The sequence below is a fragment of the Bradyrhizobium sp. Kon56 genome (assembly GCF_055807635.1).
This window is the reverse complement of the sequence record NZ_JBVVOU010000021.1, coordinates 54610-112084: the sequence shown is the minus strand read 5'-3', so window position 1 is coordinate 112084 and position 57475 is coordinate 54610. Positions and strand designations below refer to the sequence as shown.

The 57475-nt window shown below is 61.0% G+C and carries 53 protein-coding genes (2 of these 53 running past the window's edge); 23 read left to right on the top strand and 30 right to left on the bottom strand.

Annotated elements, in window-relative coordinates:
• Both AC0L3B_RS27825 and AC0L3B_RS27820 read right to left on the bottom strand, forming a co-directional pair.
• Window positions 1-319, bottom strand: the 5' portion of a protein-coding gene (locus AC0L3B_RS27825; protein ID WP_317246318.1) for an MFS transporter. 1070 nt of this gene lie to the left of the window's left edge; only the first 319 of its 1389 coding nucleotides appear in the window; its start codon is at window positions 317-319; its stop codon lies off the left edge, out of view.
• 50 nt (window positions 320-369) lie between these two features.
• Window positions 370-618, bottom strand: coding sequence for a hypothetical protein (locus AC0L3B_RS27820; protein ID WP_473381429.1), 249 nt, complete (start codon window positions 616-618; stop codon window positions 370-372).
• Window positions 619-666: 48 nt separating this feature from the next.
• Between AC0L3B_RS27820 and AC0L3B_RS27815 the strand changes: the two genes are divergently transcribed.
• Window positions 667-924: a type II toxin-antitoxin system Phd/YefM family antitoxin gene (locus tag AC0L3B_RS27815; protein ID WP_317246317.1), complete on the top strand. Its 258-nt coding sequence runs from the start codon at window positions 667-669 to the stop codon at window positions 922-924.
• Window positions 921-1304, top strand: coding sequence for a type II toxin-antitoxin system VapC family toxin (locus AC0L3B_RS27810; RefSeq protein ID WP_085351261.1), 384 nt, complete (start codon window positions 921-923; stop codon window positions 1302-1304). The genes AC0L3B_RS27815 and AC0L3B_RS27810 overlap by 4 nt, the downstream gene beginning before the upstream one ends.
• 54 nt (window positions 1305-1358) lie before the next feature.
• Here the strand turns inward: AC0L3B_RS27810 and AC0L3B_RS27805 are convergent, their stop codons facing one another.
• Genes AC0L3B_RS27805 through AC0L3B_RS27790 form a run of 4 tightly spaced genes read right to left on the bottom strand, consistent with a single transcriptional unit; the run spans window position 1359 to window position 3575 of the window.
• Entirely contained in the window at window positions 1359-1529 is a 171-nt protein-coding gene (locus AC0L3B_RS27805) for a hypothetical protein (RefSeq protein WP_166520788.1), read from the bottom strand.
• Window positions 1530-1565: 36 nt separating this feature from the next.
• Window positions 1566-1769 (bottom strand): hypothetical protein, encoded by a 204-nt coding sequence (locus AC0L3B_RS27800; protein WP_007611681.1) that lies wholly within the window; start codon window positions 1767-1769, stop codon window positions 1566-1568.
• A 22-nt stretch (window positions 1770-1791) separates the two neighbouring features.
• Complete coding sequence (locus AC0L3B_RS27795; RefSeq protein ID WP_247362342.1) at window positions 1792-3126, bottom strand: PQQ-dependent sugar dehydrogenase; 1335 nt, start codon at window positions 3124-3126, stop codon at window positions 1792-1794.
• A complete protein-coding gene (locus AC0L3B_RS27790) occupies window positions 3123-3575 on the bottom strand; it encodes a DUF2231 domain-containing protein (RefSeq protein ID WP_085357988.1) in 453 nt (150 codons plus the stop codon). Before AC0L3B_RS27790 ends, AC0L3B_RS27795 begins: the two co-directional genes overlap by 4 nt.
• A 192-nt stretch (window positions 3576-3767) precedes the next feature.
• Here AC0L3B_RS27790 and AC0L3B_RS27785 point away from each other — a divergent pair, with 192 nt between their 5' ends.
• Complete coding sequence (locus AC0L3B_RS27785) at window positions 3768-4631, top strand: formate/nitrite transporter family protein (RefSeq protein ID WP_473381428.1); 864 nt, start codon at window positions 3768-3770, stop codon at window positions 4629-4631.
• Window positions 4632-4726: 95 nt separating this feature from the next.
• On the top strand, window positions 4727-4933 hold the full coding sequence (locus tag AC0L3B_RS27780; protein WP_018457613.1) for a hypothetical protein: 207 nt from the start codon (window positions 4727-4729) through the stop codon (window positions 4931-4933).
• A 301-nt stretch (window positions 4934-5234) separates the two neighbouring features.
• Here AC0L3B_RS27780 and AC0L3B_RS27775 read toward each other — a convergent pair whose 3' ends face one another.
• Complete coding sequence (locus AC0L3B_RS27775; RefSeq protein ID WP_018457614.1) at window positions 5235-6194, bottom strand: OmpA family protein; 960 nt, start codon at window positions 6192-6194, stop codon at window positions 5235-5237.
• A 644-nt stretch (window positions 6195-6838) separates the two neighbouring features.
• Window positions 6839-7411 carry a hypothetical protein gene (locus AC0L3B_RS27770; protein ID WP_245329571.1) on the bottom strand — a complete coding sequence of 191 codons (573 nt, stop codon included), beginning with the start codon at window positions 7409-7411 and terminating at the stop codon, window positions 6839-6841.
• Between the two features lie 693 nt (window positions 7412-8104).
• On the opposite strand from AC0L3B_RS27770, the gene AC0L3B_RS27765 reads away from it, so the two are divergent.
• A complete protein-coding gene (locus AC0L3B_RS27765; protein ID WP_026233407.1) occupies window positions 8105-9949 on the top strand; it encodes a caspase family protein in 1845 nt (614 codons plus the stop codon).
• A gap of 158 nt (window positions 9950-10107) precedes the next feature.
• Window positions 10108-11094 (top strand): hypothetical protein, encoded by a 987-nt coding sequence (locus AC0L3B_RS27760; protein ID WP_026233408.1) that lies wholly within the window; start codon window positions 10108-10110, stop codon window positions 11092-11094.
• Window positions 11095-11112: 18 nt separating this feature from the next.
• Here the strand turns inward: AC0L3B_RS27760 and AC0L3B_RS27755 are convergent, their stop codons facing one another.
• From AC0L3B_RS27755 to AC0L3B_RS27745, 3 genes are all read right to left on the bottom strand, one after another.
• Window positions 11113-11655, bottom strand: a complete 543-nt coding sequence (locus AC0L3B_RS27755; protein ID WP_240543158.1) for a DUF4384 domain-containing protein — start codon at window positions 11653-11655, stop codon at window positions 11113-11115.
• A 123-nt stretch (window positions 11656-11778) separates the two neighbouring features.
• Window positions 11779-13557, bottom strand: coding sequence for a caspase family protein (locus tag AC0L3B_RS27750; RefSeq protein WP_247385935.1), 1779 nt, complete (start codon window positions 13555-13557; stop codon window positions 11779-11781).
• A 57-nt stretch (window positions 13558-13614) separates the two neighbouring features.
• The gene (locus AC0L3B_RS27745) at window positions 13615-15342 is read right to left on the bottom strand and encodes a hypothetical protein (RefSeq protein ID WP_018457620.1); all 1728 of its coding nucleotides are present in this window, start codon (window positions 15340-15342) and stop codon (window positions 13615-13617) included.
• On the opposite strand from AC0L3B_RS27745, the gene AC0L3B_RS27740 reads away from it, so the two are divergent.
• Both AC0L3B_RS27740 and AC0L3B_RS27735 read left to right on the top strand, forming a co-directional pair.
• Complete coding sequence (locus AC0L3B_RS27740) at window positions 15224-15784, top strand: hypothetical protein (protein WP_231191009.1); 561 nt, start codon at window positions 15224-15226, stop codon at window positions 15782-15784. The two genes, AC0L3B_RS27745 and AC0L3B_RS27740, sit on opposite strands and share 119 nt — an antisense overlap.
• Before the next feature lie 98 nt (window positions 15785-15882).
• Window positions 15883-16866 carry a DUF4424 domain-containing protein gene (locus AC0L3B_RS27735; protein ID WP_018457622.1) on the top strand — a complete coding sequence of 328 codons (984 nt, stop codon included), beginning with the start codon at window positions 15883-15885 and terminating at the stop codon, window positions 16864-16866.
• 9 nt (window positions 16867-16875) lie between these two features.
• On the opposite strand, the gene AC0L3B_RS27730 is transcribed toward AC0L3B_RS27735, so the two are convergent.
• The 9 genes from AC0L3B_RS27730 to AC0L3B_RS27690 are packed head-to-tail and all read right to left on the bottom strand — an operon-like array spanning window position 16876 to window position 30472.
• Entirely contained in the window at window positions 16876-18684 is a 1809-nt protein-coding gene (locus tag AC0L3B_RS27730; RefSeq protein WP_473381427.1) for a serine/threonine-protein kinase, read from the bottom strand.
• A complete protein-coding gene (locus AC0L3B_RS27725; RefSeq protein ID WP_085348552.1) occupies window positions 18681-19457 on the bottom strand; it encodes a PP2C family protein-serine/threonine phosphatase in 777 nt (258 codons plus the stop codon). The genes AC0L3B_RS27730 and AC0L3B_RS27725 overlap by 4 nt, the downstream gene beginning before the upstream one ends.
• Window positions 19458-19463: 6 nt before the next feature.
• The gene (tagF, locus tag AC0L3B_RS27720) at window positions 19464-20165 is read right to left on the bottom strand and encodes a type VI secretion system-associated protein TagF (protein ID WP_018457625.1); all 702 of its coding nucleotides are present in this window, start codon (window positions 20163-20165) and stop codon (window positions 19464-19466) included.
• Entirely contained in the window at window positions 20162-23698 is a 3537-nt protein-coding gene (tssM, locus tag AC0L3B_RS27715; protein ID WP_473381426.1) for a type VI secretion system membrane subunit TssM, read from the bottom strand. The genes tagF and tssM overlap by 4 nt, the downstream gene beginning before the upstream one ends.
• 44 nt (window positions 23699-23742) lie before the next feature.
• Window positions 23743-25269 carry a type VI secretion system protein TssL, long form gene (gene tssL / locus AC0L3B_RS27710; protein ID WP_026233411.1) on the bottom strand — a complete coding sequence of 509 codons (1527 nt, stop codon included), beginning with the start codon at window positions 25267-25269 and terminating at the stop codon, window positions 23743-23745.
• Window positions 25266-26603 carry a type VI secretion system baseplate subunit TssK gene (tssK, locus tag AC0L3B_RS27705; RefSeq protein ID WP_018457628.1) on the bottom strand — a complete coding sequence of 446 codons (1338 nt, stop codon included), beginning with the start codon at window positions 26601-26603 and terminating at the stop codon, window positions 25266-25268. The genes tssL and tssK overlap by 4 nt, the downstream gene beginning before the upstream one ends.
• Before the next feature lie 48 nt (window positions 26604-26651).
• Entirely contained in the window at window positions 26652-28022 is a 1371-nt protein-coding gene (gene tagH, locus AC0L3B_RS27700; RefSeq protein WP_473381425.1) for a type VI secretion system-associated FHA domain protein TagH, read from the bottom strand.
• A gap of 12 nt (window positions 28023-28034) precedes the next feature.
• Window positions 28035-28598, bottom strand: coding sequence for a DUF6931 family protein (locus tag AC0L3B_RS27695; protein ID WP_026233412.1), 564 nt, complete (start codon window positions 28596-28598; stop codon window positions 28035-28037).
• 5 nt (window positions 28599-28603) lie between these two features.
• Window positions 28604-30472 carry a type VI secretion system Vgr family protein gene (locus tag AC0L3B_RS27690; RefSeq protein WP_473381424.1) on the bottom strand — a complete coding sequence of 623 codons (1869 nt, stop codon included), beginning with the start codon at window positions 30470-30472 and terminating at the stop codon, window positions 28604-28606.
• A gap of 348 nt (window positions 30473-30820) precedes the next feature.
• Between AC0L3B_RS27690 and AC0L3B_RS27685 the strand changes: the two genes are divergently transcribed.
• From AC0L3B_RS27685 to AC0L3B_RS27645, 9 genes are all read left to right on the top strand, one after another.
• Complete coding sequence (locus AC0L3B_RS27685; RefSeq protein ID WP_162496526.1) at window positions 30821-32134, top strand: type VI secretion system protein TssA; 1314 nt, start codon at window positions 30821-30823, stop codon at window positions 32132-32134.
• Between the two features lie 124 nt (window positions 32135-32258).
• A complete protein-coding gene (gene tssB / locus AC0L3B_RS27680) occupies window positions 32259-32786 on the top strand; it encodes a type VI secretion system contractile sheath small subunit (RefSeq protein WP_085357997.1) in 528 nt (175 codons plus the stop codon).
• A 16-nt stretch (window positions 32787-32802) separates the two neighbouring features.
• Window positions 32803-34305, top strand: a complete 1503-nt coding sequence (gene tssC, locus AC0L3B_RS27675; RefSeq protein WP_018457634.1) for a type VI secretion system contractile sheath large subunit — start codon at window positions 32803-32805, stop codon at window positions 34303-34305.
• Window positions 34306-34354: 49 nt separating this feature from the next.
• The gene (locus tag AC0L3B_RS27670; RefSeq protein WP_018457635.1) at window positions 34355-34840 is read left to right on the top strand and encodes an Hcp family type VI secretion system effector; all 486 of its coding nucleotides are present in this window, start codon (window positions 34355-34357) and stop codon (window positions 34838-34840) included.
• Window positions 34841-35021: 181 nt separating this feature from the next.
• The gene (tssE, locus tag AC0L3B_RS27665; protein WP_026233415.1) at window positions 35022-35570 is read left to right on the top strand and encodes a type VI secretion system baseplate subunit TssE; all 549 of its coding nucleotides are present in this window, start codon (window positions 35022-35024) and stop codon (window positions 35568-35570) included.
• A gap of 1 nt (window position 35571) precedes the next feature.
• Window positions 35572-37539: a type VI secretion system baseplate subunit TssF gene (tssF, locus tag AC0L3B_RS27660; protein WP_247362314.1), complete on the top strand. Its 1968-nt coding sequence runs from the start codon at window positions 35572-35574 to the stop codon at window positions 37537-37539.
• Window positions 37503-38567, top strand: a complete 1065-nt coding sequence (tssG, locus tag AC0L3B_RS27655) for a type VI secretion system baseplate subunit TssG (protein WP_368507860.1) — start codon at window positions 37503-37505, stop codon at window positions 38565-38567. Before tssF ends, tssG begins: the two co-directional genes overlap by 37 nt.
• A 97-nt stretch (window positions 38568-38664) precedes the next feature.
• Window positions 38665-41304: a type VI secretion system ATPase TssH gene (gene tssH / locus AC0L3B_RS27650; RefSeq protein WP_247362313.1), complete on the top strand. Its 2640-nt coding sequence runs from the start codon at window positions 38665-38667 to the stop codon at window positions 41302-41304.
• A 5-nt stretch (window positions 41305-41309) separates the two neighbouring features.
• Window positions 41310-42896 carry a methyltransferase regulatory domain-containing protein gene (locus AC0L3B_RS27645; RefSeq protein WP_473381423.1) on the top strand — a complete coding sequence of 529 codons (1587 nt, stop codon included), beginning with the start codon at window positions 41310-41312 and terminating at the stop codon, window positions 42894-42896.
• Window positions 42897-42985: 89 nt separating this feature from the next.
• On the opposite strand, the gene AC0L3B_RS27640 is transcribed toward AC0L3B_RS27645, so the two are convergent.
• A complete protein-coding gene (locus AC0L3B_RS27640) occupies window positions 42986-43594 on the bottom strand; it encodes a hypothetical protein (protein ID WP_231190730.1) in 609 nt (202 codons plus the stop codon).
• Between the two features lie 233 nt (window positions 43595-43827).
• Between AC0L3B_RS27640 and AC0L3B_RS27635 the strand changes: the two genes are divergently transcribed.
• The 4 genes from AC0L3B_RS27635 (at window position 43828) to AC0L3B_RS27620 (ending at window position 48237) form a co-directional block, all read left to right on the top strand.
• On the top strand, window positions 43828-44706 hold the full coding sequence (locus AC0L3B_RS27635; protein WP_473381422.1) for a hypothetical protein: 879 nt from the start codon (window positions 43828-43830) through the stop codon (window positions 44704-44706).
• A gap of 197 nt (window positions 44707-44903) precedes the next feature.
• Window positions 44904-45902, top strand: coding sequence for a hypothetical protein (locus tag AC0L3B_RS27630; RefSeq protein ID WP_317246301.1), 999 nt, complete (start codon window positions 44904-44906; stop codon window positions 45900-45902).
• Between the two features lie 641 nt (window positions 45903-46543).
• Window positions 46544-47806, top strand: coding sequence for an MASE4 domain-containing protein (locus AC0L3B_RS27625; RefSeq protein WP_231190729.1), 1263 nt, complete (start codon window positions 46544-46546; stop codon window positions 47804-47806).
• Window positions 47807-47943: 137 nt separating this feature from the next.
• Window positions 47944-48237: an ATP-binding protein gene (locus AC0L3B_RS27620; RefSeq protein WP_231190887.1), complete on the top strand. Its 294-nt coding sequence runs from the start codon at window positions 47944-47946 to the stop codon at window positions 48235-48237.
• 41 nt (window positions 48238-48278) lie between these two features.
• On the opposite strand, the gene AC0L3B_RS27615 is transcribed toward AC0L3B_RS27620, so the two are convergent.
• The 6 genes from AC0L3B_RS27615 to AC0L3B_RS27590 form a co-directional block, all read right to left on the bottom strand.
• Window positions 48279-48746, bottom strand: a complete 468-nt coding sequence (locus AC0L3B_RS27615) for a hypothetical protein (protein WP_377830043.1) — start codon at window positions 48744-48746, stop codon at window positions 48279-48281.
• Window positions 48730-49647 (bottom strand): DUF2950 domain-containing protein, encoded by a 918-nt coding sequence (locus tag AC0L3B_RS27610; protein ID WP_204511556.1) that lies wholly within the window; start codon window positions 49645-49647, stop codon window positions 48730-48732. The genes AC0L3B_RS27615 and AC0L3B_RS27610 overlap by 17 nt, the downstream gene beginning before the upstream one ends.
• Window positions 49644-51287 (bottom strand): DUF3300 domain-containing protein, encoded by a 1644-nt coding sequence (locus tag AC0L3B_RS27605; RefSeq protein WP_377787512.1) that lies wholly within the window; start codon window positions 51285-51287, stop codon window positions 49644-49646. The genes AC0L3B_RS27610 and AC0L3B_RS27605 overlap by 4 nt, the downstream gene beginning before the upstream one ends.
• Window positions 51288-51391: 104 nt before the next feature.
• Window positions 51392-52759 carry a TAXI family TRAP transporter solute-binding subunit gene (locus tag AC0L3B_RS27600; protein WP_377787598.1) on the bottom strand — a complete coding sequence of 456 codons (1368 nt, stop codon included), beginning with the start codon at window positions 52757-52759 and terminating at the stop codon, window positions 51392-51394.
• 113 nt (window positions 52760-52872) lie between these two features.
• The gene (locus AC0L3B_RS27595; protein WP_018458148.1) at window positions 52873-54105 is read right to left on the bottom strand and encodes an HlyD family secretion protein; all 1233 of its coding nucleotides are present in this window, start codon (window positions 54103-54105) and stop codon (window positions 52873-52875) included.
• Window positions 54098-54508, bottom strand: a complete 411-nt coding sequence (locus AC0L3B_RS27590; RefSeq protein ID WP_018458147.1) for a hypothetical protein — start codon at window positions 54506-54508, stop codon at window positions 54098-54100. Before AC0L3B_RS27590 ends, AC0L3B_RS27595 begins: the two co-directional genes overlap by 8 nt.
• 181 nt (window positions 54509-54689) lie before the next feature.
• Between AC0L3B_RS27590 and AC0L3B_RS27585 the strand changes: the two genes are divergently transcribed.
• Together AC0L3B_RS27585 and ppk2 are read left to right on the top strand one after the other, a co-directional pair.
• Window positions 54690-55142: a hypothetical protein gene (locus tag AC0L3B_RS27585; protein ID WP_204511558.1), complete on the top strand. Its 453-nt coding sequence runs from the start codon at window positions 54690-54692 to the stop codon at window positions 55140-55142.
• Between the two features lie 36 nt (window positions 55143-55178).
• Complete coding sequence (gene ppk2 / locus AC0L3B_RS27580; protein WP_018458145.1) at window positions 55179-55979, top strand: polyphosphate kinase 2; 801 nt, start codon at window positions 55179-55181, stop codon at window positions 55977-55979.
• Window positions 55980-56079: 100 nt separating this feature from the next.
• Here ppk2 and AC0L3B_RS27575 read toward each other — a convergent pair whose 3' ends face one another.
• From AC0L3B_RS27575 to AC0L3B_RS27565, 3 genes are all read right to left on the bottom strand, one after another.
• Complete coding sequence (locus tag AC0L3B_RS27575) at window positions 56080-56538, bottom strand: hypothetical protein (protein WP_083926504.1); 459 nt, start codon at window positions 56536-56538, stop codon at window positions 56080-56082.
• A gap of 173 nt (window positions 56539-56711) precedes the next feature.
• Window positions 56712-57149 (bottom strand): hypothetical protein, encoded by a 438-nt coding sequence (locus tag AC0L3B_RS27570; protein WP_018458143.1) that lies wholly within the window; start codon window positions 57147-57149, stop codon window positions 56712-56714.
• A gap of 31 nt (window positions 57150-57180) precedes the next feature.
• Window positions 57181-57475, bottom strand: partial view of an aspartate:alanine exchanger family transporter gene (locus tag AC0L3B_RS27565; RefSeq protein ID WP_204511559.1) — the 3' portion only. 1406 nt of this gene lie beyond the right edge of the window; the window shows 295 of its 1701 coding nt (coding positions 1407-1701); the start codon falls outside the window, past its right edge; its stop codon occupies window positions 57181-57183.

The window sequence follows — 57475 nt, the reverse complement described above, 5'->3', positions numbered from 1 at the left end:
AGGTCGGCAGGATACCCACGGCCATCGTCGAGATGCCCATCAAGAACATGCAGACGATGAGAACCGTCTTGCGGCCATGGGTGTCGCCCCAGTGCCCGAGGACAAACGCGCCAATCGGCCGGGCCACATACCCGACGCCATAGGTCGCCAACGAGGCGACGATCGCGACGGTGGGATTCTCCGACGGGAAGAAGATTTGCGGGAAGATCAGTGACGCGGCGGTCGCGTAGATGAAGAAGTCATAATATTCGAGAGCCGACCCGATCCAGCCGCTGGCAGCGGCTTTCCTGGACTGACTCATCTGATGGATCGCGGTCATCTCAAGATTCCTCCCTTGGGTTTTGCTGACGTCCCGTTGACGGGCTTCGCTCAAAATTGGGCAGCACTCTCCGGCCGCTCTGCGGAGTTTCGCGAGCGCTTGTCATTGCCGATGGGTGTCTGCTTGGTGGCGACGATAAGCTTTCGCCGGGCTAACACAATTACCCAGTTATTCGACAAACCTAACATGATGTTATTGCGCGCGAGAGCCCACGTCCCGGCGAACACCGCCGGCAGGCTCATGCCGAGATCAACCGCGAGATCGCGTCCGGCGATGGCGGGGTGGGAGGTGGTTGACATTGGACCATTGCATGGTCCATTTTATGAAAATTGAGGAAGGACAATGAGATGCGGGTCTCCGTTACCGACGCAAAAGGACAATTGACCGATCTTGTCCGCCGCGCAGAGGCCGGCGACGAGGTGATCCTGACGCGACATGGGCATCCCGCGGTGCGGCTCGTCCCGGTCAAGCTTCCGCCGGACCGCGCCACCCGCCGGACCGCGCTTGATGCGGCGCGAAGGACCGGCGGGGCCAAAGCTATTCCCGGACCGAGCGCCGCGCGCAGTCAGGACTTTCTTTTCGGCGATGACGGACTGCCGGAATGATCGCAGTCGATACCTCCGCACTGATGGCGATCGTGCTCGACGAACCACAAGCCGATGCTTGCATCACCGCACTGGACACCGCCGACGAAATCCTGATCTCGGCGGCCTCCGTTGCAGAAAGCCTGATCGTCGCGGCACGGCGGGGCGTCGACGAAGAGATGAACAAGCTGATTAACGATCTCGGTTTGAACGTGATCTCGGTGACCCAAGCTTCGGCCGAACGCGTGGCGCAAATCTACTCGCGTTGGGGCAAAGGCATTCGTCCTGCCGGTCTCAACTTTGGTGACTGCTTCGCCTACGATGTCGCCAAGGAGCATGGCTGCGCACTTCTTTATGTCGGCGACGACTTTGCCAAGACGGATATCGTTGCGGCGGCGTAAGTCGACGGCCGGGCGGCGACTTACCGGCCGAACAGAAAAGCCGCGGGGCAGCCGTCAGGCTGTATGGCCGGGATCGACGTGCTTCGGCGTTTTCTTGTCGCGTTGGGGTGTCATCTTGGCCGGATCCGGCGCACCCGGCACGCCGCGCGGCCCGAGCTGGTCTCGCTGAATGTCGTCTTCAGAGCGGGAGGGTTCAATGCCGTTCGGCTCCCGGGGCTTGGTCATCGCAGCCTCCTGAAGTGTTCTGCTCGGAGTGTCCCATCAAATTCCCAGCGCGTTCTCGCCGGCTTCCCGGCCGGGCACGCTGACATGGACTTCGTGTCCCTCGCGAAGCGCCAGCGAGGCGGCAGCCACCGCCGATTCGAAGGCCGCTTCCTTGGTGGAGTATCTGTTCTTGACGTCGCCGTCATGCAGCACGCCCCATTCGTCCTGCACCGGCACGATCGTGTATTGAGCAAGGCCCATGGTGTAACTCCTCGAGATCTATCTATCGCTGCGTGAGCTGCGGGTGCGCCGCCGTCACGCGCCACACCGTGTTGCCGCTGTCATCGGCGACCAGCAGCGCGCCGGTCTTGTCGATGGCGACGCCGACGGGCCGCCCGCGCGCCTGGTTGTCGCTGTTGAGGAAGCCGGTGACGACGTCCTGCGGCGGACCGCTCGGCCTGCCATCCGTGAATGGCACGAACACCACCTTGTAGCCGTTCAAGACCTGCCTGTTCCAACTGCCGTGCTCGCCGACGAAGGCGCCGCCGCGATAGGCCGCCGGCAAACTCGCGCTTGTGTTGAAGGCCATGCCGAGCGGCGCGACATGCGAGCTCAGCGCATAGTCCGGCACGATCGCCTTGGCGACGAGATCAGGACGCTCCGGCTTGACGCGAGGATCGACGTGCTGGCCGTAATAGCTGTAGGGCCAGCCATAGAAGCCGCCGTCCCTCACCGACGTCATGTAGTCCGGCACGAGATCGGGACCGAGTTCGTCGCGCTCGTTCACCACCGTCCACAGCGTCCCGGTCTGCGGCTCGAAGCTGAGGCCGTTGGGATTGCGCAAGCCGCTCGCGAAGATGCGCCAGCGGCCGCTGGCACGGTCGATCTCGAGGATCGCGGCGCGATTGTGCTCGGCCTCCATGCCGTTCTCGGTGATGTTGCTGTTGGAGCCGACGCCGGCATAGAGCTTTGAACCGTCGGGGCTCGCGACCAGGCTCTTGGTCCAGTGATGATCGATCGGTCCGCCCGGCAGCGGCGTCAGCACCGTGCCCGGCGCGGTGATCTTCGTATCACCCTCCGTGTAGGGATATCTGACGATCGCATCGGTGTTGGCGACATAGAGATCGTTGCCGACCAGCGCGACGCCGAACGGCGAGTTGAGATGGTCGAGGAAGACGCTCTGCACGTCCGGCACGCCGTCGCCGTTGCTGTCGCGCAGCAGCGTGATGCGGTTGCTCGCGCCGGTGTCGCCGCCTGATGTCGCCCAGGACTCGATGTATCCCATCACGATTTCCTTGGGCCGCTTGATCGGAGCGCCCTTCGGCGCCTTGGATTCCACCACCAGCACGTCGCCGTTGGGCAGCACGTAGAGGAATCGGGGGTGCTGCAAGCCGGTCGCGAAGGCCTTGGCCTGCAAGCCCTGCGCGACGGCCGGGGTCTCGTCCTTTTTCCAGCCGACGATACGGGCGATGTGCATCGGCGGCAGCAGGTATTGCTGGATGTCGGGCAGCGTCGGGTTGGCGCCGGTTTGCGCCTTCGGATCGCCACTGCCGTCATTGCAGCCGGCGAGACACAGCAGCGAGGCACACAACAGCACCCGAACGATTGCGGAGTTCATCGCGCAACTCCTACACCGTGGCGATACACCATGGCCCAGCCGAGCCAGCCGGTGACCGGCAGGATCAATACGGTGATGGCTGAAAGAATGAGCCCGGTCGGCCACACCGAGGTCCAGGCATCGCGCGTATGGATCAACGCATTGACGATCGCCAGGACCAACGCCACCGCGTTGCCGATCAGATGCGGCCAGGCCGGCGGTTGCGCCCGCACCAGACGGTTGCCGAGAAAATCGGTCAGGCCCGCGATCGCCGCCAGTACGCCGAAGATGACGCCGACGACCAGAAGCCAGGCGGAAAAATCCGCCCACATGATCTCGGCACTGACGACATAGGCGATATCGGTCAACAGCGCTCCGATGAAACAAGCGATCGGTATCGGCACCAGCATCGGATGAATCGGATGGCCCGCGATCTGCGCGGTTGAGCGCACACGCAAATTGTCTTGCACGGTTGGCCTCTTGTCAGATCGCCACCCGCCCCGGTAGAAAACACCCGCTTTCCACGAAGGTTCCTGATGGTCGACCACGGCGCCGCTGTGCCTCAACAATGCTGCGGCGTGCGAGCACTTACCAGGAACCCCTTGCCGCTCCGAGCCTTGATCCCGGCATTGAGATGAACCTGCCCTTCAGGAGACCGCGGAGTGGACCAGCCTGGCGACGGCGCCTCCTTCAATCCAGCCTCAAAGCTCGACGGCGTCTCGCGGCGCCAGACGAAACAGATCGAATCCCAGAGCCGGCCTAGCGCAGCGCTGATCCATGAGACAATCCGCGCCGAGGGTGAGCAGGAACTGGAACGGCGATGGTGGGCCATCGTGCTGTCCGGCCTCGCCGCCGGCCTTTCGATGGGATTGTCCCTGATTGTCCAAGGCGAGTTTCACGCGCTGATTTCCGACGAGGCCACCCGACGGATGGTGGCTCCGCTCGGCTACACGGTCGGTTTCCTGGTCGTGGTGCTGGGACGGCAGCAGCTCTTCACCGAGAACACCCTGACGCCGATGCTGCCGCTGTTGCACAACAGGGATCTCGGCACGCTTGGGAGCGTGATCAAGCTTTGGGGCCTGGTCCTCGCCTCCAACATCGCAGGAACCTGGGCCGTTGGATCCGTGCTCGCGCACACCAGCATCTTCGAACCCCGCATCGTGGGCGCCTTCGTCGATCTCAGCCGCCACACCATCGAGGGTACGTTCGCGACGACCCTTGTCCGGGCGATCTTTGCCGGCTGGCTGATCGCCTTGATGGCGTGGCTACTGCCTGCCGTGAAGGGATCGCGCCCGCACCTCGTCGTCGTGATGACCTATGTGGTCGCGCTCGGCCAGTTCGCGCACATCATCGCGGGCTCGGTCGAGTGCGCCTTCCTGGTGCAGAGCGGCCTGGCGTCGCTCTCGCAATATGCCTCGGACTTCTTCGTACCGACACTCCTCGGCAATATTCTGGGCGGAACGACCCTCGTGGCCCTGCTGAACTACGGACAGGTCGCCCCCGAAATCCGCGACCACAGGGAGTAAAGAGCCTGCACAAAAGCTGCCGCCTCGACAGGAACGATGGGCCCGAGCCGAGCTTGCCTCGGCAAATCAACGCGCGCCGACGAGCAGGATCAATCATGAGCACCGATACCAAGAGCCCATTCGACAAGGACCCGGCCGAAGGATCACGCGACATCATCGATCGTGAATTGCAGCGTGCCGAAGATACCGCCAACAACAAGGTCGATCATCTCCCCGGCGTGAAGGTCAGCGGGCAGCCCCAGGGCGGCGCAGTCGATCGTGCCCGGAAGCAGCGCGAGGAGAAGGACAGCAAACAGGAATAGAGCCGCTCTGCCGACCCGAAACGCACCCGGTTATCGCAAGGCCGCCCGCTCCAAGCTCCAGCCGTCACCGGGACCGACTTGACGGTCAAAGTCGGTCAATCAAGATGCATCAATTGTTGGGATGGAGCGGGTGAAGGGAATCGAACCCTCGTATTCAGCTTGGAAGTCTCGAAATACTGTAGTGTCTTCAAAGGCTATTCTGACATTTTCGGCGTTTTTTGACCCATTAAGATCACTACGGCGGGTCAACCCGGAGCTCCCCTCGCCGACGCCGGCTAAAGATTATGATGAGCCGATTCACTCAAGGCCCGCCAAACGGCTTCGGTCGCTCTAGCGGGACGAAAGCGCTCAAATGGGCTGGGTAGGTCGACGCGCCGCCGCCGATGGTCGTGCCCGTGCTGATGCTCAAGTAGACGTCCTTCACTCCTCTGGGCGTTTCCAGCAAGATCCAGTTCTTGCTTAAGTCCCCTATCCCGATAGTCGTAAAGCGCATTGACTTGCCGAACTGCGAACAGGAGATGGGCTTTTCGGTCGTAAACGAATTCCAGGGGCCATGCAGAGTACCCGATCTGCCGCCGGTCTTCGGAAGGGTCAAGCCGAAGCCTAGGCCGACCGCCGCATAGACGTAGGTGCACTTCAAATTGTTTTCCGTGTCCCATATGGAGAACAACGCGCTGGCAAACGCAATCCCGGCTCCGGCCCTGCCCTTCACGATGCGCTTGATGGCCGCTCTCGCTGCAAACGAGATCGAACCGTCGACCTCAAGCAGCATGGCTATCTTGAAATTTCGACTGACCTTTGGCTTCGGCGGAACGGGTCGCGGCAAGTCTGGCTTTATGATCGGTTCGAAATAGACCTTAGGCAGAACCCAAAGGACCACTGATCTATCGTTGTCTTCGTCCAGCCTGTGATTTGCCGTCTGCGTATTGCCGATGGCGTGCGTCTGCATTTGCTCCGGGCGGATGCCCATCTCTGACAGAGACCGCGCGACCGTAATGACGCGGTTGGCTGATGTCGTCATATTCCAATCAGCCGTACCGATCCGGCTCGCGGATCCCGTCATCCAGATCTGACCAGCGTCGTGCTCCACCAGGGGAACCACCTTGTTCTTCAGAAATTCGAAGTGCTCTGTCTTCAAGCCCCGAAACTGGTAGCCGGCAAAGTCATCGAAATCGAAATTCCAAAGCCGCGCGTGCAAAACCCCCACTCCCGAAAAATCCAGATCGACGTCAACCTTGCCCGGACCGGTTTTGTGGAACATTCTCTTCGACCTGCAATCGACAAATAGGAACTCGTCGGTGATCGTCCGGACGGCCGCAGGACCACCTTGTTTTAGTGCAGGCAGGAAAAGAGAAGTTCAAATCGACAGCTGCAACGAAGGTTGTGATCTTGCTCCCATTTCGATCTGGCACCGAAGGAGTATGCCCTTGTGCAATACGCGACATCACTGTCGCGATCGGAGCAGCTACGATATAAGAGAGTCGCGATAGGACGGGCCCTGGAATTCGTACAGCACGACGACTTTGCGCGATCGCCCTAGAGTTGGAGGGCCGCTACCCAACCACGTTAAATCGGCAGTGCATCTGGATAGTACGTTTGCCGGCTTGTTCTGCGTCTGCCTGATCGCCCATCAAAAATAGAGCGAAACGGTAAGCGTCGTCTGGCGCAGCTGCAATATCCCGGAAGCACTTGACATGGTCGTTGGTGATCTCATCGTTGGGGTCATTTGCATATTAATTGCGGATGGCTTTTCCCAAAGCGGGAGAAGTGGTTACCAGCGTGATCGCAATCATGGACTCTTGCGCCGAACGCCTGGATTGGAGCGACGAGGATCTCGCGAATAGGAACGAAGGCGCGCAACGTGCAGAACGACGGAGCTGACAAATTCTGCGGCCGGCCACGGACTTATCCGCCAAATCGCTTGACCAGCTTTGAACCCTTGGCTGCATCAATCTGCTGGCCCGTCAGGTCAGAACCGACGCTCAATCCTATCGTCATGAGGTTCTTGACACGCCGCGCCGCCTGCTTCTCATTGGAATAGTCGATCTCGACGTGATCGAGGCTCATTAGATGGCCGAGCTCGTGAGCCCAGGCGCGTCCATTGGCGTGGTCATTGCCATACCATTGGACGAAGCTTGCCGGCTCCGGTTGGCTATTGGGGTATGAGCTTCCACCGGCGGCCAGATTTTCAATCGAATTGACGAGGTAGATGTGGACGGCATTGTCCGGATCGTGCCGAGAGGCAAGAACACCCAGCAATCGCTGGTCATTGCTGCGCGCGCTCTTTGCCATGTCGAGCGGCTTCTCCATCAAGCAATCGCTGATCACGAACGCGATCTTGGCCTTTGACCAGATCGTATTGACCACGTCGAGCGCCTTCTTGGCTGTCTCGCTGCTCCATTGCCCGGGCTCAACGCTCCCTCTCTCGGCAAATGGCGTGATGTAAATCCTCAACGGAATGGGCATCAACTTCTCCAAAGTTCGGAATTGCGATTGTATCTCCGTACGCTATCGTTCGAAATAGAGCGGCTTATATTCAGGGCTTTCTGATTAAGTCGGCTGGCGACTTGCGCACTGACGACTTCCGGTAGCGGCCACCGACGCGATCGACTGGTAGACCAAGGCCCGCCTTCGCGACTCGGAGACTGGTTCCCGCATTGCGAAGGAGCAGTTTCCGGGGCGAGCGTCCGGCAGGAACCTGAAGATCGAGCACCGGGGAACATGGAAAGCCGAACTGACGGGCTCCTGACCTCCGCGCAAGCTGTAACCGAGAGATTGACCCGCAAGCCGGCGTCCTGGACTTCACGTCCCCTCGATCTGCCGACCGCGGAATCTTCGTTTGAACCAAGCCAGAGGCTCTGCTGCACTGCCGCGAACACGCCTTAAGTGCAATAATCCTATAATTTCAAAAGCTTAATTCGCCAGCGCGAGACATCGATACTGGCGGGTGCCCATCATCCACATGAAACGGCACACAGCGCCGGCCCGCGATTTCTTCCGTGCCGTTTGAACGCGAGCGCAGTGCCAGACAACACATAGGAATGGATCGGCTCGAAACTGGTACTGTACGGAGATAGGCCAGCGGCCAGTGGCGTGTGAATTCAGTAATCATGCCTTACGCGGCCATCTTCGCGACGTTACCATTCGATGAGCATAGGTTGGGTGTTCGCCATGAGGTTATACAGGCACCTTCGAGTTTTGCTTCTTCTTGCCGCTTCGCTGTTACTGGCAGCCCAGCCAGCCTGGGCGACAAAGCGCGTGGCTTTGGTGGTTGGCAATGCCAACTATCAGAATGCCCCTCTGCTCCCAAACCCGGCCAACGACGCTGCCGCCATCACTGAAACCTTGAAGGGCGCAGGTTTCGATGTGGTTGACTCAAGGCTCAACCTCGCCGCGACCGATATGCGGCGGGCCCTGAGAGAATTCGCCGATCAGGCGCGCAATGCGGACATAGCCCTGGTGTACTATGCTGGCCACGGCATCGAGATCGACGGGACAAACTATCTGATCCCGACCGACGCCAGACTCGAACGTGACACTGATATTTATGACGAAGCATTCTCACTCGACCGCGTCCTGCTGGCAATCGAGCCTGCGAGACAGTTGCGCGTGGTGATCGTCGACGCGTGCCGCAACAATCCGTTTGCCGATTCGATGAAGCGTACAGTTGCCTCTCGATCAATCAGCCGCGGGCTGGCCAGGGTCGAACCCGCCGTCTCCAACACGCTGATCGCGTTTGCCGCGAAAGCCGGACTAACCGCACTCGATGGCAACAGCAAGAATAGTCCGTATGCGACGGCTCTCGTAAAGTACATCGCAAAGCCGGGGCTCGACTTGCGTAGGGCCTTCGGCTTCGTCCGCGATGATGTCTTGCAAGCCACCGGCAACCGACAGGAGCCCTATGTCTACGGCTCGCTGGGCGGCGAAGACGTTGCACTTGTTCCCGCTGCCAAGGCTGATGAGCCGGTGCAAGCAGCCAACCCCCAGGCAGAAATTCGTCGTGATTACGAATTGGCCTTGCAACTACGCAACAAGCCCGCTCTGGACGCGTTCCTGAACCAGCATCCGGACGGATACTACGCAAATCTTGCCAAGCTGCAGCTTAATCAGCTCGATGCTGAGGACGCACGCGTCGCGGCAACAGCGAAGGCGCAGCAGGCGGAACAGCAGAAAACTCGGCTGATGTCGCAGGGCGCCCAGCGTGCCGACCAAGAGAAGGCGGCCGCGGATCTGAAGGCTGCGGAAGACGCCCGAATTGCCGCCGAGAAGGCGAAGCAGGCCGCGCAGGAGCAGGCCACCGAGGCAGAACGGAAACGAATTGCGTCCGAATCTACAATCGTTGCGGCTCTCTCCGGGAATAAGCCGGCTGTTGGGAGTGCCTTCGCGGACAATCCTACAGTCGCTGCGCTGGCTGACGACAATACGCCGCCAAAGCTTGCCGCACTCAGCGCCGAGCCGCGCCAGACCGATATCGCAAAAGCCGATATCACCAAATCCGTACAAAGCGAATTGAACCGCGTCGGCTGCTTCACCGGTAGCGTAGATGGCCGATGGAATGCGGCCTCCCAGCGCTCCTTGGCTCTCTTCAACCAGCACGCCGGAACCAAATTTGACGCCAAGCTCGCAAGTCTCGACGCACTTGACGCAATCAAGCTCAAGCCGTCCCGGGTCTGTCCCCTGATCTGTGATCATGGCTACAAGGCTGACGGCGACCACTGCAGCAGAATCTCCTGTGCAAGGGGCTCGTTCCTCAACGACGACAATGAATGCGAGAAACAGCGCGCCAGGCCCGTCAATGCCGCCAAGAGCAATGACAGTCAGCGGCAGGATCGGCCATTGCGTCAGCGGGCGCAGGCGAGCGCAGGCGGCTATGGCGCTGCGGTGGGCCATGCGACGGCCAGTCCTCAGATCATATGCAACGCCAGCAGCTGCCGTCCGGTCCAGCGCGGCTGCCATCTCGAATATCGCGGCGGTGGCGGGCCAGGCAACGAGGCCAATGTCGAGGTATGCCACTAGCCTCACCGCTCCTACACAACTGCGCGCTGGCAGGGCGCCGAGTTGTCAGGGCGCGTCGGAGCCATCAGGCCCGGTGGGATTTGGGATCGCAAGCATGGCAAGTGGCCGAGCTAACGTCAGAGTCCCAAGCCTGATGTGGCCGAATCGGAGCGACCTGCGTGGTTGCGTGTGAGCTTGAGCAAAAGGACGCCAACGCCTTTCCTGGGGTGACGCTCTTCACGAAGCGGCAGGCGCCCGGCATGAAACCAACGGCGGTTTATCTTCCGCCAAAGCACCCAACAGCCGCCACCAAGTTCGATGTCGTGATCTGGCTTCACGGCTTCTACGTCAAAAACCATGAATTCCTTTTCCACAACGACCCAGCGCGGCTGCGCGAACAGGTCCGGGATTCCGGCAAGGACGTGGTGCTCATCGCGCCCTTCCTGGGCTACGAATATGCTGTGGGCAACACCTTTGCCGGAAACTACAGCGTGTCGGACCTGGCCACCGCGAACTGGGGTGAACGCTATCTCGAGGAGATCCTTGGAGCTCTGGCCAGGTTCCTGGGTATCTCCTCGACGTCCATTCCTCAGCTCCAGATCGGCAAGCTCATCATCGCATGCCACTCCGGCGGTGGTAACGGCATGCGCAATCTCGTCGGGAGCCTCGGAAAGTATCAGGGGAAGCTGACGGCTTGTTGGGGATTTGATTGCCTTTACGGTGCCAATGCGAGGCCCGACGATGCGACCTTTTGGTACCAGTGGCTATCTGGGCAGAGCGGGCACGCGCTCGAGATCGTGTATGGTCCGTCAACTCTCCCGCAATCGGTGAAGCTGGACCTGATCGGGCGCGGGCTGGCGACGGCCGATGGCAATCAAACCCAGCCTCAGCGCCCTGCCCTCAAGAATCTCAACGTAAGCTTGGGTCATTACGACCTGTTCCCGGCATTTGGACAGATGGTCAGGGTCAACGATCTTGACGCGGCTTTCGTGGATCGCTTCATGATACCGCAGGTCGCGGATCAACCGCGGCATAAGCCTGCGCCGCTGGACGGGGAATTCCTCCAGCACGCGATTTCCAACATTCGCAGTGCTTTTCCCTTTCCAAAGGACATTCATTACATGATCGCCCGCGGTGGCTTCTTCAGCCGACTGAGCAAGCTATAGCCCCAAGCCTCACAGGACTCACTTGATGGAATAGGATTTGACGTCGAACGACCAATTGTTCGTCACAAGCTTTCCGCTGCTGTTGTCCGGCACGCGCAGCTCACTGGTCCAGGCCGATAGATAGCTCAACGCGTCCGCCTGACCTTCCAGCTTGCGAGGCATGTCCGGCAAATCGAGCAATTGCACGCGCAGCTCGCTCAGGATGGCGATCATCACTGCGGACCCCGTCGGCGGTGCGACGACATATTCAAAACCACGCTGCCGCGCCGCCGGAGCAGGGACGACAAATTCGACACCCGGCTTGACGAGATTAATGTCGCGTTCGTTCGACTGCGCCAATAGCTCGGGGGTCGGAAAGATCTGGGACATCCGCCCTTCCGAGTCGACGTCAACCAGAATGAGATATCCAGGCCTCCTGGCGGTGACGCCGAACGAGACCTTGGCGCCGACGTTGACGGTCTGACTCGGCAGGATCTGAAGGGACACACTCGCGGTATTGGTCTGCCTGCGCACCGCTTGTGCGGGCCAAAGCCAAGGTACGTACGTCGTGCCGATATGCAACGCCCCCGTCGGCAACGGTGCTGCGGACGCAGGTCCGCTGCCCGCCTGTAGCAGCAGGAATGCGAACCATGCTCGCTTGCGGCGGATCGACTGCGATGACGGCATGGCGTGCTCCCCTAAGAGTCAGGGAGCACTGAAGAAGCCGATCGAGGCGATTCGCGCGTCCGCGGGCAAGTAACGCTCGAGACTCTTGATCACCTGCCCCGAGGCGCGACGCCGGTTGAACTGCACTAGGGCTGTCTCAAGCTCGACCATGCGTTGCTGCGAAGTCACCGCAACGATCTGTTCCGCACCGAACGGCTCGCCGACCCTGAGCGGTAGGCGCAAACTCGCCGATCTGGCCAACGCCGCATCAGCACCCACCGGATACAACAATTGGATGGTGCCATCGCCGGACACATTGAACAGCAGCACCGCCCTTGATGCCACATCAGACAAGTCAACTTCGATGGTCTGGCCAGCACGTTGTTGGCGATCGTCTGGCCAAATACGCATCACCTGCGGCGACCGTGTCGCAATGCGCTTGAGTTCACGAATTGCCGCAGTCCTATCAATCACCGTCGGCAGGCTGGCAACGTCCATCCCGTAGGCGACCACATCACCCCAAGCGATCACGTCGTGCGACACAGGATCCCATATCAGGTCGGGATTGTCCGTCGGTTGAACAGCCTGCACGGAAACATCTTTTGGCTTCACGCTTACAAAATAGCTAGTCTTGCCGTCCAGCGCCGCCAGCCGGATTGGTGCAACGAGGCGTAGAGGCCCCGGCGCGCCGGCGATCGGAAGTTCCTTGGCCGCCCCCGCAAGGGTCGGAATGGTTGGAGCCTTGGCCGTGACAGCCGACGGTGCGGGCGCCTGTCCATCGACGGGCACCCCGGCTCCGGCCTGACCCGAGGCCGCTCTCGCGGCCGGCCCCTGAATCAGCACGACACCGCGCCTCAATCCGAAGGCGACGTCGGTATCCGGCGTCTGAGCTGGCGATGATACAGTCACGATGTTCTGGCGCTGGTCCGACAGCTGATAGACCACCTGCCGAACGTTGCTGAAAAGCTCCTTAAGCGTCACCTTCCCATCGTGATTGATGTCCGCGCTACCTTCCACCGCACGCGCGACCGCATAGCTGAGAGCCCCGCGTAGGCCATCGATGCCAGGGATGCGGACTTCCGGCGCTTTGGTGTAGCGGTCCACCGCGGCCAGAAACGCCGTGTGGTCAAGGTCAAGTTCAGACTTCGGATCGTTGCTGTCCGACACCGGCTTCAGTTCGTCGACCAGCAACGTGTAGCGCGGGACCTGCCGGAAGCTCATCTCAGCGGCACGCGGATCGATGTCGCGCACCATACCGCCACCGTGGCAGGTGTCAGCCACGAAGATCACCCTCGCTCCGCGCAGCTCGAACTGCCGTATGAAATGGTTGAACTCGCTGCCCAGAACCCGCTCAACGGACCCGGTTGGCGTGGTTTCAAAGCCTGGCAGCAGGAACACGTTCTCCATCCCGTCCGGCTCCGCGCCCTTGACGCGCTCCGGCTCCTGGGTGCCATGGCCGGCGATCGACAGAAAGATGAGGTCGTTGTTCTTGGTCCGCTCCACCAGTGCACTGATCTCGCGCAGGACGCCTGCCCTGTCGGCCTGCGCGTTAGTCAGTTCGACGACGTCGCCAACCCCCATGGATTTAAGGCTGGTCACGATGTCCGTAGCGTCAGCGACCGCACCCTTCAATTTGCGCACGTGCTGGTAGTCGTCGATCCCGATCACGAGCGCACGCACCGCCGCCCCATCTGGATTGCTGAGCGACAAATCTCCTGCCGCATGCGCCCGCGGGATTGTCAGTCCGATCAACGCGGCGAGCCCGATGGTGGCGCACAGCCGCCCGATCCCGCAATCAAGTCCTCTGGGCATCCGCATCGTGATCCACCTCGACATCATGCCTACCCATTTTGTAGCTCTGGCGACACACTGGGTTCAGCGCCTTTTGCCTGCCGTTTTGCGGCCCGCCGGCGGTTGTTCAGTCTGCTCCTGATAGGCGCCCGCTGAAACCGTCGTCTGATCATCCGCGAACGCCCGAAAGCGGACCGGAACATAGCCGCGCGCGAGCAAGCTCGCCAAGGGATAGACGTTGCGACAGACGCGGCCGTTGCAGCCACCGGTCGAGGATTCCATCACCTCCGCCTTGCGATCAGGCGTGAACCGCAGGAACAGCATCACATGCGAGCCTGGCTTGTTCAGCGCATCGCCGGGCCTCAGGTCCCAAGGATTTGCCACAGGCGCAGCGATCGCGGGGATGGCTGCAGTCGTATAGTGGACGGAGAGCCCCCACGCGGCGCTGACGAATGCCGAACAGTCGACGCCCGCCACATCGGGCCGTGGCGCATTGCGGGTGCACACATTGCCAGCCAGCGTTCCGCTCTCGATCCGCTGCCGGAAGTTCGCGAGCGAACCGTGGCAGCCCCAGCAATACGGTACGCCGCGCACCTCCTGGTTCACTTTTCCCTGCAGATACCACGGCCGACGAACACGGCTGAAGCCGCTGCATTGGCTGTCGGGATCGTTGCCGTAGTTCGCCTGCGTCAGCTTCCACTGGATACCCTCGAACGCAAACGCGGTCTCGATCGCCTGCTGGCGATTGGACGGCCTCACGGCGGCCGAAGCGTCAAATTTGACGCCGGATTGTGGTGCCGGCGCCGTCGTCGTTCGCGACGGCCGCACGTCGATAATCGAGGCATTTGTCAGAGGTCGGAACCCGACGCCAATCACTTCGATACCGTCCGGCTTGGTTCGCAGGAAATAGACATCGCCACTGCCCGACACCGTGACGAACCGTCTGGTCAGCGGCGTATTTTCCAGAGGAAGCTCATAGATTCCCTCGAGACGCCCGTTCGCCGCATAGCGTGCGACGAACGTGGAGGCGTTCTTTCCTGATGGCGGAACGTCCTCGGCCAGCACGTAGAAGCGGTCGCTGTTGTCGATCTCGAGAAACTCCACCGTGCCGAGCTGGTTGCGCACGCGCAGGCCGAGTTGGCCGATGGTTTCGTTGGTGACCATGGTCTGGATCTCGACCCGGACGCTGGCATTGCCCTTGTCCGGAATGATGTCGGCGATCACCGAGCCCTTGCTTCGAGAAGCCACGTATTGCCGGTCAGGCTGCCGGGTCGTCCTGATGATGGCCGCGCGGGTGTTCTGATCGAGCAGGTCCGCCGCGCTGCCGGGTGCCTGCGATCCCATCTGGGCGAAAGCGGAGACGGCAACCTGGTCGTCTGCCCCACGGCTCGAGACCTCCTCAAGCTGGATCACGTCACCGCCGAGTCCGCGCGTGGATTGCCCCGGCGCCGCCTTCAGCGTCCGTACGCCACCGTCCCAAACCATTATGTCGTCGTCATGGACGACGAGATCGGTCGGCTGGACGTCTTTCGGCATCTTGAGGACGTCGGGATCGGAGTTTGGCTGTTTCGGGTCAAACTGGATGATGCGACCGTTGATCTGATCGAGCAAAAACAGGTTGCCCTGCCCGTCGGCGCTGAGTGCTTGCGGTCCCGCGAGTTCCACGTCCTCGCTGGCCGGGACTATGCCGACCATGGAAGCAGCCGAACCGCCGGTAAAGCTGCGTACGACAGTATCGTCGGCGTGCGCCTTGGTTCCGAAAATGCCCGCGCTAACGATGAAGACCCAGATCCAATGTTTTGGACGAAGCATATTCGCCTCAATGTACCCCGAACCGATCGCCGCGTCGGATCGACTAATCCGAGATGCCGTTGATGCCGCGCGTCAATTAGTGGTGAGCAATCTCAATCGCGTTCAATTCTATCACTGGACGGTGATAGTCCGAAATTTCTTCAGCTTGCCGAGGAAAACCATGGCCCGGAATAGATTTGAGCAAGTGAACGAAGTCCAGCCCGACGCGGTCACGCTGCTCCTGAAACGCGACAGTGACGGTGCCTCCGGAGCGATCGTGCTGCCTGCCGCCGCGAGCCAAGGGCGGCTGACCACCGACCAAGTCAGCGCGCAATTGCCGGCTCAGGATGCTTTTCGCGGCGCGATCCGGCTGGCTAACGACGTCAAGCTCGCGCTCGTGGTGTGCGATCCAGACGGGGTCTGGAAGCCCGAATGGGGCGATCTTTATCAACCGATCGATTGACCCGCATCGGATGGAGCCGGCAAATGCTGCGACGCCGCATACAGACTAGCTTGCCGAACGAACCCTCCGCCCGACTGTCGTTCCTTATACCGGCCCTGATGGTCGCGCTGCTCGTTGCGACAGGCTGGCCGGCACGCGCCAACGACTCGGCTGCGGAATTGTCGATCGGTGGGCTCCAGTTCGTACGCACCAATGACGTGGCCATGGAGAGCGAGAACCTTCGTATCACGCTCGACAGAATCAGCGTTCGCTACCAATTCGCGAACCTCACCGCCAAGCCGGTCACGCTTAATGTTGCCTTTCCGCTGCCCGACATCGACCTGTCGGAGGCTGAGAATGTTGCATTGCCGTCAAGTGATCCGATCAACTTCGTCGAATTCGAGACCAAGGTCGATGGCAACCCGGCGCCGCTGACCGTCGATCAGCGCGCCATGGTTGGCAACAGGGATGTCAGTGCCCTGCTCCGCGAACTCAAGTTGCCGCTGCTGCCGATTGGTGGCCGCGAGATCCGGGTGACCGACCTGCCCGCGGCGACCCGGACCCGGCTTGTGGACGACGGACTTCTGATGCCTGCCGGAATGAGCGACAACGGTCGCCAGCAATATGCGCCGGGGTGGACCGTCAAGACCTCGGCTGTGCGCCAGCAGTTGTTTCCGCCCGTGCGCAGCGTCACGGTCGAACACCAGTACCGGCCGAGCGTCGGCTCCAGTCCTGACACCATTCTGCGCTCGAGCCTGCGCCGCAGCAGCGCACTCGGTCAGGAAGTTGCGCGTTACCGGAAAGAATACTGCATCCAGGATACGTTCCTTGCCGAGCTCGACAAGCGCACGGGCAATAACCAGACCAACGGCGCAAATCTCCAGGAGCGGCGCATATCGTACGTGCTCAAGACCGGCGCGAATTGGGCTGGGCCGATCCGGTCATTCAAGCTGACTATCGACCCAGGCGGCAGCGACCGCTTGGTGAGCTTCTGTCCTGGGCGGCTAAAGGCATCGTCCGCTACTGGAAACACGCTTGAATATACGGCAAGCGACTTCAAGCCGGATGCCGACCTGAAAATCCTGGTGATCGGAACATTCTGAGCGTGCCGGTCAATTGGTGAGCAGCACGTAGCGCACGGCCGCGATGACAGTCATCTTATTGCGCTGAGCCTCGCTTAGCGCCTGCAGGAAGAACGTGTCGGCGGCGATCGGTCGCGGCTGGCGCAACGAGTCGAGAACCTGCGGGACCGCCACGACCAATAGCAGTTGCGGACCGCTCGCGCGCGCTGTCGGGAGCGTAAACGAAAGTGAGTCGATGCCCGGCTTCAGAAGATAAGACAGGCTCTGAACTTCGCCGCGATCAGATACCATCAGGAGCTCCACCACGCGGTTGGCAAAGTTCTCGATGGTCCCATTGAGGGTTTCACCGCCCTTCAGCTCTGTCGCTGACAAGGTGATGCGTGGCATTCGCGCCTGATCGCTCCCGACCTGACTCAAGAACTTGACGGCTGGGCATTGCGCCTGGGTCACTTGCCTGACGCCGATCGAAGCCTCGAAACCCTGCTCACGCCGAAACGCTTTGTCGAACGTGTCGAATGGGACGGTCGAGGCACCGAACCCTTCGATGACAGCGGCATTTGGGCTCACGGCAATCGGCAACACGAAGAAGCAGTCACCGCCGGAATATTGGGCCACGTATTTGCGGATGCGCTCGGCGCGCCCTGGCCCATCGAGTGCCGGAGACTGCGTCGCCGTCGGCTGCGCGGGCAACTTCTCCGGCTCTTGGCGTCCGGGCTGTGGTCCAGCGGGCTCGACCTTCGGCGGCGCCATTGCTCCGGCGAGTTTCGGGGGTGGCGACAAGACCGCGGTGCCTGGCGCTGACCAAACCAGCTTGTAGAAGGCATATCCACCACCGCCGACCAGCAGCAACAATGCCGCGGCGCCCGCCCCCAGCCAGAGGCGGCGCGGACTCCGCGCGATCTCCGGCATCCTGTCCTGCGGCGCCGGCGACGCGCTTTCCGGCCGCCGCAGCGGATCGAAGCCATATAACGGCGCGGCCGGCGTCTGGGCGGAACCGGTTGGCGTCCAGCTGGCGACCTCCCCCATAGTGGGGCGCAATGCCGGATCAGGCTGCAGCATCCGCTCCAGCAAAGGTCGGATGCGCATATCCACACCACCGAGATCGGGCACACGCCGGCGCTTCTCAACCAGTTGAAATTGGCTGCCGCCCATGTCGAGTTTCTGTCCGGTCAGCGCATGGAACAGCACAAGACCGAGGCTGTAGACATCGGATTTCGCAGTCACGTCATTGCCGTACAGCCCTACTTGCTCCGGCGATGCGTAGTTGTCCTTGCCGGCGAAGCCCGAGCCGATGATGGTTTTGTCGCCCATTTGGGTCGACCGAGCGATGCCGAAGTCGATGATCTTGGCCCGACTGACGTCGTCGAGCGGAATGATGATGTTGTCCGGAGACACGTCGCGATGGATGATGCCGTGCTCATGTGCGGCCTCCAGTCCCAATGCGACACGCTGCCTCAGCCTGATCAGCGCCTCGAAGGTCAACGGCCCATCATCGAGTATGTTCGAGAGCGAGCGGCCATTCACGAACTCCATCGCGAGATAAGGTCGCTGCAGCACCGGCTCGACGGTAAACAGGAAGTAGCGAACGATCGCGTCGTGCGGAAGATTGTGGAGTGCCGCGGCCTCTCGACGGAACAGCGCGAGCGCGGCCTCGTTATCAACCACGTCGGGCAGTAGCATTTTCACCGCAATAGGCGATCCAGTCTGGATCTCACGGCATTTGTAGACCTCACCCATGCCGCCCGCGCCGATCACCGCTTCGACCTCGTAAATGCCATTGAGACGGGTGCCGGGCGGCACGCCGTGATAGGACGATCGGAACGGATCGCTCGGACTCATGGTTGCGGCTCCCGATTGAGCGGAGATCTTGTCGTCCCCTGAGATCGTGGCGTCAGTAGTCGCACGATCACAATCGTCAAATTGTCAAGCCCGCCACGATCAAGAGCCAGCGCGAGCATGTCATCGCAAGCCGCCTGGGCGCGTCGCGTAGCCGCGTGCTGCAGGATCTCGTCGTCTTGCACGTGCCTGGTCAGGCCATCGCTGCAGATCACGAAGATATCTTCTGGCTCGGCCGGGCCTGTCACCACCTCGAATTCCGGATCATCGGCGACACCGACGGCACGCGTAATGGCATTGCTCGGCCAATCATTCACGTCTTCGCGCGACAGCGCACCTTTTGCGATCAGCTCCTCCAGTTCGCTGTGATCATGCGAGACCTGGCGAATTGCGCCGCGACTAATAAGGTAGACCCGGCTGTCACCCGCCCATATGCAGGCATAGTAGTTATCGCGAACGAGCAGAACCGCCGCTGTGGTCCCGACGGTGGCACCCTGTCGTTCATGACTAAGCGCCAGTATCTGCTGGTTTGCGCTGAAAAGCCGCTCCTCGCATTCCGCCAGCAGGTCTGCGGCTGATTCTGGTGTAGCGATAGCGTCGAGCGACTGCACTACGATGCGACTGGCGAGATCACCGGCCTCGTGCCCCCCCATGCCGTCGGCGACCGCCCACAGACCAACGTCGGTTCGTACCAAACATGAATCCTCGTTCCGCTCCCGCACGCGTCCGGCATGGGTGACGCTGCCAACATCGAACAAGGACGGAATATGCACCATCGCGCGTCATCCATTCCCGGATGCCGCGGGTCCGAGATCACCGGTCAGCAGCGTGACGTAGTGAAACGGATCTGGCAATCCGCGACAACTCAGCGCCATTGGCGGGAAGCCTTCCCCTCCGGCGGTCCACCAGAAGCTAGCCGCGGCGTAGACCTGTGGGTTGGCAGCGCAAAGTGCTGCAAACGACGCCGCGAAGGCTTCGACCGCCGAAGCCCTCCCCATTGCCGCAGTACCAAGCGACGTGACCGGCGGATCGCCGGTGATGGTCTCCTGCAGTCGTGGCACCGAAAGCCGATCCAATGCATCGGAGATCTGCTCGAAGGTTGCGGCCCGATCCAGGGTCGAAAGCAGGAACGCCTCCACTTGCCCGAACCATTCGTCCTGCGGATCAATGCTCGGCGGCGGCAGCGAGACGGCCTCGCCGGTCACCGCATGCAGGGTCAAGGGATAGTATCGCCCCACCCCATCGAGCGAGGGCATGATCGCACCCGCCACTGTCGTGCCGCAGATCGCGGCGCCGAGCCAAAACCGCCAGACCGGCGCGGTCAGAAAGGCCTGTTGCCATCCTGGGCCAAGCTGGTGGCGACTTGCTGACAGCGCAGCCTGTACCCACGGCTCCCAGGCTTCCAGGAAGCTGCGCGGGGTCGCGATCGCGATGAAATCGCGCTTCGCACCGATTTTGCCGAATATCCCGCAACGCATGGTCATATCCCGGTCGGGCAACGAAACTCGCGCAGCACTGACAGGTTCAGCGGGTTGCGCAACGATCCGGTCGAAATTTGATAGTTGAGCTCGCGCCCGGCGACGATGAAACTCGCGCTGGCGGTTTCCGCTTTCACCACTAACGAGCCCGCCTCCAACATCCGAAACAACGACCAGGGACCAATGCGCTCAAGCACGGATGGCGGGCCGGTATCGTTACTGACTGAAATTGCCGTTCGCGGCGCTGGGCCCGGCCATAGGATAGTAGTCGGCGAGTTGGTCTGCGGCTGTGGCGGTGGCGGTGGCGTAGGTTGCGGCCCGCCGAACAAGGACGGAGGGGCCGATCCGGGAATGGTTGGGCTCGCAATTGTGGTGCCACCGATCTCGGTCTTAACTGTCACGCCTGGTCCCGGTGCCCCAGGGGGTCGGATCGCGAATGAAACGGCGGGCACACCGCCGCCCGTCTGGAAGAACGCATCCCGGATATAAGCCGCGTTCTGGAATTGTTTGAGCGTCTCGGGCGAGAACGACCGACCAACGGGGCTCTCCTTTCGCCAAGCCCAGTCCGACCGCGACGTGTCGGCATAAGGTGCCAGGTACTGGGTGAAGAACCTGTCCATAACGCCATTCGGACTGAACAATTTGGCAAAATCCGCGAGCGGAACTTCCTGGCCGCTGCCGCGGATAAACGGGTAGCGGTTAGTCACGGTCTGTTGGCAGACCGGCGTGACCTGATCGCGCAACGTTTGCAGGATTTGTCCGGCGGTTGAAGCCGCGATGCTACCTTCGAACTCCGCGGCTGCTGCTCGCAACATATCGGAGAATGGCGACGGCATGCGCGAGGCGTTGTTGCGGAGCGCTGCGACCTGGTTCTGGAGCGCAGCTGTGGCTTGTGCGGTCAGTTGGGGATTCTCGATGATCAGCGTCAGGTTCTGCGCGATGTCGTTCAGGTTCGCGACGGTCGAGTCGATTGGCCGGCGGGTGCTCTCGCCTTCGAGCGCTGCGTGGTAAGGCTTGAACTGTGCTTCGATCATCGTGCCAGGCGGTCCATCCTGAGCATTCGTGAAGAGTGCTGGCGCCGATGCGGCAGCTGGCGCCGAAGCGCTCTTCGCCCGTTCCTTGGTCAGCACCGTCTCGTCGCGCACCGACTCCAGAATTTGCCGCATCGGCGAGGTCGGCGCCGAAAGCGCCCGAAGCACCTCATATTTCGGTTTGTCGGCGAGCAGCTTCTTCAGGCGCAGGCTCCCGAGCGCCGTTCGCCAGGTCGTCACGAAATCGTTTGAATAGATGCTGAGCAGATCGCCGGCCAGATTGTCGTACTGCTGGTTGATGGCCGACTGCTGGCCGGCATCCCCCAAAACCCATCGCTCCCGCTTCATCCGCTCAGACAATCCGGACAGCCGGGCGACGAACTTCTGATGGAAGCCGTTATACGTGAAGAACTCAGGTACCCGCACGGCGTCCAAAGGCTGCCCGGTCGTGGTTTCGAACACGACACCCATGTCGGGTCCGCCATGGCGGCTGGCGATCCAGTCGCCGGCGATCGACGCGCGAGCCTCCGATTTCAGAAACTCGTACGCTCGTTGCGACACGCTCAGGCGCGCCAAGGAGTTCTGGGCCTGCTTGATCAACCGGCCGTCGAGTTCGACCAAGGGCGGCTGTTCGGTCTCGAGGTCGAACATTGCCACGAGGTTCTCGTCGAGCAGACGCCGCCCTTCTGCGTTGGTGGCGCCAGGATAGAGATTATCCGCCCAGTCACGTTGCATCCAGGAGCGGATCAACTCGCGATCCGGCGACTGCAGGCCACCGATCATCAGATAGACCTTGAGCGCCTCATAGACGAAGGCAGGCTCGTTTATGCGCGCATTGAGCTGCTCTTCCAGGCGATACAGCAGGCGCGGTCGGAACATGCGTTCAAGCGCGGTGTGATAGGCCGCTTTCGAGGGCGACAGCAGCCGGGCGCGCTGACTGAGCCCGTAGCGAGCCGACAGAGGCACCGATTCGCCGCGCGATCCGTAGCCCGCCGGGGCGTTGCGAAGCCGGAAGAGTAGCGGCAGCACCTTGTCGAGATCATGATCGGCAATCAACGTCTGCTTGATAAGTGCCGCGCCGGCGGTTGCATACTCGCTATCCGCCTGCAGGCTTTGCTCGATCAAATCGGCGTTCCGCTTGTAGCTCACCAGCCAAGCTGCGATCAGCCCGATCGAGACCAGACCGATCAATGACAGGGCTGCGGTCTTCAGGACCAGCGCGCGGCGCACCGCGGCACGGTCAGTCGAGACCCAGTCGGCCTCGCCGATGATGACCTTGGAAATCAGATCGGCAAGGAAGAAGCTCTTGCCCGTGCCCGAATAGGATCCGGAACCGACTTCCTCAGCGCCGAACGTGCGCGCCAGCGACCCGATCAATTGATCGATCGGCGTGCCCTGCTGCGTACCCGAAGTAAAGTAGAATCCGCGCAGGTTCGCGTTCACGTGATAGCGCGTCGGCTCGAAGATCAGGTTGAGGAAATCGTGGATCTGAGGCTTGAGCCGCGCCATCTGTGCCGGAAAACCGAACAATTGCACGCGGTGCTGGGGCGTCGGCTCTTCCTGCAGACGGTCGAGCGTCTCTTCGCTCAGGCGCTCCAGCAGACGGTCGAACTCGAACGGGATCTGCCCAACCAGATTCTGGGTCTTGTCGGCGGTCTGGAACGTGGCACCCCAGACTTGACGGCGGCCGGCCTCCCCGAGATAGGCGAAATACTCGGTGAAGCCGGCAACGAGATCCGCTTTGGTAAATAGCGCGTAGACTGGGAAGCTGACCTTGAGTCTCTGATGCAGCTCGAGCAGGCGCATCCTGATGGCATCGGCATGAAGTGCGAGCTCCTGCTTCGGCAGCGTCAGGATGTCTTCGATACTGATGGCGACAAGAACGCCGTTGATCGGTTGGCGCGACCGGCTTTTCTTCAGGATATCCAGGAACGCCAGCCAGCTGTCCTTGTCGGCCTTGCTGTTGGAGTCCTGGGTGGTGTAGCGGCCGGCGGTATCGATCAGCACCGCCTCCTCTGTAAACCACCAGTCGCAGTAGCGGGTACCGCCGACCCCTGCGATCGCCGCGGGCGTTGCCCCGCGCGCGAGCGGAAATTTGAGCCCGGAATTGACAAGGGCCGTGGTTTTGCCGGCGCCGGGCGGACCGATGATGACGTACCAGGGGAGATCGTAGAGATAGCCCGACTTGTTGCCGCTGGCGGTCTTCAGCGTCGCGAGCGCATCCTTCATGCGCTCCTTGAGCACTGGTTCATCGCTGACGGGCTGGTCTGCACCAGCGATACCATCGGCAATCTCCTTGGCACCCTTGCGCCGCTTGAACAGATTGAGGCCAACGATGCCTGCCACGGCCGTGGTGAGCAGCAGAATAGCGATCTGCCGGACGATATGGTTCTCCAGCGGCCGCCAATCGCCGAATGCGATGAAGGGACCGGCGAAATAGATCACCGCTCCGAGCGAGCTGAGCCCGACCCCGTAGAGAACGATGCGAAGAATGTCCTTGGCAAGCATCTAACCGTACCCGTCGCAAAACCACCTGATCCGGCGGTGTGTGCCTATTCGCTGCGTTCGATAAAGATCTCGACGCGCCGGTTCTTGGCACGTCCCTCGGGCGTTGTGTTGCTGGCAATCGGCGCATCTGCTCCTTTGCCCTCGACGTCGACGCGCGAACCATCGTTCAAGCCAGGTTTCAGTGCCGCGGCAACCGCCTTGGCGCGCTCGACCGACAACTCGAAATTGGTCGGGAAGCGGACTGTGCGGATCGGCGAACTGTCAGTATGGCCGACGACCCGGATCCGTCCCGGCTCCTTGTCGAGGGTTGCTGCGACGCGGAGAGCGATCGGCTTAAAGCCGTCGAGGATGGTGGCTTGGCCCGACGCAAACAAGGCCAGGTCGCAGACCCTGATCACGATGAAGCTGGGGGTCTGGTCCGCCGTCATGGCGCAGGCGGTGTTCTCCTTCGCGAGCGCATTGCGGATGCGTTGCAACTGGGTAATGCGATCCGGCGGCGGCGGAGGCGGCGGCGGTGGGGGTGGTGCAACGACCTGACGCTTGAGTTCGATCGGACCGGCCGGATGGAGCGCGAGCGCCACCTCAGCAGCATTCTCTGCCCGTCCAGCGAGGAGCGTCCGCAGAACGAAATAGGACCCGGTCAGCAGCGCGGCGACCACGGCTGCCACGAGCCAAACCGGAACACGCAGACGCTGCCGGCGCCCCGCCAGCGCCTGCCCGCGCCAGTTGGGCGACAGGTCGCTCATCGTTTTCGGTCTAACCCGGCGCAGCAATTCATAGAGGTTGCGCTGGATCAGTTGCAGGTTCGCAAGTCCGCCCCCTGACGTCCGGTGGATGCCCTGAAAACCAAGCGCAAGGCAGGCGTGCTGAAGTTCGAGGACCGGATAGTTGACCAGTGGATCAACCTTCAAATGGTCGAGGATCTCAAAGAAACGGACGCCGCCGACACGCTCGCCGAAGAACCGGCTCAGCATCGAATATTGCGTCCAGACGTGACGCTCTTCGGTTGGGATGTGCTGCACGATATCGTCAGCAGTGGCACACAGGATGTATTTTGCTGTGTTGGCCTGGTGCTCGGAAATGCCCGCTGAACGGATGTCCTTCTCAAAGAATTTGATCGCGTCTGCGACCTGCTCCATCAGGCTGGCGAATGACGCTCGCATGAGCGCCACACGCAACCGACCGAGCAGTTGCAGCAACGGGCCCGCAGCGCGCATCACCGGATTGGCATTTGGCGCGACCAGATCGTCAACGCGCAACGGCGGCCCTGGCGGCATCAAGGGTTGCGGCACCTGGCCTTGCGCGGGTGTCGAAATCCATTCCTCGGCTGGATGGCTGGCCGGCGCGGAGGCGTAGTTCGAGCCCTGTGGAACGGGCGAAAAGGATGGTGGTGGGGCCGGCGTGCCGGGAGAGGGTACGGGTGATGGCGAATAGGCTGGGCGTGCTGCGGGCCCCCCACCCGGCGGAGGTTGAGAGATCGGCGCCGGCGGCAACTTCCCGCCGGGGTTGGGACGGATGATCGTCCGTTCGCCCCGCCCGAAAGGATTGACCGGCTTGTCCTTGTCGCTCATGGCCTGTCTTCCAGGATAGCCCAAAGATACAGCTCAAGCTCGGGCCAGTCGCCGGAAAAATGCATTCCGATCGACGCAGCCGTACTGAACTCGGGCCACAGCGGTGACTTGCGGTCGAGATAGAAATAGACGTGATCCGTGATGGCCCGGATATGCGGCGGCGGCGTCGGCAAATGCGCCAACGTGAGGCCCGGCAGGTTTGCGTGCACGATCTCGTTCATCTTTGTGTTCGGCCCGACCTTGAACAGGTGCGGGAAATCGTTCTGGATCTCCACAAGCGGCCGCCGTGCGGCAACTTCCAGCACCAGGGTCGCATTTCGGAATAGCGCTCGATCGCGGATCGGCGATACGAACGCATTCTGTGCGCGCTCGATGATCTCCAGGCGGATCGCCCGCCGACCCAGCCGCGCGCTCAAGAAGTCCTGGATGTCGCTCACCAAGGGTGTGAAGACGTTCTCGAGATCGTCGTGATTGTACGCCGGATAGTTGCGCGCCCGCCGTTCCGCCGTGGAAAACGTCGCAAGTTCACCCGCGAACCTCAGCAATTCCTCGTACAGGCGCTCCGGGTGAACGCTGCCGGAGCGCTGGAAATGAGTCAGCACGGGAATGGTACGGTTCAGCACTTGCAGGACCAGATAGTCGACGCTCTGCAACCCACCACCGGATGACGGATCGACGGCGTAACGCGCCAGCTCGTCGAGTTTAGTCTCAACCCAGCCGATGATGCGGTTGAGCCAGCCATCGATGATCGGATGCGCGGCGCAGACCAGCATCGGCGGCACGAACTTGTCGTCGAACAGGATGTTCTTGTCGCGCACCTCGAGAATGCGCGCGATGCCCAGGCCCATGTATCCAGGCTTGCTCGTCTTGCGCAGTTCGAAAGACAGGCGCGGATAAGCGATGTCGATCTCTTCCTCGATGCGGAGCGCCGAGGTCGAGTCAATGAAGGTTTCCGAAGTGCGAACATAACGACTGGCGCTGTCGGTGCGGTCCTCGTCGACCTCGCGGGTGTTTGGCGCCGCGACCGGCATCATCAGCCAGACGATCTGGCCTGCAGCCGTCTCCGGCACCTCGATCGATTCGGGTATTGGGCTGTCCGCAGGGATATCGAACGGCGTACCGTCCGGCATGAGGCCGGACGCACTGCGCACCGCGAATTTGCTCTGTTCGGTAAGATCCCTATCGATCTCTAGCTCGGCAAAGCCCCAAGGGTATGGTGTCGTGTAGCGAACGCGCTTTTCCAGCAAGTGTTCGATGTAGCGGTCGTTCTGCTGCAGATGATGCGGCCGCAGAAACAAACCTTCCGACCAGAAGACCTTGCTGTACCAAGACATTCCTATATCCACTTAGAAATTGTAGGCAACCTCGTGGTCGCCGAGAGTTTACTTTGAGCCGGGCTTATCACCGCGGTCGTAATAGTTCGAGAAAAGCAACATAAAGGTTTCGATCGGGGCGTTGTTGTCGCGGCCAAGATGCGCTTTCCAGCGCGTCAAGAACTCGTCCCAGAGTTTGCCCTTGTTCGTGCCGAGCCAGGAGCTTGCGCCACGCTGAAGCTCGAGCTCGCGCGCCATCAGCGTCGGATCTATGCCCGCAATCAGCTCATGGACAGCGTGCTGCATCGCCATATAGGTTCTCAACTGATGTGACTTGAGATCACTGAAGCCCTGTGCAAAGGCGCGCTGTGCATCGAGATAGCTGCGTGTCGGCGGCCCAAAGAGAATGCGCATCGCTTCCTCCGAGGTCGGCGAGAATTTCAGCGGATTATTTTCGAGAGCTTGGACGGTGGTCTGGCTGGTGCTACGGGTCAGCTGCTTGGCTTGGGTTCGCGCTTGCAGCAGCGCCATCAGATTGTCCACGGTCATACGCAAGATGATGCCGAGCTGTTCGGCGAGTTCGGCATCGGACTTGCTGGAAAAGAAATTCTCCGGCAATCCCGCAGCGCGCGCCACCAGTCGCGCGAACTCGGTACCACCGACTGGCTTGGCCGCGACAGGTCGCTCGTCTGCTGCTTGCGCCGTCTCGACCTGCGGGTGCGATGGCGATGCTGGCGGCTGGGCAGCGGCTGGTTCATCATCGATCCAAACCGACGGCCGGCGTGGAGTCGGCATGGCTTGCGGGCGCTCGACTTGCGGTTTCGGCGCGGTGACCGGACCGGCTGCCCAGTTCATGTCATCGTCCTGCACGGACGGTTGGGACGGAGACGTCGGCGATGACCATCGAAATGGGTCTACACCCGGCGCCGGCACGCTCGCTGCCCAATCAAGGAACCCCGGATTGACGGGCCGCGCCGCCTCGCGTGGCTTCTTCAACAGTTGCGGATCGATCGGCGGCGGAACGTCACGATCGGCCGTCCAAAGCTCTCCGTAATCCGCATGCTGCTGGACCGAGGGTTCGTGCAGTTGCGCCGCTTGATTTGGGATACGCCCGCCAGCCTCATCCTCCAGCGAAACTCCGATGATGTAGTGGCCGATCGTGAGCCGATCGCCGTCGCGCAAGCGGTGCGGCCCCCGCATGCGCTGGTCGGCACCATTGAGAAAGGTGCCGTTGGTCGAGACGTCGTGCAGCCAATAGCCACCGTCGCGAAAGTGCACCTCGCAATGCTTTCCGGAAATAGTCCGCGCCGGATCCGGCAGCGTCCAGTCGAGGTGACGGTCCCGGCCAATATCGACCGAACGCCTGCCGGTGACCGTAAACGTCACAGGTCCGCCGTCCGGAAGATTCGGTTCGTTCTCGATATTAAAGCGAAGCACCATCACATCGTCTCGTTAGCGCGGAGGGCGCGGTTCGCCGCGTGCCAATTGAATACCATCCTCCAGGCACGACGTCATTATCTGGTCCCGGAAGTCACGGGGGAGCCGGCAGAGGCCAATCAGCAGTGCTGTACGCACCGCCCGTGCGGCCTGATCTGGCTTGGCTTCCACGGGCGCAAATTCCGGGGGAACCACGCTTCCGCCGGACCAGCCGGCCGCCAGCGCCAGCCACGTTGCCGGCTGCTCAGGATCGTTGGCATTGCCGACAGCCAGCGCCTTGTTCCGGGACTGCTCGTCCGGTTGCCGGACCCAGGTCTCCACAATATTGAGCGACCTGCTATCGCTGGCATCGAAATGATCGAACATCCGTCGCAGAGAGCGACATCCCCAGCCAATTGCCACACGCCTTGGAAGTAGGTATGCACAATAAGACACGGCCGGGTGCCAATTGCACGCGTCGGCGGCCTCCTGAAGGAAATCCAGCGAAGGCTTGTCAGCGTCGGCTCTGCCGACATCATAGCGCGCCAACGGATAGGCCTGAAACAGATCCTGTACCGTTCCGAATCGAACCTGCCCCATGATCGTCAGCCGACAAGAGTTGGAGTGCCGTGAGCGACCAGCGGACCGCCGGCAGCAAGCGCCATGCCGGCCTGCGCTGTCATGGCGATCGTCGGCGCGTTGATGACGATGCCCGCCGGGGTCAGGATAATCTGGCTGGGACCAACCTGCAGGGTGATATTGGCGTTAGCCGTGAGCGTGATGCTGATGCCCGCATTGACAGACTGGTCCATGGCCAGCGTGATGTGTTGACCGCCCAATTCGATGTCGAGTTTGTCATTGCCTTTCTTGAGCGTGGTCTTGCGGGTATCGCCGCCGAATGCAGCTTCGCCGATGGTCCGTGTCTCGGTGTCCCGGACCGTCACGTCATGGTCCTTCTCGGCATGCACCGTGATCTTCTCGGACCCCTTCTTGTCCTCGAAGCTCCACTCGTTGAAGCCGCCGCCACCTTTGGTGGAGTCCGACTTCAAGCCGCCAATCGTCTTTTTCGACGGCAGATCGTAAGGCAGCTTGTATTCGTCGTTGTACACGGTGCCGATCACCAGGGGCCGGTCCGGATCCCCTTCCAGGAATTCGACAACGACTTCCTGCCCGACGCGTGGGATAATCTGACCGCCCCAGCGCTTGCCAGACCAAACCTGGGCGACGCGCAACCGGCACGACCGCTTCTTCTTGCGATCCCAGAAAAAGCGGACATAGATTTCGCCGAGCGACTCGACGTCGATTTCCTCGCTCGAATTGTCGTCTTTGGTCACTACCTTGGCAGTCTGGATGCCATTGATCCTTGGCTTCGGCGTCGTCATTGGCGCTCGAAACGGCCGATCGCTCGGCAGAAACTCGTAGCTGCCGAAATAGACGTGTTGCCCGGCGTCGCTCGGACCTCCGGTGCGATAAGATTCGATCGAGAACGAGTGCGTGGCTCGCACCAAGAGATACTCCACGTTCTGCGAATCCTTGGAGTGCTTTTCAAGCTTCGTTAACCCACCGGGGAACAGGTTGACGGCGTCGCCGTTGCCGCGGCGCCTTCGGTCCATTGCCTGCTCGGCCTGGAGCTGGATCTTCGCGTAGCGCTCGCCGTCGGATTTTTCCTTGAACTTCCCTGGATAGTCGTAAAACTCCATCTCCGACCGGGTGTAGTGCTCGGAGCCCTTGGCGTCGCTGATCATCTGCGCGTTGGGCTTTTGATAGTTGTAGTCGTTGAGCTCGATCTTGCCGGTTCGAAACCGGCGCTCCGATACCCATTCGTAGATGTGCTGCTCGCCTCGACGATCGGCCCCCGTTAACGGGATATAGGGAATCGTAGCAAGACCGTTGATCGGGCTATGCGACGATTTGGAGTCCGCCAACACCAGCGTATGTTTGCCGCCCTCGTGCTTGAAGAAGTAGTAGATGCCGTGCTGTTCCATCAGCCGGCACACGAAATTCATGTCAGTCTCGCGGTACTGAACGCAATATTCGAGCTTCGGACAGGACCCCTCTTCGGTCAGTTTGGATTCATAATCGGTGAAGCCGCGTTCGTTGAATACCTCCTTGATAATGTCGGGCGCTTTCTTGTCCTGAAAGATCCGGCAATCGGTGGTCCGCGACAACAGCCAAAACCAGGGCCTCAGCACGATCCGGTAGCTAAAATAGTCGTTCCTTACCCCGAGCCACTGGGCCTCCGTCAGAATGCCACTGAACTCGCGCTCCTTTTCATGCAGCTTTATGGTCAGCGTGCATTGCTGACCGATGGCTCGGTCGAAGTCGAGGTCGGCATCCTCACTGAGACACTCTATGCGATACTCGAACAGTTCGCTGAGACCTTCCGAGCCCTCGAATCCGGCAAAAACCAGAACGTCTTTGCCAAGAGGCGTCTTGAGTTCGCAGAGGCGGGTATCCTGAGTAAGCTGGCCCATGTGGGCTTAAACTCCCTCCTTCGATCGAATGACCCGCTGCAAAGAGCTGATCAGACGTATGCAAGATCCGCGGAAATCCTGCCCCGCCAATTGGCAGTACCGGCAAGTCCGCCCCGGGGCTGGCCTCCTGACGTTTCACGACAGCCGTCCAAAGAACCACCCTGGCCATCAAGTAGTCGGCTCCAAGAGCTTGCCGGTTCACGAGAAAATGGCATGATCTTCGGGAATGAACCAAGATCAGCAGGCATCTGACCCATAGGTATAGAATCGGATCATGCGCCCCGCGCGATCCCTTAGTCGTCACGGCTCGGCAGCGGGGCCGTGACCGAGCAGATGGACGATCCTCGCATGCTTGATGTCGCCTCCCTGACGCTGCCCATTACCGCTGACGATCCCTGCGGGCCGGATCTCGACGCCATCGGAGACGTCCAATATCTGAACTTCTTCGCAGGTGCGGAATCCCTGCTGCCAATGTCGTTCTTCGAGGTCGTCAATGCCAATGGGGAGCGTGGACGCTTCGATCCAAAGGCAGTCGATTTTGCCGGCCAATTTGCCGCTGCACAGCCCCTCCTGGCGCGTACCCGCGATCTGCGCCTAAACCTGCTGCTCGCGAAGTTTTCAATCCTCAACCGCGATCTCGACGGCTTTCTTAACTGCCTGAGGGCGACCAACTTGCTGCTGCGCGAGCAGTGGGAAGCGGTACATCCGAGGGGCGAGAACGGCGACTACGCGCTTCGGGCCGTCACGGTCGAAGCAATCGACGTGTTTCCGACCGTGATCAACCCGCTCCAGTTCCTCCCCCTGATCGAGAACCGCAGACACGGCAACCTCCACTACCGTGCCTATCAAATCGCGCAAGGCGAAATTCCCGCCGGCGATGCCGACGCCGACGGGCTCGATCTCGCGACTATCGAGCGCATCGTCAGCGAGACGGATCTCGATACTCTCAAGGCAATCAGCGCGCGGTGCTCCGCGGTCGCTGCTGAAATCGCAGGTATCAAGGCGACCTGGCGTGAGAAGATGAATTCGGGGCAACCTATCAGCCTCGACAGGCTCTCCGGCTTGGTTGACGGCATGGCTGCATGGCTTGCGGGTCTTGTCGCATTGCGTGATCCGGTGGCGATTGCCGCAACTGCGGAAGATGCCGGTCCCGTCGATACGCAGGTGCCGTTGGACGCAACCACGATGTTTGCTTCATCTGCACAGGCGTCCGCAGCGCTCGGCGCAGCGGCCGCCTATTTTGCCCGAATGGAACCATCCAACCCGGCGCTGTTGCTGGTACGTCAAGCGCAGGAGATGGTCGGCAAATCATTTATTGAAGTGATGCGGATGCTGGTGCCGTCCCACGTGGAGAGCGCTGCCATCAACATCGGGCGGGACAAAGTCTTCGACCTGCCGATCGAACGGATGGCGGAGCTCGCGACCCCGCTCTCATCAACGACGGATGAGAGCGCCCAAGATATTGTTTTTTCGGTGGAAAATAGAGCGCAGGCCTTGGGTCTGCTGACGAAGGTGGCGTCGTTTTTCCGAACCACGGAGCCGTCCAGCCCGATCCCCTTTTTGGTCGATCGCGCGCGCGACCTCGCACAGCGGGATTTCCTCAGCCTTCTGAATGATGTCCTTCCTGAGGGCGCTCTCAAGACAATCGACAAATCGTATTGAACCACCTTTCTCTCGAAGGCACTAACTGGACATAAGAATGTTTTGCCGACCGCAAGTTGAGACGCCTTAGTCAATCTGCGTCGTGCAATTTGGCTTCTGATGCGATTTCGCAGGGAGGGGAACCATGGCTACTGACAGCGGTCAAAAATTTATTCGACGAAACCGCGCACCACGCGTGCACATAACATACGAGGATCCTTACGATGCCGAGCGGCTGATCGAGCTGCCGTTCGTCATGGGCGTCCTCTCCGACCTCTCCGGCAATAACCCCGGCATCGAGAAGTCGAAGGTCGAGGAGCGTAAGTTCCTCGAGTTCGATATGGACAATTTCGACAACCGCATGGCCGCAATCCAGCCCGGCGTGACGGCGCGCGTCGCCAATCGCCTCAGCGATGGTTCCGACGAAAAGATCTCGGTCAACTTGCGCTTCAACAAGATGGCAGACTTCACTCCGGTGGCAGTCGCCCGCCAGGTGCCGGCCACCGCCAAGCTGCTCCAGGCACGCGAACAACTCGCCAACCTGCTGCGCTACATGGACGGCAAGGTGGCCGCCGAGGACCAGCTGAAAAAACTTCTCGCCGATCCTCAACTGATGGCAGCGCTGCGGGAACGCGCGACAAGCCAGTCGAGCGAACCTGGCACCGAGAGCTAAGGAAGGAATGGGGACCATGGCAAAAGAAGCTGTTCACACAGAGAGCCCTACCCAAGTCAAAACCGTCGAAGCTGATGAGTTTGCCAGCCTGCTAAAGCAAAGCTTCAAACCGCGCACTGAACGTGCAGCGACCGAAGTCGAAAACGCCGTATCCACGCTCGTTCAAGAGGCGTTGAAGGACACAAGCGTCATAAAGTCGGACGTCCTCGACACCATCGAGGAGATGATCGCGCGGATCGACCAGAAGCTGACCGCGCAAATGAACGAGATTCTTCATACACCTGAGTTCCAGGCAATCGAAAGTGCGTGGCGCGGTCTCCACTACCTCGTCTTCAATTCCGAGACCGACGCCAACCTGAAAATCCGGGTGATGAACGTCTCAAAGAACGAGCTGTATCGAAATCTGCGGCTTTATCCCGATGCACGCTGGGACCAGAGCCCCCTTTTCAAGCAGATCTATGAGTATGAATTCGGCCAGCTGGGTGGCGAGCCTTTCGGCTGCCTGATCGGCGACTATTATTTCAGTCACCTCCCCACCGATGTGCAACTGCTCCGCGATCTCAGCAAGATCGCCGGCGCCGCACACGCCCCCTTCTTCAGCGGCGCCGAGCCGACGCTGATGGGAATGGACTCTTGGACCGAGCTGTCCAACCCTCGGGACATCGGCAAGGTGTTCGACACGCCGGAATATGCCGCATGGAAGGGACTGCGCGATCAGGACGACTCGCGCTATCTCGGCCTGTGCATGCCGCGCGCGCTCGGCCGCCTCCCCTACGGCGCGAAATCGGAGCCCGTGGAAGAGTTCGCCTTCGAAGAGGAGACGGACGGACACACCGGCGACAAATACGGCTGGATCAACGCCGCCTACGCAATGGCCGTCAACATCAACCGCGCCTTCAAGGAGTTTGGCTGGTGCACGCGCATCCGCGGTGTGCAGTCCGGCGGTGAAGTTATCAACCTGCCGACGCACACGTTCCCGACCGATGACGGCGGCGTCGACCTGAAATGCCCGACCGAGATCGCCATCAGCGATCGCCGTGAGCACGAACTTGCGAAGGCGGGCCTCATCCCGCTGATCCATCGCAAGAACACCGACAAGGCGGCGTTCATCGGCGCTCAGTCGCTCTACAAGCCGAAGAAGTATTTCGGCGAGAAAGGCGTGGATGCCACCGCCTCTGATAACCTGTCGTCACGACTGCCCTACATGTTCGCTGTGTCTCGCTTTGCGCACTATCTGAAGTGCATGGTTCGCGACAAGATCGGATCCATGAAGGAGAAGGATGAGCTGACGGTCTGGCTGCAGACCTGGATCAACGAGTACGTTGATGCCAATCCAGCCCTGTCGTCAGAAGCTCAGAAGGCGCGCAAGCCGCTGGCCGCTGCGAAGGTAGAGGTCATAGCAAACGAGGAGAACCCGGGATATTACAACGCGCGCTTCTTTCTTCGTCCACACTTTCAGTTGGAGGCGATGGACGTCGGCCTCAGTCTGGTTTCGCGCCTTCCCGGCCCCGGCTCCTGACGCCGCAGCATCGCAACCGTAACATGCAGAAATTTGAAAGGACTATGCTATGGCTGTCGACATTTTCCTGAAACTCGATCCGATTAAGGGCGAGTCGCTGGACGACAAGCACAAGGACGAAATCGATATTTTGAGCTGGTCTTTCGGCGAGAGCCAGTCAGGCACTTTCCACAGCGGTTCGGGCGGCGGTGCCGGTAAGGTCAGCATCCAGGACCTGCACTTCACGCACTTCGTCGACAAGGCCACGCCGGAGCTTTTCAAAGTCTGTGCGAACGGCAAGCACATTGATACGGCGATCCTCACGGTGCGCAAGGCGGGCGAAAATCCGCTGGAGTATCTCAAGATCGAGATGAAGCACATTCTGGTCACGAGTGTATCGACGGGCGGATCGCACGGCGAAGATCGCCTCACTGAAAACGTGAGTCTGAATTTCGCCAAGGTCAAGATGACGTACAAGACCCAGACGGAAAAAGGCGGCGCTGGAGCGGCGCCGGTGTTTGGCTGGGACGTTCCCGCCAACAAGGAATGGGCCTGATCGTCGGCTTCTGCTTGGCGTTGGTTGCGATTAGCTGAGCCGGCGCCGCACGGTGCGATTGCGTTGACGTCTCGGCGGGAGCGGTTACGAGCACGACCGCCTGCCGAGGCGACAACCATCCTGGAGACCAGCTGATGCTCCGCGAAAGGGCATAGCGGGCCCGGCATCTTGGGGAAGGTAAATGACCATTACTCCAAAGAGGGATCGTCTCTCTCCCCCGCTAATGCTGGCCTTTCGCTTGGCTCATGAAGCTCGCGATGCGCGCAAGAAGCTCAATTTGCGCGATGAATTCGGTGAACGGGTCATTGCCGGACGGCGTAGCGCCGGCCGCTTTCCGATCTCGGAAACGCTGTTGCGGCGGGAAATCTCTCATGACCTTGAAGCCCTTCTCAATACCATTGCTCTGGAATCGACTTTGGATCTGAGCGACCGGGATTGCGTCCGGAGATCGATCTTGAACTACGGCTTCCCCGATATCGCCCACCGCTCGATCGACGAGGTTACGGACGACGAACTCACCGACGCGTTACGCGAGACGCTAGCGACCTACGAACCCAGACTCGACCGCAAGACGATTCGGGTTCGTCGCGACGGCTCCGTCGGCCCTGAGCAGCTGAAGCTGCGCTTCATCGTTCACGCCGACCTCAAAGCTGAGCCGCTCAACGTCCCCGTGGAATTTGTCGCCGACGTCGATCTCGACAGCGGCGACATCCAGATCAATCGACTTTAGCATGAATCGCGAATTCCTCGATTTCTACAATCGTGAACTGTCATTGCTGTACGAGCAGGCGGGAGATTTCGCCGAAGAATATCCAGGTATCGCAGAGCGCCTCGGCGGCCTGATCCGAGACCGCTCGGACCCGATGATCACGGGACTGCTGGAAGGCGCTGCCTTTCTTGCCGCCCGCGTTCAACTCAAGCTCAAGCACGAGTTCCCGGAATTCACTGCAAACCTGCTCGAGCAACTGGTACCGAACTATCTTGCGCCGACACCTTCGGCCATGCTGGTGACCGCACGGCCACCCTATGCCGACCCGGCGCTGCGTGACGGCAGGAAGATCGCGCGCGGCGCCTATTTCGACGCGACCTATCGCGAGAGAGAGCGAAGTCTTTCCTGCCGGTTTCGCCTTTGCCGCGACATCGTGCTCTGGCCATTTGACGTCACAAGCGCCGAGTATTTCTCGACGGCGGGCGCTCTGCAGGCGCTTGGTATCCCGATCGGCAGTGACGTCATCGCGGGGCTGAGGCTATCGTTGACCCATCGTAGTGCGGCCCGGCTCGAGGACGAGCCGCCGGACGCGGAGGCTCGGACCAAGCCGGAAACGTGGTTCGCAGGCTGCCGCGTGAGCGAGCTTCCGATCTACCTGTCCGGTGCGGAATCCGACGCCATCGCGCTTTACGAGCAGTTGATCTCGAATTGCAGGGGGGTCTACTTCCGGCATCTCGACGACTTTGGCGATCCGGTGGTGACTCGTGCCCCCCATGACAGCGTGCAGCAAATTGGTTTCGACGAGAATGAGTCTCTATTTCCTAACGATAACCGGATCTTTCGTGGCTCGGAATTGCTGCGTGAATATTTCATGTTTCCACGCAAGTTCCTCGGCATTACCCTCACCGGACTTCGCGGCGTGATGTCACGGCTGCGCAGCAAATCGATCGATATTGTCTTCGCATTCGATGAACACAGTTCACGATTGGCCGCCTCGGTGCGCCCCGAGACGTTCAGGCTCTATACCGCGCCGGCGATCAATCTGTTCGAGAAGACGAGTGATCGTATTCCGGTCAAGTCGAATACGCACGAGTACCATGTGGTGCCAGATCGCAGCCGCTATCTGGAATACGAACCGCACCAGGTGCTCGAAGTCTACGCACACCTGCCGGCAGAGAAGGATAAGCGCCCCGTGCGCCCGCTATATTCGGCCGCCGTCGACCGGAGCGGCGGGTCGGCCGACAGGCTTTATTTCACTGTGCGCCGCTTGCCGCGGCGCCGCACAGTGGAAGAAAAGACATACGGCGCCTCCTCAGACTACACCGGGACGGACATGTTCCTGTCACTGCTCGAGCCCGGTGAATTGAGCGGCAAAGGCTCTGTCGCCGAACTGAGCGTTCGGGCTCTCTGCTCCAATCGCCATCTCACGGAGCACTTGCCGGTCGGCCAGGGCGGCGCCGATTTTCGTTTGCTGGACGACACATCTCTTGATCTGATGTGCGTCGCTGGTCCGACGCCGCCGCGCGAGCCGGTGGTGGCCCAATTGCGCAGCCGCAGCGAAATCGTCAACAGCGGCGTTGTCAGCTGGCGGCTCATCAACATGCTCAGCCTCAACTATCTTGGGCTCGTCGAGCGCGGTGGCGGCAAGAACGCCGGAGCGCTGCGCGAGATGCTGTCCTTGTTCGCCGACCAATTCGACGACGCCACGGAACGCAAGATCCGCGGCGTGCGCAGCATAGAAAGCCGCCCCATCGTGCGACGCGTGCGTGAGCGCACCGGCAGCGGCGCAGCACGTGGCTTGGAGATTATCGTCACACTCGACGAGAAGGCATTTGAGGGCAGCGGCGTGTTCTTGCTCGGGGCGATCCTGGAACGCTTCTTTGCCGACTATTCCGGCTTCAACACCTTCACCCAGACGGTCATCTCGACGCCGGAGCGCGGCGAGATCATGCGATGGCCGCCGCGCATGGGCACGCGGAGACCGCTATGACCCTGATCGACCAGATGAAGGCCGAGCCCTGGCGTTTCGATTTCTTCCATACGTTACGCCAGTTCGAGCGCGCCAACCCGGATCGACCGCGGATCGGTGACAGTGCCGCGCGCCGCGACGAATATGTCGACCTCGGCCAAGTGCCTTATCTGGAGTTTCCCGCCTCGAATCTCGCGGCCGTGGACGACCAGAGTGGCCGGCTCAGGATACTCGTCAAATTTCTCGGCCTCCTGGGCCCGCAGGGCGCCCTGCCCATTGCCACCACCGACGAAAGCCTCAGCTGGTGGCTGATGCGGGATGACGCTTTCCCGCGCTTTCTCGATCTGTTTAACGGGCGCTTCCTGCAACTCTTCTTTCGTGCCTGGGCCGACGCGCGCCCGATCGCGCAGCACGACCGCCCGGCAGACGATCGCTTCATTGCCTATGTCGGCTCCTTCGCCGGCTTGGGCACCGATGTTTTCGCCGATCGCGATACCGTTCCGGACATGGCGAAGCTCAGCTTCGCTGGACTGGTCGCGCCAAGGGCGAAGTGTGCATCACGGTTGACGCGATTCCTGCAAGGACTGTTCGAGGTCAAAGTCGAGATCGACGAATTCGTCGGCACTTGGCTCTCGTTCGACCCAAGTCACTGCAGCCGGCTCGGCGGAACGCATGCGAGGCTCGGTCAGGACGCCCTTCTGGGCTCGCGCGTGTTCAGCGTCGAGGACAAGATCAGAGTTCGGGTCTTTGTCAGAACATTTGCTCAGTACGAAGAATTCCTGCCGACCGAAACACCCAACCTGTCGGAGCCACTGGCCGACGCCGTTTTCTTCTATGTCGGCGACGAATTGGAATGGGAGGTAGAGCTCGCCATTCCTGCCGGAGAGGTTGTACCGGTCAGGCTCGGACAAAGTGGTCGACTTGGATGGACTTCTTGGGTCTCGCCGAACTGGGCCTCCACAGAAGAATATCGCCGCGATGCACGCTTTCAGCTCGGGGAGCGATTGAGATCCCGCCGGAGCGCCGCAGCCAATGCCACGGCGATTTGAACCTATCCATAGTGCTGATCGCCTAATGCTATGGAATTTGAAGCCAATTCCGCATGATGACAAGCATCCGCGGAGGAGTTGAGCAGGAGGAGCCGCCGTGACCGACATCAGCATTGAAGCTGTAACGGGCAAGCTGAACCGGGCCGGCTATGATGCCTTCATACAGGCCCTCCGCCACGCAAAGAGCGCCGGCAATCGCAACGTCGAGCTTGCGCACTGGCTGTTTCATATTCTGCAGCAGGAGGGCAACGATCTCAGCCTCTCGGTCGATCACTACAAGCTCGACCGCGCGCGCTTATTGTCGGACCTGGCCGGCGTGATCAGCGGTTTTGCTAAGAACGAGACCGACATGCCGGGCGTCGCGAATTCGGTCATCGATCTGCTCGATCGCGGCTGGCACTATGCCACGCTTTTCTTTGGCGAGACCCAGATCCGCACCGGTCATCTGCTCGTTGCCGGCCTGAAATCGAACGATATTCGTCGCGCGCTGAACAACCTCTCGCGGGAATTTGCCAAGGTCAACGTCGACGCACTGGCGGCGGAACGCCGCGCTGTCTGGACCGGCTCCGACGAGGAGAACATGCGGCCGATGGACGGATCGGGCCTGGTTGGCGCCGGCACGGAAGGCGCGGCCCAAGCTGGTCCGAAGGGCACGACGCCGCTCGACCGGTTCTCCCAGGACCTCACTGCCAAGGCTAAATCGGGCGAAATGGATCCGATCCTTGGCCGGGACGAAGAAATCCGCCAACTGATCGACGTGTTGATGCGTCGGCGGCAGAACAATCCAATTCTCACCGGCGAGGCTGGCGTCGGCAAGACCGCAGTTGTAGAAGGCTTTGCGCAGCGCATTGCCGCCGGCGACGTGCCGCCACCGCTGCGCGGTGTAAGGCTCTGCGCACTCGACATCGGCCTGATGCAAGCCGGCGCCTCCATGAAGGGCGAGTTCGAGCAGCGCTTGCGGTCGGTGATCGACGAGGTCCAGAGCTCACCTACTCCCATCATCTTGTTCATCGATGAGGCCCACACACTCATCGGCGCCGGCGGCGCCGCCGGTACCGGCGATGCGGCCAATCTCCTGAAACCTCCCCTCGCCCGTGGCACGCTGCGTACGATCGCCGCCACCACATGGGCGGAATATCGCCAGTACATCGAGAAGGATCCCGCACTCACCCGGCGCTTCCAGCCAATCCAGATCGATGAACCTGATGTGGAGACCTGCTGCATCATGCTTCGCGGACTTCTCGGTCCGATGGAAAAGCACCATGGCGTTCGCATTTCGGATGCTGCGATCGTCGCAGCAGTCAACCTGTCCCACCGATACATTCCTTCACGGCAGTTGCCGGACAAGGCGGTCAGCCTGCTTGATACAGCCTCGGCACGCGTAGCCATCAGCCAGAGCGCGACGCCGGCCTTGATCGAGGATGCACGCGTGGCGATTGCCGCTCGTGAAGCTGAGAGATCTGCGCTCGTCAGCGACGGCGACCTTGGGATAGAGGACAACGAGCGCATTGTCGCGATCGACAACGACATCGCCGCACTGAAAGACAAGCTGACGAACCTCGATGGCGATTGGGCGGTCGAGCAGGAGCTCATCAAGGACATCCGCAGCATTCGTGAAATCCTGTCCAGGCCCAAGGAAGGCGAAGATCCGGCTGCCAAGCGCGCGGAGCTGCGCGGCAAGTTCGACACACTTGAGACCATCAATCCGGAAAAGCGAATGGTCTATGCCCATGTAGACCAGCAGTCGGTGGCGTCCGTTGTCTCTGATTGGACCGGCATCCCGGTCGGCCGGATGATGCGCGACGAGATCGAAACCGTGCTGAAGCTACCGGAGATCCTCAACCGCCGCGTCGTCGGCCAGTCCCATGGGCTGACAATGATCGCCAAGCGAATTGAGACCAGCCGCGCTAAGCTGGACAACCCGTCGAAACCGATCGGCGTATTCATGTTGGCTGGCCCATCCGGTGTGGGCAAGACCGAAACCGCCCTGGCGCTTGCCGAGACTCTTTATGGCGGCGAGCAAAACATGATTACGATCAACATGTCAGAGTTCCAGGAAGCGCACACCGTCTCGACCTTGAAAGGCGCACCTCCCGGGTATGTCGGCTATGGCGAAGGTGGGCGCCTCACCGAGGCCGTCCGGCGCAAGCCCTATAGCGTCATTCTGCTCGACGAGGTGGAGAAAGCTCATCCCGACGTCCATGAGATTTTCTTTCAGGTATTCGACAAAGGAACCATGGAGGACGGCAACGGGCGACGGATCGACTTCAAGAACACTTTGATCATCCTTACCACCAACGTCGGCACCGATATGATCATGGGCCTATCACGCGATCCAAAGTATCGCGACGAGCCGGAAGAGCTCGCCAGGATGCTAAGGCCGGAGTTGCTCAAGGTGTTCCCAGCGGCGCTGCTCGGACGCATCGTCTCGATACCGTACTTCCCGCTATCGGACGAGATGCTGTCCGGGATCGTGCGTTTGCAACTCGACCGCATCGGAAGGCGCCTTCGCGACAATCATAACGCGACCTTCGGTTATGACGACGCGGTCGTCGAGCACATTGTGTCGCGCTGCAACGACCCCGACTCCGGTGGGCGAATGATTGACAACATCATCACCAACACCCTGCTCCCCGAGCTGTCGCGCGAATTCCTCAGCAAGTCGCTCGCCAAGGAAGAGGTGAAGGAAGCACGTGTCTCGATCGACAACAACAAGTTCGCATATTCGTGGAATTGAGCACGATGAACATTCAAACCGAGCATCGTCACCCAAACATCGGTCCAACGCCATACGACGAGGTCTACTACCCGGGCCATGTTTATGGGCTTACTCATCCCAACCATCTTGCTACCATGGCCGCCGTTTACGGCATGCAGCCGGCGCCGGTCGAGCGTTGCCGGGTGCTGGAGCTTGGCTGCGGCGTCGGCGGCAACCTGTTGCCGATGGCCTTTCAATACCCGAACAGCGAATTCGTCGGTGTCGACCTGAGCGGCGTGACGATCGAGCGCGGTCAGAACAATGTCGCTACATTGGGCCTGGAGAACATCAAGCTTCTCCACTGCGACATCATGAATGTCGATGCAAGCTTCGGACGGTTCGACTACATCATCGCGCACGGCGTGTATTCCTGGGTGCCACCGGCGGTGCGCGAGAAGATGATGATGATCTTCAAACAGAACCTCGCGCCGCAGGGGGTCTGCTACGTCAGTTACAATGCGCACCCGTTCTCACATATGCGCGACATGGTCCGCGACATGATGCGGTATCACACCCGCCGCCTCACCGGCATGAAAGAAAAAGTAGGACAGGCCCGCGCAATCTTGAAGTTCTTGAGCGAGGGATCGAAAGCCAACTCGGTTCACAGCGCGATCATGCGCGATCAGTACAACCGCGTCCTCAAGGCGCCCGACGAGCTGTTGTTTCATGACGATCTCGACGAAGGCGCCGAGGCCTTCCTGCTGCACGAGGTTGTCGAGCTTGCAGGCTCTCATGGCTTGCAATATCTAAGCGACGCCGATTTCTCGCGACGCAATCTGGCGGGCTATTCCGAGGAGGTACGCGCGACGTTGCAACGCTTCCCGGAAACCGAGTTCATGGCACGCGATCAGTATCAGGACTTCATCGACGGTAACGGCTTTCGCCGTACCTTGCTCTGCCACGACAACGTCTCGCTCTCCCGCCAGACCGACCTCGATTTCGTCACCCGGTTCTATTTGCTGAGCACGACGAGCCCGGTTGATCCGGACGCCTGCGTAACGGACGATTCAGCGATGGAATTCGAAAATGAGGACGGTAGCAGGATCACGGTGACCAATTCGCTCTTGAAGGCGGCGCACCTATGCCTCGGCCGCGCTTGGCCTCGCGCGCTGTCATTTGACGAATTGCTCGATGGGGCGCGAGTGCTGCTTGGCGGCGGGCAGGCAGATGATGACCAAAAGGCGTTGACCGAGGCGATGTTTATCCTGGCTTGCAGCGGCGAGGTCTCGTTCCTGCTGTCGCGTCCCTTCTTATTGACGGAAGCGACCGAGCATCCGCAGGCGAGCCTGCTCGCGCGAAAACAAGCGCAAACAGGTCCGCTCGTCACCAATCTCCTCCACCAAACCGTGCAGTTGGAGGACGACCGAACCAGGGATTTCCTGCAATTGCTCGATGGTACGCGGACCATCGACCAGATCACGGCCGAGATGACCGAGAAATTCGGCCCGACCATCCAGGTAGATCAGAAGGATCGTGCCAGGAAGCCCGCCGAGCCGCTGCTGCTATCAACGCGAGAAAGCGTTCAACGCTCGCTTGCGATGGTCGGCAAGCTGGGCTTGCTAATCGCCTGACGCGCTCATGTGCGCCGGGCACCGTGGAAGGAGTGGCGGAAGGAACCAGAAGATCTGCTACCTCCCGAAACAGGCGAGGTGCCCATCACTCAGCCATCGTGGGTGTACTGCTGGCCGAGCAGCCATCCGGTGAGAATACCACCGGGTCCGCTGGTATAGACCGGATGAAGGCCCACGCCGGCGCGCAGCATCCGCCATTCACTCTCGCCGACCCAGGGAATGCCAGGATCGCCCTTTTGGTATTGCGACAGTAACGTTTTGGCGACCTCAGCGGCATTGGCGTAAATCGGGCCGTTGGCCCAGCGCGGCCGCGGGAGGCCGGTCATGCGGCAATAGAGCGCCGTGCAGACGTACGCGGACGCCTCTTCGGCATTGGCGTCGAGGCCGGTACGCAACAGATCGTAGGCTGCATGCAGGCTCTCATGGACGATATAGGCTCCGTCCATCCGCCCCGCCGCCGACACGACCTCCAGCGTGTTCGCAGCGACCGCTGTGCCGTCCGCCCTGGTTCTTGCCACATCGTTATATTGTGCGGCAACGCCTGCCGCGAGATCCGTCGGAGCCCTGACGGTGACCCGCCCCAACCGGATCGCGCGGGCGACGTGATGGAACGTTTGCGGCGCAATCGTCACGTGGCTGCCGCGGATCGGAAATCGGAAACGAATGCGTGCTACCGCCGGCCCATTGAGTATATCCAATACCCTGCCTCGCAGTGACATCTGATCGTCCTCGCCGCTTAAAGTACCCCCTGCATAGTGGTCGCCGATTCCAGTTGGCGGGTTCAAACTGCATCGGTGCTGGGGCAATAGGGGTTTGACTCTTGCCGTAATTGGCATGGGGCGTTCGGTAACTTCATAGAACGAGCAGACATTGAACCCGAACCCGTTCGGGCGAGACCAATCTGAGGTGAGGATTGCCACGGAGGCGCGCCATGACGACGACCGATCCGACGACGACCGACACTTACCGGAAGATCGCGGCGCGATTGACCATGCTGCGACCGCAGATCGATTTGAAGAATTACTTTGCCGGCGCCAACCCGAATGTGCGCCTTTATGACGAGAAGCCCTACATCCGACACCAACTCGAGAAGTATGGTGTCGCTGCCGCGACGACCACGCTCGACGGCGTCACCTTCCTGCCCAAGGACTGGGAAGAGCTGATCAAGAAGCTGCGCATTGCCAAGACGACGGACGGATTCGACGCATTCGCCGAAGGGCAAAGCCCGGAAAAGGCGTCGCATTGGGCTCTCGATCTGTCGATGGCGGCAACGATCGGCAAGGGGTTTCGGGAGATCTGGCGCCCAAAGCTGTCCGACAAGCCACTCTCAACGCGGGATCTCCCGGGCCGGCACGGCTTCGGGCTCGGACGCGACCGCGGACAATGGAGCGATGCCTACAGCTCGCAATTCGGCAAAGACCCGCAGCCCCAGGACATCACCTCGCTGCATTTCGCAGTAGCACCCGACCGGGTGAACGTGCACATCGACGAAACAGGCTTCGTGTTCGAGGGAGTGGACGGTGCCCTTACGGTCGGGCCGAACTTCATGCACCACGCCGGCAATGAGCTGTTCTGGAAGAGCAACTCACATGTGCCGCGTTGGGCGGCCGAACACATCGACTTGATATTGCCGAACAGCGCGAACGACTTTTCGCGCGTGGGCGTTTCGTTCGACATGTACCAGCGCAAAGATCTGCGCGTCACTGTCACCGGCTCCTGCGGAATTTTCGGCGGTTTCGAGTGCTCCGGAACCGTGAGCGTCAGCAGCACGCATGACCTGCTAGGCTCGAGGTCAAAAGGCCGACGCTAAAGCGGGGATTGCTGGTTCGATTGTCCGCGCCTCCAAGCTACGAATGAGGCTCCTCCCTAGCCTACCTGTTCGCGGTCCGAATGAATGGAACCATCGAACCGCCTCAAGGTAACGGCGACCAATGAATATTGGTGGCAAGAGTAGTTCTGCAGGACTCAGCAAGGGAGGTCCTTACATTGCCGAACCAGGAAAGACCCTTGAAGCCTGTCGTCGAAAGCTACGTACCGCCAGCGGGAACGCGACATGCGGTGGCGGCAGGCGAGACCTGGATATCCCTCGCCAAGCGGATCGGCATCGATCCATGGGACCTCATCGAGTTCAATTTTCCGGGCATCAAGCTCGTCAAACAGCGCGATTTCCAACAAGCCACAAGGCAGGTGAACTGGTACCTAGCCGAGTATGTAGGCTGCCGCGCGATATCGCCCGACCGCCAGAATTTTGCGTTTTCTTCCGGTACGACCGGCGGGAAAGGTGGATGGAAAGGCGGCTTCATCTATCTACCGCCAGGTACGCCGCCTCCCCCGCCGATTGCGCCCATTCCACCGGTTGCGCCCACACCAGTGGCCCCGATCCCACCGGCATGTGAAGGAAGCCGACCCGACTTCGCCCGCGTGCTGGACGTCAGCGAACGGGATTTCGCGCGCAACGTCTTTGGCCCGACCCTGCCGCCGTGGGAGACGATCGCGATTACCAACGGCCTGGGAGCAGGCGGAAGACCGTGGACGAACGACGGACCGTTCTTTAGAGGAAGCAATCCCATGGTGCCGAGCATGCGGTATGCCATCAATCTTGGCAATGTCGCGTTCAGTAACCTGGCATCTCCTAGCCCCACCTTCGGCCTCCTGTGCGACAACTTCGGTCGAATTTGCGACCTCTTCGTGCACGAAATGACCCATGTGTGGCAGGCGTTCAACGATTCGAACTGGACGATGGCGCGCTCCTTCTGGGCGCAGACAATCGGTGCCGGATACGAGTACACGCCCGGCGACTCCTGGGACTCATACAACGTCGAGCAACAGGCACACATCGTTGAAGATTGGCACAAATACAAAATCAGTCTTCCGATGCTTGCCGAGGAACGGTATCCGTACGTCCGGCTCGTGATCCGATCTGGACGCCTCACTTTTCCTCGCGGGCTGGATCTGGCGGCTTTGAAAAAGGACCTTCAAGATCTGCGCGCAAGGCACCTGGAGTAGGTCCGCCGCAAGGGAGTGGTCGGGAGCTTACTCAAGTGATGCACCAACACGCCGATAATTCGATGCGGTGCGGGCGCATTCTTCCTCTCTCCGAGAGTAGTTTTACGACTTGTCCAGCGTGCTGGTCAGCTTCATAGCGCAAGCACACGGAGAAGAATTGCGCGGCCGCCATGCGACAGGCAATCGACGTCCTGTCAGACTGTTTTCTGCGTCGCTAGCGCGCGGCGCATAGCTCGCGACATCCGCGGTCAGAATAGCCTCGGCTCGACGTACAATTTGCTGGCCCTCGCAGCCGCCGACGAAATCCAGACCGCACAATCATCGATCGAGATTCAAATCTACACCAAGCAAACTCGACACCAGCGCGTTGCCCCGCATTGCGAATTTCCGGCATGTTGCCGGCTCAACCGGCGAGCAACGATCCGGATGATTATCCCCGGCGCGGTGAACCGGCGCGATACTATTGTGGATTAAGGTTGGGGAGCTATAGCAAGCTTCGCACAGTCCTTGCAGGATTCCGGTGTATACGCGGCGCAAAGCTTCATGATCGTTCCTCGGAGGGGCTTCAACCTGGTCTGCCCTTACGGGCTTTCAACGGGCGTGGGGACGAGTAAGATGCTGTCTCGTGGCCCGGAGGCGGCATGAGCCAGCGCAAGTTCATGGGACTTGTCGGCGGTGCGACAGCATCAGGGCCGGGCATTGCGCTAGCGAGCCAGCGATCAGCCAACGCAGCCGCCGAGCCCGCTTACGATGATGAGCAAGAATTCCCACTGATCATCGCGAACATCCCCGCAACCCCTCGTCAAAAGGCCTGGGCGGTGGGTGTCGCCGTCTTGCTCATCGTCCTTGCAGCGGTCATCGCGCCGTTCGCCCGGATCCAATTGGGCCAGATTAATGGTTTCGTTCCAGTGTTGCAGACCGCGTTGGCCTTGGCCGAGTTCATCACGGCAGCCCTGCTATTTGCTCAATTTTCGATCCAGCCTCAACGGGCACTTCTCGCACTGGCAAGCGGATACGTTTTCAGCGGATCATTCGCATTCTTGCAAACGCTCGCCTTTCCGAACGGATACGCTTCCGCGGGTGTCATTGGGGATGGACTGAACAGCCCCGCTTGGCTTTACGTGCTATGGCACGCAACGTTCCCCGCGGCGATTTTCGGCTACGGGTTCATGAAGGATCATTCCGTCGGCGGCAGACCAGGCAGACCTGCAACAGCCGCGATCATAATAGTTGTCGGGTGCATCGGCGCCGCCGTGGCAGGACTGACGTGGATCGTGAACGCGAAAGCCGAATGGCTTCCTAATTTCTACGTGAACGACGTCAGGCACCAGACCCCTCTCGGCAATCAGGTCAACCTGATGCTTTTGCTATGGAATCTGACTGCTCTCACCGTTTTGTTTGCACGCATGCGCACCATTCTTGACCTCTGGCTGATGGTGACTTTGCTCGCCTACTTGCCGAACTTTCTGGTAGCAATCATCGGCAGCTCGGTTCGGTTCACCATCGGTTGGTACGCAGCACGCGGTTTCGTTCTCGTCGGCAGTTGCATGTTGCTGACCGTATTGCTCATCGAAACGATGTTTATCTATTCGCGCCTTGCCAGCGTCATTGCCCTGCAACGACGCGAACGAGCGAACCGGCTTCTCAGCATCGACGCGGTCACTGGCGCGATCGCCCACGAGCTAAGATCGCCATTGGGGGCCATCTCGCTCAATGCTGCGACAGGCCTAAGTCACCTGCGAGCTGCCCCCCTTGAACTGGAGGACCTCGAGAACATCCTGTCTGACATCGAAGCGGACAGCAGCCGCGCCGCTGACATCATATCGAACATTCGCGAGATGACAATCAAACGGCGCAGGGCGGCGCTTCAGCAAACGTCGAGGATGTCGCCGAGCTTGCGCTGAGACTGTTGAGGCACGATCTTCTTGCCAATGGCGTAACAGTAATTACGGAGTTTCAGGGCAACATTCCCCCAGTCGCTCTGGGCGGCACTGAGCTTCAGCAGATTGTCCTGAACCTCTGCAAAAACGCGCTTGACGCAATGAGTTCTGTCCCCGCCGATCAACGACAGCTCCGTATGAAAACCAGCCTTGATGGTGGCGCAACGGTCCATTTGTCCGTAGAAGACTCCGGCACCGGCATCACACCCCGTCACCAAGAGCGCATCTTCGATCCGTTCTTCACGACGAAACAAGGCGGTATGGGGTTGGGGCTGGCCATCTCCTCCAACCTGGTCGGAAGGTGCGGTGGAAAGCTGAGGCTGGTCAAATCGGACGTCAGGGGCTCCGTTTTCGAGCTGGAAATGCCCGTCTCCGCCCCCGCTTCGGTGCAATGACGGTACGGGACCGTCACGACCATTCCGTCTTTCGCGCGCGCTCACTTCAGAGAGATCATGATTGTGCTGAGATTAGCGGCGAATTCCACCCCGGCTTTTGGTCCCTGCAGCACCATCGTGACCCCTTTGTCGTTGCGCAGCTGAGCGCCATTGATGCCGCCGATCAGGGCGGCCCCGCCACCGACCGAGCTGTATGCGCCGGCAAAATCGCTGACCTCTCGAATGCCTGAAGCCCAGCCCTCGAGCCACCCAACGGTAGCGCCGACGGTAAAACCCAAGCTTACCCCGCTGATGCGGAACGGATGATGGCGGCCGCGATAGGTCAGCACGCCGCTCCCAGCGCCACCGCCCACGAGCAGTCCCGCCTTTACGATCTTGATCCGGACCTGCGCGGATGCCTGTGCAAACGACGGGGTCGTCGGGATAAGGAGTGCGAGCAGCACGAGGCGTGCCAAACGCCAAAGAAGCACACGCAAGATCTGCGTGCGTCGCTCAGGGTTTTGCACCATCCAGCTTCTTCCAGGTCTGGTCCGGATCGAACGCGCTGATGCGGGAAACGAGGACCTTGGTCCGAGGCCCGAGATCCTTCTGGTAGACAACGCCCGCATGGTTGACCAGGAAGGTCATGACGCCGGAATTGCCGTACTCGGCCGGCCAGGCGACCAGTGCGAAACCTCCGATCATCTTGCCGTTGACGACATAGTTCAGCGCGCCGCCTGGCGTGTTCGATCCCTGCCCCTTCAGGATGCGGAAATAGTAGCCATGATAGGGCGCCGGCCCCTCCTCGGCCTTGTAGCCTTCGGCGGAAGCCTGCGCCGCCAATGCACCGAGCGGGCTCGGGTCGCTGTCGTCGCGCCAGAACAACCCGTCCTTCTTGCCGGCACTGCTGACGATGCGCTGCGCGTACACGCCAGTACCCTCACCGCGATCCTTGTCGGCGTATTCGTTCTCGGCATCGACAAAGGCGAGACTGGTCTGGATCGCGTCGAGTTCATTGCGGCCGATGCGGCGATACAGCACCTCAATGCGGCCTTCGGCGGTATCGAATTCCCAGCCGGTCCTGGTGTTGACGAGCGGAATCGGGAACGGAAAGTCGTCCGGACCCAACATCAGCACTGCCTTCCTGTTACCTTCCGCCTTGATCGCATGCTTCGCATCATACATCGAGGTGAAGCGTTTCCGGATGTCGACGTCGGCGACCTCGTCGCCGGAGGAAACGATGTCCTCGGCAGCGCTGCCGAGGACTTTCAGGATGGCCCGGTCCGGCCCGCTTTTCACGGCGGCAGCGAGCGCCGTTGCCGCATCCTCCGGTGTCGGATAGGACTGCTGCGCAAGGGATAGCGAGCTCAGGAGCCCCACCGCAATAATGGCCGGCAAGATGGCGAGACGAAGCGACTTCAAACCCATCATGGCGTCACCTCGCCAGGAATCCGCGCGCCGCTCTCGAGCCAGTCGCGATAGGTACGGAATTTCAGACCGAGCTTTTCGTAATAGACCCGGAGATAGCCGTCGGCTCCGCGGGTGACGGCTACCGGCTTCACGTCCTCGACTTCTTGCGCAATGACGCCGACATAGGCCTTGTCGCTGCCGATATAGCTGAAGCGGTAATAACCAAGACCGCTTGCGAGATGGCCGAGCAGAACGACGTCATGCTTCAGCGCGATATCGGAACGCCGTCCGCCGCCACCACCACCACGGCCTCCGCCACCCTGGAAGCCTCCGCCGCCGCCTCGGCCGGCGAAGCTCGCACCTCCGCCACCGCCACCGCGCGGTCCCATGCTCGCCATGCTCGCATGACCACGCGCCGATGCTGCGGCCGCCGAGCGGCCCGACGACACGTTCAGCACGCTTCCGCTACCACCGCGGTTCACGGCTTTGGCGCCCCCACCCTTGGCGCCGCCCGCTTTAGGGCCAGCACTCTTTGCGCCGGCATTCTTGGCACCACCGCCCTTGGCCGCGCGATCGCCACCGCCTTTGGCGCGATCGCCTCCCGCCTTGGCGCGATCCCCGGCGCCTTGACGGTCGCCACCTCGCTCGCCAGCGCGATCTGCCGCACGATCCCCAGCGCGATCTGCGCCACCAGGTCGATCCTGTCCCGGCTTCAAGACTTGCTGTCCGTCGCGGCCGCGGAAATCCATGCGGTCGGCGGCGCCGGCCTTCAGATTGCTATTGCCGAAGCGCTGCTGAACGTTGGCGTTGTTGTAGCGTACCCCTTGGCGATGCGACGGATTGTGCTGCCAGCCAGTTCCGATGTTGGTGGTGCGGTGATTGATATAGACGTTGCGGTTACCCCAGTTGCAGCCGCCGCCCCAATAATTGCCCCAGCGACCGATGGCCCAGGCTGTGCCGAACGCGAGACCCGCCGCGACGACGCCTGCGCCGATGTAGGACGGGTAGCCGAAGTAATATGGTGGATACTCGGTGTAGGGCCACGCGCCGTAGACCGTCGCAGGCTCGTAGTACGGCACGTACATCGTATCGGGAACCGCCGGCTCGATCACGACCACCTGCCTGCTTTCCTCGGTCTTCACGGTCACCTTCTGCTGCGTGGTGGTCACCAGCTTCTTGTTGTCATAAGCCTTGGTCCGCAGCCGCTGGACCGCATCCATCACATCCGATTGCTGCGCGAGCACGGCGTCGCCCAGCGCCTTGGTCCAGTCGAGCTTGTCGCTCATCATGGCCAACGCTTCGGCGGTTGAGGCCAGCGCCTTGACGCTGTCATCCCAAGGCTGCTTCTCGACTTCAGTCTTCAGGGCATCACCCTTCAGAGTCTTGCGCTCTTTCAGCCAGCGATCGGCCTGAACGACTTCCAAGGGATAGGTGGACGCGGCCAGCACGTTTGCAAGCAGTTCGTCCGGATAGAGCGCAATCGGTGCGACCAGAGCTTCGAGCTGCTCGGGCTTGAGCAACTCAGCAGCCGATAGAGGCTTGCCGGCGGTTTGGACTCCGCTACTTGGGGCCGCCGGAGCGTCTGCGGTTTGGGCTACTGCGGCGACAGGCATCGCCAAGAGCAACGCCATCGCGATCAGAGTGTTCCCGCAACGAAGCATCACGTCCTCCCTTGAGCTCCCGTTGGACCAAGCATCTTGGACGATCAGTGTCTTCTATTGATCAAGATCAAAGAAGATGGAGCTCTCCCGGAGGTCGGAGCTATTCACTCCGCGGCCGGACGTTCGATCCGATCGATGTCCGGCCGCACCGCTTGGCCGCTGCTGCCCAGCCGCGCAGAAAGTAAGATCCGGCGATCGTGGATCAGGCTTTGAAGGCGGTGCGCGGCTACATTCAGGGTGGAGACATCGAGCGCATTCTCGTCTCCTGCAGCGGCCTTGGCGCGCTGGCCCTGGAGCACCCGGTCGATCTCGACCTCGATATCGGACAGTTCGGCCTCCGCCTCCGTCCTGCGTATCCGCGCGCCCAGTGCATACAGTAAGTCCAGGCCCCGTTCGTCCTTAGAAGGATCACGCACCTGAAGGAATTTCCAAGCCGCCGCCAATATAGAGATGAGGCCGCCGAAAATCATGGGCGCGAGGAAGATCGCGTTTCCCCATTCGTCCAGAAAGCTCTGCTGCGTTCCGTTGTAGAATGCCGCGGCGCCAGGATGAACCGGGAGGAAGGCGTCCGAATCCGTGCTCGGTGCGGTCATTTGCGAGAGGATCGGCAATTCGCCGAGCAGGTCCCTGCGCGCCTTCATCAGCGCGTCGGCCAGGCTGCCCGCCACCTCTGCGCTGAGCTGCTTTTGCGCGACCACATAGAACGAAACCCGCAGCGTGGTAAGATCCTCGCTCGGGACAGGCGGCGAACCGCGCAGCGTGCCCTTCGGGACATCGAAGCTTTCATAGGCGCGCTGCTTTTCAGCGATGGCACCAGCCGCCTCGACGGGAAGGAGGACCGGCGCGGTCTTCGGCGTCTGCAGAAAGAGGCCGCGCAAGAGGGCGAGATACTTTTCCGCAAGGGGAACGACGATCAGAATCGCCCGTACCTCCTTGGCATCGAGTGCCCGCCGCGCGTCTGCCGGTTGGAGATTGCGGAATGTCACGTTGGCGCGTCCAAGGCCGTATTCGTCGCTGAGGACGTCGACGACCTTGCGATTCATCTCGCCGCCGATCACGCCGACGCTGGTGCGCTTCAGACCAGCGATTTCGGTAATGGAGGAGCCCGGCGGCGCAACCAGCAGGACAACGGCATGGGCGAGAACCACGATGGCCTGCGCCTGCGATAGGTCGCCCACGTCGCCGCGGACGACAGCAAGCTCGACCTTTTCCGCCGCAAACTGCTCGGCAGCATCAAGCGCGTTGGTGGTTTCCACAAGCTTGAGCCGGACCGGGGCGTTCACCACGGCAAGCCGGCTCGCCAACGCCGATACCAGACGCGTGGCTTCGCCATCCAGCGACCCGACCGCGATGGTCAGCGTCGTCGGGTGAGAGTACCAGCGGTAGCCGAACAGGCCCGCTCCAAGCACGAGCACAACAGCGCTGGCGACAATGAAGGAACGAAGCCAGATCGGCATTTTTGCGGGGACCATGTGGCGCTCATAGTGAATATGCGCTGGGTGGTCGGACTGGCTCATGATGCCAGACCGGCTCAACTGAGGCGCATCGCTGAACCGACGTGCGATTCAAACCAAAGCGAAGCCGGTCAGTGCCCGCTCAGCACCAGCGTCTTGATCGGCAGCAGCAGCGCCTGAATTCGCAAGAGCATGGCGTGAACGAGGCCGACACCGTCGACAACATGCAGAGCGACGGCCCGACCCGTGCCCGTCTCCTTTGCGGATATCTCCTCGTGATTGCTGGTATAGGCATTGACGATGCAGCTGCTGCCCGGCGTCACGCCTTCAAGTCCGCCCTTATAGAGCGGCTCAAGGAAGGCCAGGATCGTGCCGGGCCGGCCGACGTTCTGCGCTTCTATCAGTTGCTCGCCACTTCGGAACTGCCCGGCTGCGATGTAGTCCTGGACACTGGTGACGACCATGGGAATGATCACCCACGGCTTCGAGATGCAGGTTGCTTCCGCCACCATGCCGACCTTCATCACCTGCGCCTCGATCTGACCAAAGCCGGCCTGCAAGGCGCGCCTGCCGGCGCCGTCCGGAACCAGCACGCCGGCCGGGCGCATCAGCTGATTGACGACATCGCCGGTGCGGACCAGGAATTGCTCCACGCGGCCGTCGACACCGGCGCGAACGAAGGTCTTGTCCAGATCGACCTGCGCTTCCGCCAACGCCGCCTGGCCGCTCGCTTTTTCAGCCGGCAACAGCGTTGAAAGCCGCAATGTCGCTGACGTCTTGGACGCGGTGGCCGAGTCCACACCAGCCTGCCGCTGGTTGACCACGACCTGTAATTTCTCGATATCGCGCTGCGGGACGATACCGGGGTTGCGGCGCTGCAACTCCGTCTTGACATCCAGCTCGTCCTTGGCCTGCTGAAGGCTGGCCTTGGCTTCCTGGATCTGCGCTTCGGCTTTGACGACGTCGTTTTCGGCGCTTGTCATCGCAGCGTCGACCTCGGCGATCTTGCGGGTGGCTGTTTCCAACGCAGCCTTCTGCTTCGAACCGTCCAGCCTGAACAGCACATCACCCTTCTTCACGGCCTCGCTGTAGCCGACATTGACTTCCGCGACGCGGCCCGAGCCCTCGGGCAGGATCGGCACCGTGCGGAAATAGAGCGTGGCCGAGGTCGTCGACGGATGAAAGTAGAAGATCATCGTGATCAGAGAAATCGTGAGCATCAGGCAGCCGGTGATGCCCCATCGCAATTCGTACCAAATGGAAAAGAACGTGATCTCTTTGCCGAAACGTTTGCCTTGGGCATAGCGGCGGTAGAGGTAGTCCGGCAGGATGGTCAGAAGAGAGCAGAACATGAGCTCAAACATGGCTGTGTTCCTTCCCCTTGACGATCGGCTTCTCGACCGGCGGCAGGATTGGCAGTTCAGGCTCGCGGCCCTCACCGGGCGCCGCGTCAGCGATTCTCTCGACCGAGCCTGCGATGCTCCGCAGCGGCGTGCCGAAATCCGGCAGGTCGATCATCGCGAGCAGAAGGCCGGCCACCCAGAAAATGTGCATGTGCGTAAAGAGCGAGATGATGCCCAGCACGGCCACGATCTCGAACTGCAGCTTCTGCGACTTGTGCGCCATTCGTTCGGGGAGGCTGTGCAGCTTCCAATAGAGCGTACCGACCCAGAGCACGCTGCCGATCAGGAAGATCCCCATCACCACCATCAGCACGTCCGTGCCGCTTCCCGGCGCGAGATAGAACGGCAGATGATGCGGGGCCAACGGATGAATTTGCTCGGTCAATGGTCGCCTCCACAGAAGGGATCAGGGCGTTCTGCGCGCCGGCTCGTTACCGTGGCCGCGCAGGTGAGAAAATTGCTTGATATGAATCAAAGGTCCGGACGGCGCGAGCCATACCTTAGCCCTGACTCCGATCCCACAGCAAGCCAGGAACGCACCAATCATGCCCGGCATCGATGAGCTCATTCCCAACGCACTGCAAATTCGCAAGGAAGCTGCGCTCGAGGAAGCCAGAAAGGCCGAGGAATATGTTCGCCTCGCCGCCGCGGCCGAAGCCGAGAAACGCGACTTGATCGAACGGCTAAGCAAACCGTCCGGAAAATCCGAGGAGGAGAAAATCAAGCTCGCCTCGACCATCATCCAGCGCGCGGTTCGCAACGGCCTGACCGAAGTGCAGGTCTATCGCTTCCCGAATACCCTGTGCACCGACAAGGGCCGCGCGATCAACCAAATGGAGGCGGGCTGGGAGAAAACGCTGACGGGAATTCCAAAAGAGATCTTCGAGCTCTGGTCCGAATACCTCAAGCCGCGCGGCTATCGCATCGGCTATCAGGTCATCGATTTTCCCGGCGGCGTGCCCGGCGACATCGGCGTCATCATTTCCTGGGGCGACTGATCACGTTTCGGCCGAGTTAAGAGAAGGCGGAGCGGCATGGCAAAGGACGAAGCCTCAGAGCGGATGAAGCGCAAGGACTACGAGAAGGAGCTCGAAAAGCTCCAGATCGAGCTTTGCCATCTCCAGGATTATGTAAAGGAAAACAAGCTTCGAGTCATCGTCCTGTTCGAAGGCCGCGACGCGGCCGGCAAGGGCGGCACGATCAAGGCGATCACTGAAAAGGTTAGCCCGCGCGTGTTCCGGGTGGTGGCGCTGCCGGCGCCATCGGATCGCGAAAAGACGCAGCTCTTCTTCCAGCGCTACATGAAGCAGTTTCCGGCGGGCGGCGAGATCGTGATCTTCGACCGGAGCTGGTACAATCGCGCTGGCGTCGAATATGTCATGGGATTCTGCTCGCCCGCCGAGCACGATCGTTTCCTCTCGCTCTGTCCGCAGATGGAAAAGTACGTCATCGACGGCGGCATCATCCTGATCAAGATCTGGCTCGAGGTCGGGATGGACGAGCAGGAGCGCCGCTTCCACGCCCGCATCGACGATCCGGTGCGGCAATGGAAGCTGAGCCCGATGGACCTCGAATCCTTCAAGCGCTGGTATGATTATTCGCGCGCGCGCGACCTGATGCTCAAGAAGACGAGCACGAAGGACGCCCCATGGTACATCATTCGGTCCGACGACAAGCGGCGGGCGCGGCTGAACTGTATCGCGCACATCCTGGAGGCTATCCCGCACAAGCGGATCAAGAAGGACGAGGTGAAGCTGCCGAAGCGCTCCGACAAGGGACGTTACAATGACCAGGCCCCCTTGCGCGGGATGAACTTCGTCGCCGAACGCTATTGACGAAGTGATCGGGCCGCACGGCGCGCGCGGTCCGATCGTTGACGGTCAGATCGATGCTGCCGACGGACTTCGCTGGGTCCGTCAGCAGCGCATTCCCTCCTCAATACGGATACTGGTTGGGGCAGACCCAATTGCCGTACGTGTCCTGATAGCAACCGTTGTTGTAGTTGTTGTTGTAGTATCCGTAGGCGCCCGCGGCGGCCGCACCGACGGCAGCAGCACCGTAAGCCGCGCCTCGATAGCCATATCGCGGATAGCCTCCAGGATAACCGGCGACGGGACGGCCCGGACGGCCCGCAACGGGGTAACCGGGGCGACCCGGACGACCGGCGATCGGATGGCTTGGCCGCGGACCTCCTACGTAATGGCGTCCGCCTCCGCCATGGATCCGCCCGGCGTGAACGGCGCCGCCATGGAAACCTCCGGCGCGCATGCCCCCTCCACCTCCGCGATAGCCACCACCACCGCCACCTCCGCGGCGGGCATAGGCATCATCGGGAATGAGCGTGGCCGTGAGAAGAACGACGGCCGCAACAAGAGCCAGAAGATAACGAAGCATGGCATGTCCTCCCTCGATATGGGTGCCGTGATCCGCTTTCGACGATGCCTCGCGGAACGCGGTTGGCACCCGAACATGGCACTGAGTTGCGGCCGCTTCCCTGACTTACGTGCATGAGAGAAGCAGCCGCCATTCAAGAGCGCCGCGACCGCCGAATCGGCGCGACTGCCGCTCTACCGCTTCAAAGCTATCGTCACGCCCCCCACAGCGGCTGACAGCTCCGCACCGACCTTCGGCCCGCTAAGCTGCAGAATCACGCCGTTGCCGTTTTGCAGCTGAACGGCACCTGCGCCGGCGGCGACGGCACCGCCCGCACCGCCCACAGCATAAGAGCCTTCGATCGACTCCGGCCCCCTCAGGTTAAGAGCGCGGCCGACCAGCTTGGTGGTCGAGGCGCCGATCGTGAAGCCGACGCTCATGCCCGAGACGGTGAAGGGATATTTGTGGCCCCGCAGCAGCAGAACGCCCTCGCCGCCACCGACGCCGACGATGAATCCGCCTTTGGTGAAGACCACGGCGACCTGGCCGGTCTCTGCCTGCGACGGCGTGCCGAAGCCGGCGACGCCTGCCAGCGAGGCGACCAGGGCGGCATAGATAGCAACTTTTCTCATGAGTTTTATTTCCTCTGGTTGTGACGCCGAGCTATTGAGCCAGGATCATTGCGAAGTAGCCGAACACGGTGAGCAGGATGCCCGATACGGCGTAGCCGACTGGGAACCCGATCCAGGGCACGGAGCTCTGGATTTCCACCGCGGCTTCGCGGCACGGACCGGAGTGCGACCGCGCACCGGCAACGCCGCCCATCAACACGGCCGGATTGATCTTGAAGACGTGATACCCGATCGCCCAGACGACGAACGGCGGGATCGTGCAGGCGATGAAGCCGGCGACGAAGATCTTCAACGCGACCGCACCCGTGAGCTGCGCCAACAACCCG

Excerpts from the sequence above, each read along its gene's own strand:
- AC0L3B_RS27820 (WP_473381429.1), bottom strand. The coding sequence starts at position 618 with ATGTCAACCACCTCCCACCCCGCCATCGCCGGACGCGATCTCGCGGTT.
- AC0L3B_RS27815 (WP_317246317.1), top strand. The coding sequence starts at position 667 with ATGCGGGTCTCCGTTACCGACGCAAAAGGACAATTGACCGATCTTGTC.
- AC0L3B_RS27810 (WP_085351261.1), top strand. The coding sequence starts at position 921 with ATGATCGCAGTCGATACCTCCGCACTGATGGCGATCGTGCTCGACGAA.
- AC0L3B_RS27805 (WP_166520788.1), bottom strand. The coding sequence starts at position 1,529 with ATGACCAAGCCCCGGGAGCCGAACGGCATTGAACCCTCCCGCTCTGAA.
- AC0L3B_RS27800 (WP_007611681.1), bottom strand. The coding sequence starts at position 1,769 with ATGGGCCTTGCTCAATACACGATCGTGCCGGTGCAGGACGAATGGGGC.
- AC0L3B_RS27795 (WP_247362342.1), bottom strand. The coding sequence starts at position 3,126 with ATGAACTCCGCAATCGTTCGGGTGCTGTTGTGTGCCTCGCTGCTGTGT.
- AC0L3B_RS27780 (WP_018457613.1), top strand. The coding sequence starts at position 4,727 with ATGAGCACCGATACCAAGAGCCCATTCGACAAGGACCCGGCCGAAGGA.
- AC0L3B_RS27775 (WP_018457614.1), bottom strand. The coding sequence starts at position 6,194 with ATGTTCCACAAAACCGGTCCGGGCAAGGTTGACGTCGATCTGGATTTT.
- AC0L3B_RS27765 (WP_026233407.1), top strand. The coding sequence starts at position 8,105 with ATGAGGTTATACAGGCACCTTCGAGTTTTGCTTCTTCTTGCCGCTTCG.
- AC0L3B_RS27750 (WP_247385935.1), bottom strand. The coding sequence starts at position 13,557 with ATGCGGATGCCCAGAGGACTTGATTGCGGGATCGGGCGGCTGTGCGCC.
- AC0L3B_RS27740 (WP_231191009.1), top strand. The coding sequence starts at position 15,224 with ATGGAAGCAGCCGAACCGCCGGTAAAGCTGCGTACGACAGTATCGTCG.
- AC0L3B_RS27745 (WP_018457620.1), bottom strand. The coding sequence starts at position 15,342 with ATGCTTCGTCCAAAACATTGGATCTGGGTCTTCATCGTTAGCGCGGGC.
- AC0L3B_RS27735 (WP_018457622.1), top strand. The coding sequence starts at position 15,883 with ATGGTCGCGCTGCTCGTTGCGACAGGCTGGCCGGCACGCGCCAACGAC.
- AC0L3B_RS27730 (WP_473381427.1), bottom strand. The coding sequence starts at position 18,684 with ATGAGTCCGAGCGATCCGTTCCGATCGTCCTATCACGGCGTGCCGCCC.
- AC0L3B_RS27725 (WP_085348552.1), bottom strand. The coding sequence starts at position 19,457 with ATGGTGCATATTCCGTCCTTGTTCGATGTTGGCAGCGTCACCCATGCC.
- tagF (WP_018457625.1), bottom strand. The coding sequence starts at position 20,165 with ATGACCATGCGTTGCGGGATATTCGGCAAAATCGGTGCGAAGCGCGAT.
- tssM (WP_473381426.1), bottom strand. The coding sequence starts at position 23,698 with ATGCTTGCCAAGGACATTCTTCGCATCGTTCTCTACGGGGTCGGGCTC.
- tssL (WP_026233411.1), bottom strand. The coding sequence starts at position 25,269 with ATGAGCGACAAGGACAAGCCGGTCAATCCTTTCGGGCGGGGCGAACGG.
- tssK (WP_018457628.1), bottom strand. The coding sequence starts at position 26,603 with ATGTCTTGGTACAGCAAGGTCTTCTGGTCGGAAGGTTTGTTTCTGCGG.
- tagH (WP_473381425.1), bottom strand. The coding sequence starts at position 28,022 with ATGGTGCTTCGCTTTAATATCGAGAACGAACCGAATCTTCCGGACGGC.
- AC0L3B_RS27695 (WP_026233412.1), bottom strand. The coding sequence starts at position 28,598 with ATGGGGCAGGTTCGATTCGGAACGGTACAGGATCTGTTTCAGGCCTAT.
- AC0L3B_RS27690 (WP_473381424.1), bottom strand. The coding sequence starts at position 30,472 with ATGGGCCAGCTTACTCAGGATACCCGCCTCTGCGAACTCAAGACGCCT.
- AC0L3B_RS27685 (WP_162496526.1), top strand. The coding sequence starts at position 30,821 with ATGCTTGATGTCGCCTCCCTGACGCTGCCCATTACCGCTGACGATCCC.
- tssB (WP_085357997.1), top strand. The coding sequence starts at position 32,259 with ATGGCTACTGACAGCGGTCAAAAATTTATTCGACGAAACCGCGCACCA.
- tssC (WP_018457634.1), top strand. The coding sequence starts at position 32,803 with ATGGCAAAAGAAGCTGTTCACACAGAGAGCCCTACCCAAGTCAAAACC.
- AC0L3B_RS27670 (WP_018457635.1), top strand. The coding sequence starts at position 34,355 with ATGGCTGTCGACATTTTCCTGAAACTCGATCCGATTAAGGGCGAGTCG.
- tssE (WP_026233415.1), top strand. The coding sequence starts at position 35,022 with ATGACCATTACTCCAAAGAGGGATCGTCTCTCTCCCCCGCTAATGCTG.
- tssF (WP_247362314.1), top strand. The coding sequence starts at position 35,572 with ATGAATCGCGAATTCCTCGATTTCTACAATCGTGAACTGTCATTGCTG.
- tssG (WP_368507860.1), top strand. The coding sequence starts at position 37,503 with ATGGCCGCCGCGCATGGGCACGCGGAGACCGCTATGACCCTGATCGAC.
- AC0L3B_RS27645 (WP_473381423.1), top strand. The coding sequence starts at position 41,310 with ATGAACATTCAAACCGAGCATCGTCACCCAAACATCGGTCCAACGCCA.
- AC0L3B_RS27635 (WP_473381422.1), top strand. The coding sequence starts at position 43,828 with ATGACGACGACCGATCCGACGACGACCGACACTTACCGGAAGATCGCG.
- AC0L3B_RS27625 (WP_231190729.1), top strand. The coding sequence starts at position 46,544 with ATGAGCCAGCGCAAGTTCATGGGACTTGTCGGCGGTGCGACAGCATCA.
- AC0L3B_RS27620 (WP_231190887.1), top strand. The coding sequence starts at position 47,944 with ATGAGTTCTGTCCCCGCCGATCAACGACAGCTCCGTATGAAAACCAGC.
- AC0L3B_RS27615 (WP_377830043.1), bottom strand. The coding sequence starts at position 48,746 with ATGGTGCAAAACCCTGAGCGACGCACGCAGATCTTGCGTGTGCTTCTT.
- AC0L3B_RS27610 (WP_204511556.1), bottom strand. The coding sequence starts at position 49,647 with ATGATGGGTTTGAAGTCGCTTCGTCTCGCCATCTTGCCGGCCATTATT.
- AC0L3B_RS27605 (WP_377787512.1), bottom strand. The coding sequence starts at position 51,287 with ATGCTTCGTTGCGGGAACACTCTGATCGCGATGGCGTTGCTCTTGGCG.
- AC0L3B_RS27600 (WP_377787598.1), bottom strand. The coding sequence starts at position 52,759 with ATGGTCCCCGCAAAAATGCCGATCTGGCTTCGTTCCTTCATTGTCGCC.
- AC0L3B_RS27595 (WP_018458148.1), bottom strand. The coding sequence starts at position 54,105 with ATGTTTGAGCTCATGTTCTGCTCTCTTCTGACCATCCTGCCGGACTAC.
- AC0L3B_RS27585 (WP_204511558.1), top strand. The coding sequence starts at position 54,690 with ATGCCCGGCATCGATGAGCTCATTCCCAACGCACTGCAAATTCGCAAG.
- ppk2 (WP_018458145.1), top strand. The coding sequence starts at position 55,179 with ATGGCAAAGGACGAAGCCTCAGAGCGGATGAAGCGCAAGGACTACGAG.
- AC0L3B_RS27575 (WP_083926504.1), bottom strand. The coding sequence starts at position 56,538 with ATGCTTCGTTATCTTCTGGCTCTTGTTGCGGCCGTCGTTCTTCTCACG.
- AC0L3B_RS27570 (WP_018458143.1), bottom strand. The coding sequence starts at position 57,149 with ATGAGAAAAGTTGCTATCTATGCCGCCCTGGTCGCCTCGCTGGCAGGC.